The following is a 56,944-nucleotide window of genomic DNA, read 5'->3' on the forward strand; positions in this document are numbered from 1 at the left end:
TGCGGAATCTATTTCCTTAGCTTGAACCATTACCATGTATTTGCCTTCTTCTGTAGGCCTCCATATACAAGTAGTTTTATCAGAAAAATCCTGAATAGTATTCCATATACCACCACTACCTATAATAAATTTGTATTGAAGATTATCCTTTTTAAAATCTGCTTTTATATTAATCTCATCTTTAATTGTTCCAGGACTATCTTTATCAAATTTTATTCCTTGTTCAACCATATAGTATCACCTCTTCATTCTTGATACTCTCTATTTTACCATATTATGTAAATTATTGTTAGCCTATATACATGTTTATTATACATTTTTTATGAGCTAGAGTTAATAGTTAAATATAAAAAACATCAAAATATACTTATTACTTTGATGTTATTTATTTATCTCTATTATTTTTTTTAATTTCTCTATTAATCTTATTTCATCTTCTTTATTTCTCTTTTTGGGATTTGGAGTCTTTCCCCCACCCCGTCTTATTCTTTGAGAAATATGTCGCTCTTCTAATAACCTATCGATATTCTTATCTGTATAACTATATCCTTTAGGACTTAATACAAATGACTTCTTAGGCAAACACATAGCTGCCACTCCATAATCTTGAGTAATAACTATATCATTTTCAAATGTATTATTAACAACATGCATATCCACACTTTGAAACCCACTATCTACAACCCTAACAGTTGAATAATCACTACTTATATAGTGATTTATATCGCAAAAAATAAGTACTTCTATATTTTCAGACTTCGCTACTTTTTCAATAGCGGAGATGCTTGGGCAAGCATCTCCATCTATAATAATCTTCATATTATAATCTTTTTTCTAGTTCAGCCTTCATATCTTCATATCCTGGCTTACCTAATAATGCAAACATGTTCTTCTTGTATGCTTCAACACCTGGTTGATCAAATGGATTAACACCTAAAAGATATCCGCTAATTCCACAAGCTTTTTCAAAGAAGTAAACTAATTGTCCGAAATAATATGGTGACAATTCTGGTACATTGACAACCATATTAGGAACTCCACCATCATTATGTGCTATTAGTGTTCCTTGGAATGCCTTTTTATTAACAAAGTCCATATCCTTACCAGCTAAGAAGTTCAATCCATCTAAATTATCTTCAGTTTCTTCGATGAAGATTTTCTTACTTACATTTTCAACATTAATAACTGTTTCAATAAGATCTCTTCTACCTTCTTGTATGTATTGACCCATAGAGTGAAGATCAGTAGTAAAGTCAACTGCTGCTGGGAATAATCCCTTATTATCTTTTCCTTCTGATTCTCCGTATAATTGTTTCCACCATTCATTGAAATAATGTAATGCTGGTTCATAGTTCACAAGGATTTCTATAGTCTTACCTTTGTTATATAATGCATTTCTAGCTGCTGCATATTTATAACAATCATTTTCTTCTAAGTTAGGGTTTGAGTATACTTCTCTTGCATCAGCTGCACCCTTCATCATTTCATCTATATCAATTCCTGCTGCTGCTATTGGTAGCAATCCAACTGGAGTAAGAACTGAGAATCTTCCTCCTACATCATCAGGTATTACAAATGTTTCATAACCTTCTGCATCAGCTAAAGTTTTTAAAGCTCCCTTTGCTGCATCTGTTGTAGCAAATATTCTCTTCTTAGCTTCTTCTTTTCCATATTTCTTTTCCATGTATGATTTAAAAATTCTGAATGCTATAGCAGGTTCTGTAGTAGTACCAGATTTAGATATTACATTTACTGAAATATCTTTTCCATCAATAGCTTCTAAAAGATCACTCATATAAGTAGAGCTTATATTATTTCCTACATAGAAAATTTGTGGTGTCTTTCTCTTTGAAGAATCTAATGAATTTTGGAAATTATGTGTTAACATTTCTATAGCAGCTCTTGCTCCTAAGTATGATCCACCAATTCCTATTACTATAAGAGCATCTGAATCACTCTTAATCTTTTCTGCTGACTTCTTTATTCTTTCAAATTCTACCTTATCATAATTTACAGGAAGGTCAATCCACCCTAAAAAATCGTTTCCAGCACCTGTTTTGTTATGAAGTTTGTCATGAGCCGCTTTAACTAATTCTCCCATATAACTTACTTCATGCTCTTTTAAAACTGGAGCTGTTTTTGACAAATTAAATGTCAATGCTTTTTTCATAACTATTACCTCCGAATATTATTAATGGAAATTTACTCTTCCTATTATATCATAGTTATTGTAGATTTTTTAACCAATTCATTATTATTATCTAATTTTAACACTCATATTATTTATGTTGCACAAAAAACTATTTTTTTATGTTTAATTTATCAATCATAAAAAATGTTGCAAGTTATTCTAGGCAATAAAATACTTTACATACTTACTTTAAATCTTATTAGACATGAAAATGAACTATCTAAAATCTTATTTCACCATTTTAGATAGTTCATTATATTAATATTATTTTAATTGAAATTGTGTCTTTAATGTTAATGAATTTTTTATAAATGTGAAGTTTGCATTTGATCCATCTGAATTTACATATTCATACATAATAGATTCATTATCTTTTATCTTATCTTGAGACATTATTTGTCCTTCGCCCAAAATTTCTTTTACCTGTTCATAAGTCATTCCATTATTTATTTTATTAAACTTCTCCAATGTTATACCTGCATCCACAGACTTAAGTCTAATCTGTGCTTTTCCTACAACAATCCCATTTTGAACTGTTACATTTAAGTTACTTCCAGCATTTCCATCCCAAGAGTAAAGTGTTGTTTTAACTCCAGAAATCTCTGAAGACGATTTTTCTGTACCTTCACCTATTAAATTAACAACATCTTCGTACTTTTGTCCCATCTGAATCTTTAAAAAATTGTCATAATTTACTTCACTATCTTCAGTTCCTCCAGTGCTTTCAGCATTATCACTTTTACCTGAAGAATCTGTTTGATCAGTAGCAGTTTCAGAACTTACGCTGACGTCATTACCTTTATCTTTATCCTTACCTTTTTGACTTCCTATAGCAATACCTATTACTAACACAACAATTACCAAAATACACCATTTATTAAAAAATGGCTTTTTTTCTGATTTACTCACTTACATCCCATCCTTTTTTTACGTATAATACTATTTTACATCTTATTTCTTGGTTTGTAAATAAATAGGATATATTGAGTTTACTTGACATTTCCCTATAATTTCCATGTCGGTTTTTGTAGATATATTATTTACTTACTTCCTTTTCAAATCTATATAATAAAGATGCTATATTTTCTTGTGCAAGTTTCAAAGTAGGACGTGCTGCCTTCTCCCACTCTGAGCTATCATAAGAATTACAAACAGCCTTATAAGAATAAGCATTTTTAGCACACTCATTTAATATTTCAGTACAATATTGATCAAAACTATAATCAGAATATTTATCATAAGCATCACTGGTATTTACAAAAAATAAACTATTGTTTTTACTAATATATTTTTCATATTGTGAATGACTGCTTAATCCAGCTATCATATTTGATGCATGATGAGGTACATTTACATCTGTTAAAAAATGTATAGCACGCCCTAACTGTTCCATAGAATATGTTTTATTGGAATTGTAACTTTCCACAGCATTTCCCATATGTTCTTTAAACTTTGTCATCGCAGTTATTTTTGAGGCAGATAAAAATGCTGGCAAATAATTTTTATTTGTATATGGGTTGTAAAAATGATAAGCAAAAGCATAATCAGCTTCATCAGAATCAGGCTTATCACAATATTCTAATAATAATTTCTTATTATCATTATAAAAAATAACTGCATTACTGCCCTTGTCATTTTCTATAATTTTTAATGCTTGTCCAACAAATTGTTCATGAGAATCATTTGGTCCATTGCTAGATAAAGTTTTTGGTACATAATCTTGTGTATTAACTTCCTGTGCAGATACTGCTTGTCCAGCAGTAAAAATCATTATAACACTTGTTACAATAGTCAAAATTAGTTTCTTTGATTTTTTCATAAAACTCACCTTTCTTCAAATAATAAATTTAAATTTTCACATATATTAGTTCATTGTCTATTATTCTTATTTAATTTTACCCTTTATTTTACATACAATCAATCTTTTTACATAATTTTTACTTATAATATTTCAAAATTAAACAAAAAGTAGCTACGTCATATATTAACTTAATATAAAAACGTAACTACTTTATTATGTATTTCTACACATTATTTTTCTCTTTGAAATCTATTTATAATATGCCCAAGATTTTTACCTATACTCATTATAGTTACTAGGATCAATAAGAGCCAACCTACAAATGGAGAGAATGCTAAAAGCACGATTAGTACCAAGATTAACAAAGTTACCAATAACTTTAACAAAATACTATTTACACATTTTAAGCTAGCCACAAGTCCAAGTAACGAATTGCAAATAAAGAATGTATTTGCAATTTGTACAGTCCATTCCACAGTTATAAAATCATTATAAATAAGGAAAATAAGTAAACAGTGAAATGTAGTTAATAATATTAAAGCTCTTTTAGGAGATCTCTCTCCCTCATTTTTTCTTAAAAAAGCAGGAAGAGCTCCTTTTTCTGCTCTAGCTGCCATTTGTCTTGTTACAGCACCTAATATCATTATTAAAGTTGCAAAACACAAGCCTGCTGCTATAATTCCCATAATAATATAAGACCCTTCCCCGAATAAGGGAACAAGGATTAAACTTACATTAATATCTGTATCCTTTGTAATAACTTGTCCATTCATACTGTTCTGTAAAGCAAAAGTGGTCAGCATATATATAGAAATAACAGCAAATAAGCTAATTTTCATAGCCCGCATAAGCGTCTTCTCAGGATTAATTACATCTTCAACATAGTTTCCAATCACTTCCCAACCAATAATCGCCCAAAACAATAATAAAAGAGTTGATCCAAGTGTTGTAACCTGTGGTAAAGCATTTGGAAAAGTTATACTACTTTGATCTAATATATTAAAAATACTACTAATAATAAGAATAAATCCTGTCAATGAAGAAAGTATTAACGTCACTTTTCCCATTGCCGTTATTCCCATCATAAGTATAAATACATTAAGCAATAACAATACAAAAACCACAAAGATCTTATAGTTATTAGCTCCAGGAATAATATCACAAACAAATCCCGATGCTGTATACAAAACAGCTACTGGTCCAAAGCAAACTGCTGCTGTCAAATAATTTGAAGATAATTCACTAAAATTATGTCCTAGTTTTTCTCCTACTATTAAGTTTACTCCCTCATTACTTGAAGTTAGTATGCTCATTTTTGTAAATATGTAAGCAAATATAGCCCCCATAACCATAGTTATTATCCATGCTATTATGGCATTATCTCCAAGCATATGAATTGCAATAGGTGGTAAAAGTACAATACCTGATCCTAATATAGGCCCTATCATCAACCCACTTAGTGAAATTGTGTTTAATTTTTTATTCATATTTCTCCCCCTCGTTGTCATGTTTTTATTATATTAGGGGGAAATTCATTTGTAAAATTGAAATTATAGATATGTCTTATCGAAAATTTCGATTTACCTTTTAAGAATTTTTCGCAGTGAAATACTATAGCCAATTATACCTATAAAAGCTCCAATTATTCCATATTGTAATAACATTCTTTCATTTACTAATGTAGAATCTATACGATTAAATAAATCTGCGAAAACTATTAATTTATCATATAGAACCTCATATAAAGTAAACATCGATATACTACCTAATAGAGCCCCAATAATTCCTATAATTAATCCCTCCGTAATAAAAATCCATCGAACAAACCAATCAGTAGCTCCAATAGCTTTCATTACACTTATTTCATATTCCCTACAAAACATAGACATCTTAATTATAGTAATAATTAAAAATAATAAAACTCCTATTATTAAAACGAACATTGACACTCCAATTAACATTAATTCTTTCTCTGCAATTTCCTTAACTGAAAACATATATAATAAAAATAGTCTAACAATAAAGACAGCTATAGATATGCTAATCATTGAAGCAATTGTTGTTGTAATATTTCTCTTTAAACTCTTTATTGCATATTCGAAAAAATATTTTACTTTATAAGCCTTCATTCCATCCTCCCATTTTCAATTTATAAATTAAAAAAAGTGAAGTAAATTATTAATAATAGCGAATAAACTTTATGTTTAATTGCTAGTCTGCACTCATAATAAAAACTACATCTCAAATAATAATATCTTCACCTGTTATATTTCGTAATTTTTCAAGAGCAATTTCTATTGCATGTTTCTTTGTATCTACTATTGATATATCATTTTTTATTGGTGTCCACCGTTCATCCCATTCATCTTCAAACCATCTCAATATTTCAATACTAAATAGTCCATCAGTCCGTTTTATTATTTCCACTTTGTACTCTTTCTTTTTTGAAATAATTTCTTCAACAACCTCCACAATGCTATCCTTTCATATATTAAATAAATTACTTATAATATTTGGTTTCTAAATATTAAATATTCTCTATCTAATTAAAACTCTAATCATCTCATCTGTAATATCAACATCATTCTCATTGAATAGCTTTATTTTGTTAATATTAATAAAATTCACCTGTGTACTATTCGGAACCTTACAATATACTATATAATATTCTTGCTGTGGTATTTCAATTTTATACTCCTTGCCATCTAACTGTATGTTTGTATATGTAATTTTCATATCAGGATTTTTACCTAAAAGAATAATGTATTTTCCCTTGTTTGTTTCAATTATCCTATTTCTAAAATATCCACTGCCACGTTCTGTAAAATCAATTTTATATTTATTATTAAGACCTTTAGTTAGTGCTGCAAACCCAATTCTTTTATACAAAGTATATAAAGCAAACTTCTTATCATCTAATTTCAACTCCTGCTTGATGTCAGCATATGCATCATTTTGAGGATCTTGCTCAATACCTTTGCTTATGTTACTTAATGAATATTCAGGATTACCAAAATTCATTATAGAAATTTCTAATTGCTTTTTATCATCTGAAATTTTATATGAACTCAGATTTATTATGAATCCTATAAAAACAAATGCTAATAGAAATATTCCTCCCCAGAATAGCTTTTTCATAGTTCCCCCTTATTAATGCTTCAAATAATTTATACCAATTATATCATCATATATCACGAAGTTATATTGAAAACTACTAAATTACTAAGCATAATTCATATTAAGAATACTATTTCTTTTATTTTTTCAACATCCATAATCATATTTATTTAACTAAAAAAATCCCCATTGCTGAGAATTCTTTTTATCTTTTCTATTAAACTATACTTATCATTTTTTGTTATTCTTTTCATAACTATATTTGCTATTAAATGAATCAATTATTAATCCAATCAACATACCTACAATCATACCATTACTTATATTATCAAATGTTGATCCAAAACACATCCCAAGGGCCATCCCTATTGGCATATACTTCATTATATATTTAGCATCTTTATCTTTTTTAAACATTAAAGCACCTCTATTAATAAATAATACATTCAAAACACAATTTATATTATACCATTATATCCCACAACGTAGTATAAAAAACTTCACTCTATTAAACATAATTGATATTGTATCTACTTTTATAGCAATGAAAAGATAATACATATTCTCATTTGTATTCTAATAAGCAAAATAAAGTAGTGCATGACAACTAACTTTTTAGTTAAAAATCATACACTACTTCATTATCTTCAAATCTCTAAATTATTTTTACTAATTTTCAAAGGAAACTCGACTCGCATTCGCTCGCTGAGTAAGTTCGAGTAGCAAAATATAAAATTTTGACTCTCACTTATTCCCATTCTGTGGTGGAAAATAAGCAAAGGTTAATTTATCACGCTTTCCCTTGCTTTTATTATATATATTATATTAATAATATTGTATTTTTTCTGTTTATAAAAAATTATAAGTACGTTTTTAGTACGTTTTTCTCATTGTATAATTATTTTAAATCCTTTATAAGTTTTAATAAAGTTCCCTGTGATTTCTTTGCTTGTTCATTACCACCATCCTTTCTGCATAGTATAATTTTATATATAATATCAATCTTTTTGAAATGAACAAAGCTATAACAAACTAAATTGTAATAGCTTTCTAAAATAAATGTAGCCAAAGTAATTTTTAATTCCCGCTTAATAATCATGCAAATATCATAAAATAAAAATCCGGTAATCCCTTTTGTATGAGATTACCGGCATATTCATGTATTCCTTAATTTCTGAATTCTTTTAGTTTTTCTTTGCAATAAAATACATTAAGAGCAAATACTAACAAAGAAATACTGATAAATTGTGAGTTGTCTTTTGTTGAATTTACATACAATGATGAAGCCATCAATAGTATATTCAATGCAGAACTGAAAATTATTAATTTTTTATTTTGATCATTTACTTTAATATTGAAACCAATAAAATATTCTATAATACTGCATTTATGCTTTACAGTATTATATAAAACTTTACCATAATATATAATTACAACCAGATACATCACATTTAAAATATTAATCCATTTTAGAAACATATTTAATCACTCTACTTAATAAAAATTTAATCATATTGAGCTGTTATTTTATATACTTGAGCTGATGAAGGAGCTCCATAACAATGTATAGTGCATCCATATTCTGTCTCTGCTAACGCATTTTTTGTTTCACGTATTAATTCAATGCAAAGCCCTGCATTAATAGCACCTCCTGCAACAGCTATTCCACAAGATGCTAACCCAGCTAATATTCCAACAGCCCCACTTGCATCTCTTAAAGCTTCAAGATCATTTATTAACATATTTGAACCTGCTTTATCTAGGTTAGCAACAAATCCCCACCAAAACCAACGATAATTTGATGCATGACCGTTATATGATCTTTTTAATCCAGTATTAGTCTTGTCTATAATTATAGTTCCATCAAGGCTTTTTGTTGAATATAACTCTTTTGATTTTATTTTAGAGTTAACTTCATTCATAGCTTTAGAAAGTACCTTTAAATTTTCTTGTGGTATTACTTTTTCAGCATTTGAATGTATCTTGAAAGTTCCATCATTATTGCGAATTAAGTAGTTTTGTTCGATGATTTTAATTGCATCTTCATTACTCATTTTTAATATTGAATGTAGATTTGTACTAACTTCACTCGCTTTTACTGATGTTTGATTTGTTAAAATAACTGTACCAGATATAATAGTTGCTACCAATGTTGTTGAAATAACTTTTTTAATTGATGAATTCATTTTTCTAATCATCCCCCTTATTTTTCCACTTTTTTCACTTTAATAGTACACATTCGCTTAAGTAACTCTTATCAAATGTGTAAATTATTGCTAGCGAATACAATTATTATGTTACAATAACTTCCATGTTTTTGCAAGTCTTATTTTCTAATATATTAAATTTTTATACATCTGCATTATGCTATAATCTCAACAATTCACGCCATGTATATCTTCCTACAATTCCGTCTCCCTTTAAGCCTCGACTTTCTTGAAACCACTTAACTGCATTTCTAGTATTCTCTCCAAAAATACCATCCGGATCTTCTCCCACACATAATTGAATCCACCGAGTAATATTCCCCTTTGCTCCTTCCCTAACTGTAGGACATGCACTTAATGTAAGTTTACCAGGAATACCATCTTCATTAAGGGAATTTCCATTATAATCTCTAAATCTTTGTCTATTTAATTCGGCTTGTAATTGGCTATAGATATTATCATTACTAGTGGAACAATTATCTGTAGGTAATTGAGGTATATAATTACTATTACTTAGTAATATCCCATCAGTAAAGTTGTCCATATCCACATCTCCACTAATGCCTAAAGTATTACCATGTTCAGCATATTGGTGCCCTGCTACATTAGGAAAACCTGTCCACATAGGAGAACTAACCCCATAATGAGCTATCCATGCTGGCTGATTTTTAATTCTCGCATCTAATGTTTCAAGTCCAAAGAACCCCCCTGTATAGATCATTACATTTTGTCCACTAAGTTCTTTAAATCTACTTATAAATTCTAAACATCTATTTGTAACTTCAAATCCACTACGTTTATATTCGTTGGTTTCTACATCCAATACTGGCATAATATCATATTGTTTATATCTAATTGCATTCCAAAAATCCTCAGCTTGCTGAGTTGGGGTTGATTCATCTCTTTCACTCATGAAATGATAAAATCCTATATGCTTAATCCCAACATTTCTGGCACCATTATAATTTTGTTCTAAGTATGGATCTTGATATTGTATACCTTGTGTTGCTTTTATTATCACTGCTTCCACGCCATCATTTTTTACTGCATTAAAATTAATCCTGCTATATTGCCAATTATGCATAGAAATATCAATTTCTTTGAATGCATAAGCATTTTGAGACATAAAAAAAGCAGCTATAAAAGCTACTAATAAAATTGTTATATTCTTTTTAAATTTTTTCATTATCATACCTCCATAAAATAAATTAAAAAAGAGTAGTCGAAAACCACTCTTAAGCTTGTACAGTATTTACAGTAACAAGCTTTGAAGTATGATGATATTTATAACACGGATGAAGGTAATAACATTATAGATTTAGTGGATAGTATACTGATGTTCATAAAGGATTCCGTTTCATTGAAAGAGTTTAATTTAATAACTCAAATAGTGGAAGGTTTAGCCTATACAAAAGATTCTATCAAAGCTAACGGAACTATTAATATTAGACAGCTATCCAAGGAAATTAGTATTAGTAAGAAAATAATTAAAAGCAGATTAAAAAAGTTAAAAGAACTATTAGAAAAAGATAGAAAATTTTTCTTTAATTTTGTGAAATAAGTTGAAAATTTTACCCATTCAAAATTGGCCTAATCCCCCTCTAGAATAAGTATTTACAATGGTTCCACAAGTGTCAATATATGTAATAAAAATTCTATTTATATAATAGTACCAGCAGTTATTTAAATCCTTGCCAGCAAGGTGTAAGTAATATTCCGTCATTCGATAACTACTATGTCCTAGCAGTCTTTTAAGAGTATAAATATCGCCACCTTCTCTTAGGAATAGTGTAGCAAAGGTATGACGGAATAGATGTAATGAATATCTAAATACACCTCTCCTTTTAGCATACTTAGTTATACCCATTTGCAAGGTAGTTCTTGGTATTCTCTCTCCGTAAGAAGTACAGAATAAATAGTCATTTGATTTACCACCTCTGACTTGTAAGTATTCAACTAAAACCTTGTGTAACACATTACTAATTGGTACTTGTCTGTTTTTTTATTCTTTGTATGAGAAAGATTTATCAACCCCTCTTTTAAATCTACGTTACTTATTTTTAACTCTCTTAACTCTAATGCCCTTATACCCGTACCTAATAAAAAATTTATTATAGCCCAATTTCTAAACTCTGCAAATCTGTTGGTAGTATCCTTTTCAGAAGGTTTTTCAAGTAATAATTTCAATTCCTCTTCTATGTATATATCTTTAAATACTTCTTGATGTTTAACATAGGAATACGGGAACCTTTCAATGTAACCTAATTCCATTCCGTAAGATAGCATTGGGGTAAGTTTTCTAATATAACTATTAACTGTAATGTCTTTAACTTTTCTTACCTGTTTTATGTGTACCTTGAAATCCTCATAAGTATAAGCGGTAAAGTCTTGACAATAAAGTTCCTCCGATACACCTTCATATTGTAAATATTCATAGAAATACTTTAAAATATTCTTGTATCCATTGGTGGTATGATGTGAAACACCATTTGCTTCACACCTTTTAAAACACATCTCACATAAGTCCTTAAATAACATCCCTTGTTTGTTAACCATTCCAATTTTATAACCTTTTGGTTTAGTTTTAACGATTTTGTAACCCTCCGAAAGTATTAAATTTGAGTTACAAAGTAGTCAAAAACATAAAAATAAAGTAGGCTTTGACATACGGAATTTTACCCTAAAATCAAAACCTACTTTGCAGTACATTAGCAGTACCAAACTATTATAAACACTTGATTTATCACAAACTCACTTATTCCCATTCAATAGTTGCAGGTGGCTTAGAAGTTACATCATAAACAATTCTGTTTACTCCTGGAACTTCATTAACTATCCTTCTACTAACAAGATCAAGCACTTCATATGGAATTCTTGCCCATTCAGAAGTCATTGCATCACTTGATGTTACGGCTCTTAAAGCTACCGTATGACAGTAAGTTCTTTCATCTCCCATAACTCCAACTGACTTTATGTTTGGTAAACAAGCAAAGTATTGCCATATGCTTTCATCTAGTCCAGCATTAGCTATTTCATCTCTAAAGATAGCATCTGCTTCTCTTACTATTTCAAGCTTTTCTTCAGTTATTTCTCCAAGAACTCTTATTGCAAGCCCTGGTCCTGGGAATGGCTGTCTCCATACTAACTTATGAGGTATTCCAAGTTCTTCTCCTACTGCTCTTACTTCATCTTTAAATAACTCTCTTAAAGGTTCTATAAGATCAAACTTCATGTCTTCAGGAAGTCCTCCAACATTGTGGTGAGACTTAATTGTAGCTGATGTGTTAGTTCCACTTTCAACTATGTCTGGATAAATTGTTCCTTGTACTAAGTAATCAATTTCCCCAACCTTATTAGCCTCTTCTTCAAATACTCTAATAAATTCTTCTCCTATAATCTTTCTCTTAGTTTCAGGATCTGAAACTCCAGCAAGCTTACCTAAGAATCTATCTTCAGCATTTACTCTTATTATGTTCATATCAAATTCTTTTTTGAATACTCTTTCAACTGTATCTCCTTCATCTTTTCTTAAAAGACCGTGATCTACGAAGATACATGTTAAGTTGTGACCTATTGCCTTATGTACTATCATAGCTGCAACTGATGAATCTACTCCACCTGATAAAGCACAAAGAACCTTTTTATCTCCAACTAAGTCCTTAATTTCCTTTATCTTTTCTTCAGCAAAGTGAGCCATAGTCCATTCATTTCCTAACTCACATATGTTATGAAGGAAGTTTTGAAGCATCTTTTGCCCAAATGGTGTATGTTCAACTTCTGGGTGGAATTGTACACCATATAATTTCTTTTCTTCATTTTCCATAGCAGCAACTGGACATACATCTGTGTTAGCTACTATTTTAAATCCTGCTGGAGCTTCTGATATATAATCAGTATGACTCATCCAGCATATACCTTCTTCTTCTATCCCTTGGAAGAGTCTTGAAGAAGAATCTAGCTTAATTGAAGTTTTTCCGTATTCTCTAACTGGTGCAGTTTCAACTTTTCCACCTAGTAAATAAGACATTAATTGATCTCCATAGCAGATACCAAGAACTGGCACTCCTAATTCAAAAATTCCTTTATCCACCCTTGGAGTATCTTCACCATAAACACTGTTTGGTCCGCCTGTAAATATTATTCCCTTAGGGTTTTTAGCTTTTATTTGATCTAGTGTATAAGTATATGGGATTATTTCACAATAAACTCCACATTCTCTTACTCTTCTAGCAATTAATTGATTATATTGACCGCCAAAGTCAACTACTAGGACTAATTCTTTCTTCATGTTACCCTCCAATAATCTTTCTATTAATTATTATATTTTACACTAAGTTATTGACTAACACTATAGTTTGGAGCTTCCTTAGTTATATTTATATCATGAGGATGACTTTCTCTAAGTCCAGCTGAAGTTTGAACAACAAATGTAGCTGTTTGATATAAAGTTTCAAAATTCTTTGATCCAAGGTAACCCATACCTGATCTTATTCCTCCAAGAAGTTGGAATATAGTATCAGCAACATATCCTTTATATGCTATTCTTCCTTCAACGCCTTCTGGTACAAGCTTTTTATTTCCTTCTTGGAAATATCTATCTTTAGAACCACAAGCCATAGCTGCTAATGAACCCATTCCTCTATATACTTTATAGCTTCTTCCTTGATATATTTCTATTTCACCTGGAGCTTCATCACAACCTGCAAGTAATGACCCCATCATAACTCCACAAGCCCCTGCAGCCATCGCCTTAACTATATCTCCTGAATATTTAATACCACCATCTGCAATCACTGGAACTCCATATTTTCTTCCTACCTCTACACAATCCATAACAGCTGTTAATTGAGGAACTCCAACTCCAGCAACTACTCTTGTTGTACATATTGAACCAGGTCCTATACCTACCTTTACGCAGTCTGCTCCAGCTTTAATTAAATCTTCTGCCGCTTCTGCTGTTGCAATATTACCTGCTATAATTTGAAGTTCTGGATATGCAGATTTAATTTTAGAAACTGCCTCTAAAACTCCTTTAGAATGACCATGAGCAGTATCAAGTGTAATTACATCTACCTTAGCTTTTACTAAAGCCTCAACTCTTTCCATCATGTTATCTGTTACACCTACAGCAGCACCACAAAGTAATCTTCCTTGAGAATCTTTAGCTGCATTTGGGAATGTTCTAGTTTTCTCTATATCTTTAATAGTTATTAATCCTTTTAATACTCCATCTTTATCAACTAAAGGAAGCTTTTCAATTTTATGCTTCTTTAATAATTCTTTAGCTTGTTCAATTGTTGTGTTTTCAGGTGCAGTAACTAAATTTTCCTTAGTCATTACATCTCCAATTTTCTTTGTAAAATCTGTTTCAAATGTAGTATCTCTATTAGTTAAGATACCAACTAACTTACCATCAACAGTTATTGGAACTCCTGATATTCTATATTGAGCCATAAGATTTTCTGCATCTTGTAAAGTTTGTTCTGGAGAAAGGAATATAGGATCTGTAATTACTCCATTTTCTTGTCTCTTAACCCTATCTACTTCTCTAGCTTGTTCTTCTATTGTCATATTCTTATGTATAATTCCGATTCCGCCTTCTCTAGCTATTGCAATAGCCATTGTAGATTCCGTTACTGTATCCATTCCAGCACTTATTAGCGGTATATTTAACTTAATTTTCTTAGTTAGATTAGTTGCAAGTGTTACCTCTCTTGGTAATATCTCTGATTTATTTGGTACTAGTAATACGTCATCGAAAGTGTATGCTTGTTTTAATATTCTTGCCATTTTTAATATCCTCCCTCAATTTATGATTAATTTAATTCATTTCTAATTCAAAGTGCAAGATTTATTTCATTTTCTTGCCTAATTTTGAGTACAAAAAAAGCACATTAACTTACTATAAAGTGAAGTTAATATGCCTATATAACAAGAATATATAAGTATATCAAATTCACCCATAGTCGGAAATTTACGGCTTCCGGTAGATACTCCCTGCCATATTCAGGGGATATACGAGCTTAAAATGTGCCTGTTACTAAATTAAACTTATTATAATGTATCATATTGCTAAAGTCAATAGAATTGAAAGTAAAATTGCATTTTTATTTTATGAAATAACACCATTATCATCTAGCGTGAAATTATAGCCTCCTAATAATAATTCTTTCATCTTACCATATGTCGTAGTATTAGATATACTTTTAATTCTAGTAAAGTCAATAAGATCATTTTCATTTGAGGAACCATTAATTGTACTCTTAATTTTGCCAAAAGTATCATTTGTACTTATAGCAGAGCTTGCTTTTATATTATATGTATCTACAGCTAATACTACCTGCCTTACTTCTTCCAATGCCTTTGTTTTCTTTGCCTCTTTTATGTATCCTGCAACTTTGGGAGTAAATACACTAAATAATATTGCTATTATAGCTATAACCGCTATTGTTTCAACTAAAGTAAATCCATTAACATTTTTCTCTATGTATTTATGTTTATTTTTCACCAGTTCATCCTCCTTAAAGCTATAATCTTTCTTTATCTATAGATTCTAGCCAATTTACGAAGGATTTATAATTTTGTCTATAAAAAAATCCAAGATATATTTAATTAGTTTTATATCCTGGATCAAAGTAAATATTAAATTTTGAACTATTCATCAATCGATGGTATGATGATTTTAGCTTTAAAAAGATCTCCATCAATTTTTATACTAAGCTCTCCCCCCTGAATTTCCAGTATGCTTTTAGCAATAGAAAGCCCTAGACCTGTACCTTCAGTACTTCTCGATTTATCTCCTCTTTTAAATCTCTCAAATATCTCTTCACTCTCAAAATCCATTTCATAAGAAGATGTATTTTTCATAGTGATAACTATTTTACCATCCTCTTCTTTTAATGAAATATATACTCGAGTTCCTGGCTGAGAATATTTTAATATATTATTTATAAGATTTTCAAATACCCTCCAAGTCTTTTTTCCATCTAAATTAGCATAAACCTTTTCTTCAGGAAACTTTAGCCTAAATGTTAATTCTGAATTATTAATTGCTTCATCAAATTCTCCCAATGTCTGCTTTAAAAGTGAAGTCACCTCTAACTTTTCTATTTCAAGATCTACAGCACCGCTTGCCATCTTAGAAGCTTCAAATAAATCATCTATAATTACCTTAAGTCTCTGAGATTTCCTATCCAATACATTTATGTATCTATCTGCCTCTTCATTAGATATCCCCTCTTTTTTTAATAATCCTACATAGTTAATAATAGATGTTAATGGAGTTTTTAAATCGTGCGATACATTTGTTATAAGCTCAGATTTGAGCCTTTCGCTCTTCATCTCACTTTTAAGAGCTTCTTTAACTCCAGCCTTCATATTATTGATATTATTAGCTATCTTTAAAAGCTCGCCTCTTCCTTTTTCCTCTATAGTGTAATTAAGATTTCCTAACACTATTTCTTCTGTGCCCTTTGCAATTCCAATGACAAATCTACCTATCTTAAAAATATAGTAAATCATGAATATCATGTAAAATAATATATATGATATTGCTATGACTATTACAAACCCTTCTCTTGAATTTTTTATACATGCAAAAACACCTAATGTGATTAATCCAAGTAGCAAAGTAAGTGTAGTCATGATTTTAGTTTTAAACTTAATACTTTGGAACTTAGAATTTTCTCTAATTCTACTTAATAATTTATTAACTAAACATTTTTTAATCCCTATTCTAAATTCATTTCTATTTCCTTTAAAATATATTATCTGTTTTACATTAATAACTAAATATAATATATACACTGCTACAATAGTAAGTATATAAACTTGCCCAAACCTATAAGGCTTACTAAAGAACACCACTTTATTTATATATTTCATCATTATAAACATATAAATTATAAATATAATTAATTGTATATCTAGGGGTACTTTTCTATACCACTTTTCTATGTTTTTTAAGATTGCTACATATTCATTGTTTTTCTTCAATATCAATATTAGTAAAGGAAGTCCTATTAATAATGATACAATTCCGATTACAATTTCTTTATGCAGTCTTTCTTTTACAGAATTATAATAATTATAATTTTTATATATGAAACTATTTTTATCAATATCCTTAGATACAACAAAATAAATTTTTTTATTATTTGCTTCTGCCCACATATTTATATAGGTCATTTTATCAAACTCCTTAACTTCATAAGGAAATTTAATACTATACAAAGCCGTCTTTTCAATATACTCATCTATATCTGAAATATTTTCTATATTGGTATCTATGACATTATTTTTACTATCTGCAATATAATATTTTATTATACTCTTGTCTTCTACCGCTCTTTTAATATTCTCATAATCTCTATTTTTATAAGCTACTATCTCTTTTTTAAAATCCTCGATAGTTTTAGAATTTTCTAATTTTATTTCATTAAGTTCTTTATCTCTTGCCTCTGTTAGTCTTTTAACCTCATTCTTATTATCTTGCTGTGCAGCATTTATTATCTCATATTTATACTTGCCGTTTATTTCATCTTCCCTATTGCTTAAATCAGTATCATACAATGTTTTAGATAATGTTAATTCACTATTTGTGACCTTATCATCAGTTGATTTTAGTGAATAATCCTTATATATTTCATTAAGATTTTTTATATTATAAAAATAACTAACTAAATCATGTTGAAATTGTGAACTAGTAAAATAAACATCTGATTTTAAATACTCTTTATTTTTTATTAAATCATTTGCTGTCAGCAATGAAATACCAAGAATATAAATTAATATAACAAAAGCTATTCCAACTGTATATTTATTTTTCAATTTTATAGCCAATTCCCCACACCACCTTTAAATATTTTGGTTCTCTTGGGTTAATTTCAATCTTCTCTCTTATTCTCCTTATATGAACTGATACAGTATTTTCAGAATTATGAAATGGTTCATCCCACACCCTTTCATATATCTCTTCAATAGAAAATACTCTTCCCCTATTAGTCATTAAAAGCTCTAATATTTTATATTCTAATGATGTTAGGCTCTTTTCCTTTCCGTCCACTATTACCATCTTTGAACTTTTGTTTAATATAAGTCCTCTTACATTTACCTCATCATCAACCTGTTCATCGTATTGACCTAAGCTTGTATATCTTCTTAATTGGGATTTAACTCTAGCTACTAATTCCATTGGATTAAATGGTTTTGTAATATAATCATCAGCACCTATATTAAGACCTAATATTTTATCAGTATCCTCTGATTTTGCTGAAAGCATTATTATAGGAATGTTTTTGCTTTCTCTAATTTTAAATGTAGCTTTAATTCCATCCATCTTAGGCATCATTAAATCCATTAATATAAGGTGTATCTCTTCTAATTCAACCACCCTCAATGCTTCTATCCCATCTGCTGCATGAAATACTTTTATCCCCTCATTTTTCAAATATATTTCAACAGCTTCTCGTATTTCATATTCATCGTCTACCATTAGAACATTAAATTTTGTCATAATACTCCCCCTCTTCCCCTATTATACATGCTGGTTAGAGAACCTTCCAATTAACTTTTCTTCATAAAAAATGCAAACGCCTCCTTCTTAAAACCATTTGTCTTTTCTACATTCCTTATATTTCTAATATGATAAAGCCTCCCATTATAATCCTTTGCTTGATTGTCACATACATAGGCAAAATCATAACTTCCTTCCTTTACCCATTTCATAAACACATAAGTATGTGTTGGAATTCCATCCTTATTCCCGTCACTATCTGTGGTAAAGCATATATCTCCAGGCTTTAATTCTTCATAATTGCTATGTTTTTTCCACCCATCTTCCTTTAACATTTTTAAAACTTCTGATACCTTTTTTGTTTCATTTGGCACCATAAAGTTATTTTCCCTCAATAATTCTGCTAAAAAATAGACACAAGTATTAGAGGAATTACCTTTATTTCGTTTTACCGCCTTGGAATATATATACTTACGATTCTCATTACTTTGAAGAAAATTAAATATTTTTTCATCAAGGTTATGACTTCTGTCTTCTGTGCAAATTTTACTACCTATTATTGCTTTTATTACTAAAATTACAACTACAACACTTATTATAAAAATCATTATCTTTATCACATCCTTCTCCCCTCACTCCTCTTGCTACAACTAATTATACAAGTTACTTTTTACAAAAAACTTTCCATAATTCTTTCAAATTTATGAAGAAAAACAAAAAAATCTCGTAATGAAATTTTTCATTACGAGATTTTTAGTATTAAAAATTCTTTTTAGTACATTCCTTCCATTCCTGGAGCTCCACCTGGCATTGGAGTTTCCTTTTGTGGAATATCAGCAACAGCTGCTTCTGTTGTTAAGAATGTTGATGCTACTGATGCTGCATTTTGAAGTGCTGATCTTGTTACCTTAGTTGGATCAACTATACCAGCTTTTATCATATTCTTATAATCTCCATATAATGCGTCGTATCCCATACCAGCTTCACTATTCTTAACTTTTTCTATTATAACAGAACCTTCAACTCCTGCATTTGCAGCTATTTGTCTCATTGGCTCTTCTAAAGCTCTAACGATTATATTTATACCAACTTGTGCATCTGGAACATCTGATGTTAATTTTGCAACTTCATTTATTACATTAACATATGCTGTTCCACCACCTGGTACAATACCTTCCTCTACTGCTGCTTTTGTTGCATTTAAAGCATCTTCAATTCTAAGTTTTCTTTCTTTAAGTTCAGTTTCTGTAGCTGCACCAACTTTGATTACTGCAACTCCACCAGAAAGCTTTGCTAATCTTTCTTGTAATTTTTCTTTATCAAATTCTGAAGTTGTTTCTTCAATTTGATTCTTAATTAAGCCAACTCTTTCTTTAATAGCTGCTGAACTTCCTTTACCATTTACGATAGTTGTATTATCCTTAGTAACCTTAACACTATCTGCTTGGCCTAACATCTCGATAGTTACTTCTTTAAGATCTCTTCCTAGTTCTTCAGATATTACTTCTCCACCAGTTAAAATAGCTATATCTTGAAGCATTTCTTTTCTTCTATCACCAAAGCCTGGAGCTTTTACAGCAACACAAGTAAATGTTCCTCTTAACTTATTAACTACAAGAGTAGCCATAGCTTCTCCTTCAATATCTTCAGCTATAATTAATAACTTCTTACCTGATTGAACTATTTGTTCTAGTATTGGTAGTATTTCTTGTATATTTGAAATTTTCTTATCAGTTATTAAAATGTATGGATTATCTAAAGAAGCTTCCATCTTTTCCATATCTGTTGACATATAAGGTGATACATATCCTCTATCAAATTGCATACCTTCAACTACGTCTAATTCAGTTCCCATTGATTTAGATTCTTCGATAGTAATTACACCTTCATTACCAACCTTCTCCATAGCATCAGCAATTAACTTACCAATTTCCTCATCTGCTGCTGAGATAGCTGCAACTCTAGCTATGTCTTCTTTACCTGCTACTGGTTTTGAAATTCCTTGAATTTCTTCAACTGCTTTTTCAACAGCCTTTCTTATACCATTTCTAATTAATATTGGATTAGCTCCTGCTGTTACATTTTTAAGACCTTCTCTTATAATAGCTTGTGCTAAAAGAGTAGCTGTTGTAGTTCCATCTCCAGCAACATCATTTGTCTTAGTAGCAACTTCTTTTACAAGTTGTGCTCCCATATTTTCATATGGATCTTCTAACTCTATTTCTCTAGCTATAGAAACACCGTCATTTGTTATTAGTGGTGCTCCAAACTTTTTATCTAATACTACATTTCTTCCCTTAGGTCCTAATGTAACTTTTACTGTATCAGCTAATTTATCTACCCCTATTTGCATAGATCTTCTTGCATCTTCACCAAATTTTAATGTTTTTGCCATCTCTATTACCTCCTATTCAACTATCGCTAAAATATCTTCTTGTTTTAAAATAGTATACTCTTCTCCAGAAACTTTAACTTCTGTACCTGCATACTTTGAATATAAAACTTTATCTCCAACTTTTACTTCCATTTCAACCCTCTTACCGTCTACAACAGCTCCAGGTCCTACTGCAACTACTTCTGCTTCTTGTGGTCTTTCCTTAGCTGTACCTGTTAGTACTATTCCGCTTTTAGTAGTTTCTTCTGCCTCTAATTTCTTAATTACTACTCTTTCTCCAAGTGGTTTGATATTCATTGAAAAACCTCCTTAATATTTATATAATTTTATTTTCTTCTGTCCTTTTCTTAATCTAATTAAATTAAGATTATAAAAATAGTTCTATAGAACTACTACATAAAAACTTGTATTAGCACTCACTCTTAATGAGTGCTAATACAATTATAATATATCCTGTATCCATATTATTCAAATATTCTTTTTTATATTATCTCGCCATTAATGGCCATTACTCAAAACTATTATTGTATTTCTTTGTTTTACTCATATTTTCTTGATTTTTCACATGTCCTATTTTTTATTAATTCTTTCTAAGTTAATATCTATATAATCATTAATAATATCATTTGATAAAACAGTCTTCTTTCTAGCATTGACATTTATCTTATTAAATATACCTTTCGCTTTCTGATACGGTACTACTGCCCCAGCGCCATTAATACACCCCCCCTCACACATCATTCCTTCAATAAAGTTTCCATTAAGTCTGCCTATATTAGTAAGCTTCATAACCTTTTTTATCTCTGCTCCGCCTGAAACTTTTATAGCATTAAATTCAACATCTATACCGCTTTCTTTCATATAATTTTCAATAGCTGCGGTCAATCCTCCTGATGCTCCAAAACCACGGCCAAATATAGAAGCATCATCAACCACTTCTTCACTACATTTCTCAACATCTATCTCAAAGGCATCAAAAAGAGCAACCAACTCCTCAAATGTTAACACATAATCCACCGCATCTTTAATATCCTCCTTAACAGCCTCCCCCTTTTTGGCTGTACATGGTCCTATAAATACAACTTTTCCATCCGGATGATTTTTTTTAATATATCTTCCTGTAGCTATCATTGGCGATACAGTACCTGATATATTACCTATTTCACTAGGAAATATTTTTTCAATATAATTCAGAAAAGCTGGACAACATGAATTAGTCATGTATGATTGTTCTTTTCCCATCCTATTTACAAACTCGACGCCTTCATGAACAGTAACAGCATCAGCACCGCAAGCTACTTCATACATATCCCTGAATCCTATCCTCTTAATTGCATTTTTAATTTGCCCATAGGATACCTTCATTCCAAATTGTCCTGTTATTGCTGGCGCAACTACTGCATATATCCTTTCCTTATTACTTAAAGCTTTTGCAACCGGAACGATTAAGCTTTTATCTGATATAGCACCAAATGGGCATGCTGACATACAAGCTCCACAATTAACACACTTTTCTTCCTTTATAATAGCCCTTCTATTTTCATGATTTACATCCAGTGCACCTGTAGGACATACCCTTTTACAAGGCCTCATAACTTCAGAAATAGCATCATAAGGACAAACTTTTTGACACATGCCACATTCCTTGCAAAGTTCCTGATTAATATAAGCCCTTCCTGCAACATAACTTATTGCTCCAAAGTTGCAAGCTTTTTGACATCTATGCGCTATACAATTTCTACATGAATCAGTTACACTATATTTATTTATTGGACATTTATCACAAGCAGCTTCAATGACATATATTATCTGCTCATCTGGAGTTATATCTATAAAATCCTCATCAATCGTATCTCCATTGGCCAAGAAGCCAGAAGCCAATTTTGCCCTCTCCAGAACTATAGCTCTTTCTTTATAAACACAGCACCTATACATAGCTGTATCTCCCTTTATAACTTCGTAAGGAATTTTTTCAATCTCATCCTTTGTTAGCTTGTCCTCTTTTGCTAACTTAGCTACCTCTGTAAGCACCTCATGCTTCAACTTATCTAATTGAGTTTCAAATTGGAACATAACTTTCCCCCTATCTTTGATTTTTTCATACAAAAATGATATAATCTCTCCAATTATAATTCTATTATCTAGGGTGAGTATTTTATGAATAAAAAATATAGATGTGAGCTTTGTGGCAGGGAAATATCAGAAATAACTAAACATCATTTAATTCCAGTAGAAAAAGGGGGAAGGGACTCCCATATAGCTTTTTTATGCAGAACATGTCATTGTCAAATCCATGCTCTCTATACTAATAGTGAACTCTCTTATAGACTTTATACTATAGAAAGATTAAAGAATGAGGAGAAAATAAAACGTTATTTAAATTTTGTTAAAAATCATCCAGGAGATGTGTACATACCAATAAAAAAATCAAAATCTGCTAGACGAAAAGGATAAAAAAAGCAGCAATGAATTAACCTCTCCACCACTGCTTTTATACATATTCAATTTATTCCTCACAATCATCATGACTTCTCTTATAAATAGAACTTTTTTTAATTATTCTTTTTATTTTTGAAACAAATATAAGATTTATTAATATAAGAACTGTTGTAGTTACAGCTCCACTTATAAATCCCCCTCCAACAGCAATCCCTATACATGCCATTACCCATATAGATGATGCTGTAGTTAACCCTAATATAGTATTATTACGATCTTTTAATACACATAACGCTCCCAAAAAACCTATTCCAGATACTACTTGTGCAGAAATTCTTGTTGGGTCAATTAGGTTGTTTTCTTGAGACATATAAATACCAAATATCATGGTTAAAGCTGAACCTAATGATACCATCACGTGGGTTTTTATTCCTATAGTTTTATTTGTTAAATCTCGCTCCAATCCAATTGCTGCACCTAACAAGAAGGCTACAACAAGTCTTATTACTACCGTTTTTTCATCCAAATATTACGCCCTCCATACCTTTTATATTATATCCTTTATTGTACATTCTCTATTGACTGCAATCAATATTATATTATTCTTACATATCTATTATAATGATGCTCTATTTTATAATACCAAGTTTCAAATACCTCAAACCTAATCTACCTTTATTTTGTTCTCTCTAGCATATATATTAATGTAATAATTCTTTCACAATAAATAATAATATATATATATTATGAGACTTCTTTTAAAATTGTATTATTAGTAATAACCAACAATATTAAATTGATTTTTGACGTATTTTTGACTTATAAAAAGAGAACCTTAAATATAATATAGGTTCTCTTTAAGTATATTATCCTTATAAATTTATAAATTTATAAATCTATGAATCAATATGCGCTTGTATTAAGTCTTAAATAGCAAATCTTTTCCTGTTGTAATTTTCAACCTTTTTATTTCACTTTCAACCGCTAAAAATTTAGAAAATATAAATAGTGTATCTTTTGGTAGAACACTACATAACTGCTCTATTAATTTATCTTCTTCCTCTTCTAATAATTCCAAAATATAATTATTATCCAATTCATATGTTTTGTCTAACATAGTCCCCCACCTTTTATATATTATTTCTCTTCATTACTTTTACTATATAAATATCTAATTCCTTACTAATTTCCAAAACTATAGGTGAATCTCTTCCATGAAAATCTATTGCTCTATATAATCTTTCTTTTAGTTCTTCTATTTTATCTTTCCCCACATTTACCTCCATTTTAATAGAGGTTGGCCAACTTCTTATGTGCACTGTTTTTTATTTTTTTTCAATGAACTGATTATATAAAAAATTTTTCCATCTTGCAAATTAAAAAAAGTTAACCAAATTCATGTCGAACCGGTTAACTTTTTCCTGTTTCTGTTAGTTTGTCTTGCAACAATTTTTCCGTTTTATATTTCTTATATTATTATTTTTACCACCCATCAGGATCATCTGTTTGCAATCGAATTTGATTTGCACTGGATACTCCATGGTTTTTATTAATATTAGCATTTGTATTTTTGTCTACTACAAACACCACATTTAATAGTAGTATAGTACCTGCTATTATAGTTATTATCTTTTTTTTCATTTTACTCACCCCCTCTGAAAGTTAACCAATTTGACATTATTATAGTTAACATTGTAACATAATAAAGGAATTTGCGATAATTTTTTCCCTCTTTTTATGTTTCTTTAATCTGTTTAATTTTTTCCCTCGATTTCTTGCTAAAGTATATGCTTTTCTCCTCATTTCGACCTCTATAATATTCTCCAATCTCTGCATATATTAAAGAATAGTCTATATTTAATACTTTTGCTTTATCTGCCATCAGTATTAATTTTTCTTCATCTTCTCTTTCAATATAAATCAATACCAGTTCGTAAATTATTTTTTCAACCAAGTCCACATTCTCCCCATTATTTTTATTATATATATTTAATGCTCTTCTAAGATATCTCTCAGTATCTTCATTTATATATCTAATTACTTTTGCTGCAAAGTATAGATTTTCAGCAAAATGTGAATTGTTTGGGTTGATTTTTACAGATTCCTTTATTGATCTTGCTGCATCTTTATATTTTTTTTTATTTAAATATAGTTCAGACAAATTCCTATATGCCATAGCTATTAAATTTTTATCATTATCTTTCATTGCCGAATCAAGAATTTCAATATACTCATGTTCGGCTTCATCAAAATTATTTTGTTCAATTAAACAATTAGCATATAACATTTTTAAATCCAATACCTTTTTCTGGTCTTCATTCTCAAATTGATCCATCAATATTTGTAAATACTTTAGAGCTTCATTAATTTTTTTTATCTTTTTATATATTAATGCTTTATTAAAATATATCCTTCTTGAAACTTCATTATTTCCTATATCATTGTTTAGTTTTAATGCAAAATTTAGTTGTTCTAATGCGGCTGCATAATTCAGACGCATTGCATTATTACGCGACTTATTAATATAAAAGCTTGCTTCATCTAAAGTATTTCCTGAATTAAGACATACTTTTAATCCATTCCTACACATTTCATCACTTCTATTATATTTATGTTTAAAATAATAAATATTAGCTGCTAATTTATACATATGAATTTTCATACTGTCTTCGATATTATATTTTTTTATTAATCTTTCACCCTCATTTAACTTTTCTTCCAGTTTATCTATTTCTTTAGTTTCTTTCAACTCGCTTATAATATTCAAAAAGAATATGTTGTTAGCTTGGCCATCTTCGTCTTTAATTAATTCATCTCCAGTAATTAAATTAATGTCTATTCTTTTTTCTTTAGCAATTTTATTAAAATTTTTAGCAAGCCCCACTGCTAAATTAGAAGTTAACTTTTTTCTGTTATTTTCGATTTGACTTATTAAGTTTTTGGTACAAATCCCTTCTGCAATTTCCTCTTGAGTTACTCCAATAATATTTCTAAGTTTTTTAATCTTTTTGCCTACTGACATAACTTCATTCTCAAAAATTGTTGTCGCCCCCTTTTCTTGGTAATATTCTATATATACTAAAATACCATGTCAATAATCAATTTTGGAAATAGATAGTTGATAAGTCTTATATACACTTAACCTACTAAGTATTACTAATAAAAAAATAAAAACCAGGATAAATAGTAATCCTGGTTCTAACTATAGCGATTCCTTCAACTTTTACACTTATTATTTAAACTTTTTATTATACGTAACATATATCTCCATATTCACCTATTATCATTAAATACACATATGCACATACTTTGCAATCGTCAAGTGCATTATGCGAACCAACTTTCCACAAACCAAAATAATCCTTTAAACTTTCTAATTTGTAACTATTCAATTTAGAATTTCTATCAGTTTCAAAATCATATTCCCTTACTTTTTGTCTTGCTAATTTTAATGTATCTATAACCCTATTTTTTATTTTTTTTATTCCCATTTTATATATTTGATGCATAATAAAACTTACATCAAATTCAGAATTATGTGCTATTAGTACATAATCCTCAATAAAATTTACAAACCTTGGAATTACATCTTCAATAGATGGAGCATCTTCAACCATATCATTTGATATTCCATTTATTGAAGTTATTTTTTTTGTAATCTTTCTTTTAGGTTTTATATATGTATTAAATGTTTCTACTGGAGCTCCATTTATAAATTTAATAGCTCCAATTTCTATAATTTCGCTACTATCATATTTTAACCCTGTAGTTTCTAAATCAAATACTATAAAATCGTATGGCCTTTTTGTTGTTCCTGGTAACTTAATAAACTTTTCGTAATCTACTTCATGATTACTCCTTCTTATTTTTTTAAGAAAATCTTTGTCCAATTCTTTATCAATATTATATTTTTCAAGTGCTTCAAATTTATTTAAATACAATTCTTCTGTTGTTATTCTTTTTTTATTTACACTATTATTATATAAATCTGCATCAAATTCATTTATATCTTTTTTTATTTTACTTTCTATAATTTCATTTTCACATAAAAGTTCGTTGGATTCATTAGTAATTTGCTCATTCAATCCTAATTTGGCTTTTATTGTTTTTATTTCTTTCATAACTAATTTCATCTTTCTAAAATTACTAGCAAAACTTATGATTGATATTATAACTATAAATAAAAATATAATGTGATAAAACATTATGATAAAACTAATTAAAGCTATAATGAAAGCTATTCCAGAAATTTGATCATATTTACTACATTCTTTTTCTAATTTCTTTAATTCCTCTTCCATAAAAACACCCCCTTGATTAATTTTACCACATAAAGGTAATAGTTAACAATGAGGTGATACTTTTGAAAAGTAAAAGTTTTATACATATAGATATAGCCATTATACTAGCTTTATTCTCTATAGCTTTAATTTTATGTTTTAGTGTATTTTTTTAAAAATAATGTTTAGCATTTATAAAAGCTGGTAAGAATTATAATGAACTGTTTTTTAAGCATTTCGAATGTTTGATTTGTTTTTCTGTATGATTTATTATCCTAATTTTTACAGAAAATATTTATTACCCAACAATATAATATAAAAGAAAAGGGCCTAGTTATTATAACTAGGCTCTAACATTTTTGTCTAATTTTAAATTTTATTTCACACAATCATTACAAGGATCCTTTATATTCAAAAACATATTTATCTAATTTGTATGTTTTTTCCTTCATATTCCATATGCCATAACTCCAAATAATTGAGATACATCCTTCTAATTACTGCACTTTCATGTGTAATAAATATAGTGTCCCATATTTTTTCATCTGATTCTAATGCTTCAAACAACTTCTCTAGCCTTCTTCTAGCAGTAACTATTATGTTAATATGTTCATTATAAAAATTTATATCAATACTATCTATTTTCATCTTTTGCAACCTCCAAAATATTATAATCCCACGTGGTATACATTAATTATATATGCTTCTATACTGCTTGTAACGTCTTGAATTTAGTGATACAATTAGTGTATTATCACATTTGCAACTTTAGTTATAACAAATTAAAATAAATAGAGATAAATAATCGGATATATCGGTTATATACTGGTTAACATAGGCAATATTTCTTGAATAAATAGGAATGTGTCTTATTTTTTTGCTTATTTTCTTTAATTTGTAATGTATTTTTAATAAAATAAACTCCTAAACAGGTAAAAATTACATAGAAATTAACTTCAAAGCCTTAAAAATCAAACAATTTGAATAATAAATTAAAATGAATTAAAAAAACAGCAGCTGGATTGCTCCTTGCTGCTGCCTTTTTATTTTATTTATGTTCTTTTAAATAAACATTATTATACCAATCCAAAAACTCTCCAAAAAGTTTTTCTTCTGCTTGTTTTCTAGCTTTTATTGCGTCTTCTCTTTTTATATGTCTCCCTAAATAATACACCTTTTTTCTAAATGTTATATTGGAAATCCACTTCTTTCTTGTCTTATCCCATCTAACACCAGTACAACCGCTTTTATTATTAGATTGTAGCTTATTTCTACTTATTATTGGTATGTTAGTACCTTCTACTATGTGTATTTCTAAATGCTTTTTAATAGCTTTCTGCATATTGTTCTTAGAGTTTTCTTTTCCCAAACACCCACAACTTCTAATGCTTCCTTCATTAAGAACATATTCGGCTACATAAGCTAATTTCCCACAATCGCATTTACATTCCCAAACAACTGAACCATTATTTTTATCTCTTTTATCTGTAGCCTTTAAAGCTGTAAGTCTTCCAAATTTCTTACCAGTTATATCTTTAGCTTTAAAATAGTTTTCTTCTCCAAAACATCCACAACTATTTGTATTACCATTTAAACTATCGGCCCTTATCCATAGTTTATTACCACAATCGCACTTACAGTAATAATAAGTACGTTTGTTTTCTCTTTTACGTTTTAATAAAGTTAATCGACCTATCTTTTCCCCTGTATGATCTATTGCTTTCCCCATGCTTAAAACCTCTTTAAAATAAAATTGGAAAGTAGCTTTTAAGGATTAACTACTTAGAACCTACACCACGTGTTAAAGGTTAATAAGTTAATTAAATTTAAACAATATCTATATCTGTTATTTTAATTACTGTTTCTAAAGGATTTGCTTTATTTTCTTCTATTACATCAAATTCAACATTTAAAATATAATCTACATTAGCTTCATTATCTATTTGACCTAAATCAAATGATATTATTCCATCTTCTAGTAATTCATCTACTCCTAAATTATCAAGTGGATCATGACCTGTTTCTTCTGAAAATGCACATTCCATCTTTAAAAATGTACATTCTTCTCCTTTGTATTCTTCCATTAATTCTTTTAATTTGTTACTGATATTTTTCATTTCTCATTACCTCTTTCATTATTTTTATTTGGTTATCTCCTAACCATGATTTAATTATACACGTTATCGTGTATAATATCAACACCTTTTTAGAATTATTTTACTATTTTTTTAGATTTTTTCTTTCATCTATATAAATTCTTTCCATACTGCTGTCTAATATAACCCATTGTTTACCAAATTTCTTACAATCTACACCTTCTACAAGTTTACCGTTAGATATTGCCCTTCTAAGTGTACTTTCCTCTCTGCCATATTTGTCTGCAGCTTCTTTCAAGCTTAATAAATCATCCCAGTTAAACATTCTTATCCTCCTTAAAACTGTCTTCCTATAGATCTGTCACTTAACCAATGTAAATTTAAATCAAAGTAATTTCCTTTTCCATTTTGATTCTTACATCTCCAAGGACATTTTATATATACTCTTCTCATGTTCCCTTTTTCCCATAAACTCATTTCTATTTTACTATCTCTACTTTCTTCTTTTTGATAGTAACTTTCAACTTCTTCTAATAAAATAGCTTCTTCATCAGAAACATTTAATTCTTCTTTAATTTCGTCTGCTCTTTTACTCATATCTTCTCCTTTCATTAAATAAGAGATACAAATCCCTAATTGTGCCATATAATCAACTTCTGGAAACTCCTCTTTAATTCCTCTTGTCATTTTATGTGCCTTTACCATTAATTCTTTCATATCCCTTACCTCCATTTACTTTATATTATTATAATACACGTTACCGTGTATATTGTCAACACCTTTTTTGAAATATTTTGCAAATAAAAAAAAGAAGGTAGAGAAGGAACTTAATCCCACTCTACCCTCTTTAGGTTAACTGTTTTCTTATTTATTCTTTATTAGTATACTACATATCTAATAATTCACACCAGTTAAAATTGCCCAATAGCTAATTAGGAATATGCTATCAAGTATTTTTGTATTTTCCAAACATTTCATCAAGCGAAATAAAAAAAGTTAGTATATTTTATATTATAGATATCAACTTCTTTATTTCTTTATAAACATCCTTGTATGGCATTTCTTTATTTATTAACTTAGGCAATTTCATACTCATAACTCTCTCTATGGCCATTATATCCAGTAATGTACTTTGATTAAGATCTTCTCTTTTAGTTCCTTTTGGTATTCCTAACTTTTCATTAACTAGCTTAGTAAAATGAATGTAATACATCTCTGGTTTATGACTTCCTTGCTGAATAGCATAATAAACAAACTCTTGAATTTCATCTGTAAATTCTCTTCTAGTTGCTTTACTATCCTTTCTCACACCTAACCATTTATCATCTTTTCCAATTGCAATATAAAATCCATTTATCCTAAGTCCATTTACAACCTCATATACATAATCATAGAAATCATCTGCTACACTTTGCCTTGATTTTCTACAAATATCATAAATCCCTCTTTCCGTATACATGTAAATTCTATTATTCTTATTATTAATTTGCGGTGGTATGAATTGTACCCCCGTTACTTCAATAGAGAATTTATCTAGTCTTTCTTTATATTGCATGTGAATTCTTTTAATTGCATTACTTGGATCTTTGTATTTTAATGCATATCCTATTTGAGTTCTACTCATAAATATTTCATTGCTTTCATTCATGTAAAAATCACATACTGTTCCTAAGAATTTTTCTTGTTTAACAAGTTTTAGTTTCATATTATCACTCCTTAAATTAATTTTTTACATACAAAAAAGACACCTAAAATTAATTAGATGCCCTAATTTTCATTATTTAAATGAATCTAGTGTGCAAACTATGCACGGTATAAATATATTTCGAGTGCCAATAAAACATACACCCGAAATTTAAAAGAAAACTTATCTAATGTCAGAAAAACCTACGTTAGAAATTTTAAAATTCAGACATGCATAAAATGCACATCCGGAATTTTAAAACGTCATAAATAAAACACTAGCAATTAAATAAGTGTTATACTACATACCTAATAATTCACGCCAGGTATTTCTTCCCACTATTCCGTCTGCAGATAAATTATTATCTCTTTGGAATTGAACTACTGCATTAGCAGTTCCATTTCCAAAGTTCCCATCTATACCATTTGTAATGATAAACAATTTAGCTTTGAGAAACTTTATTTAAAATTTAATGACTAATTCGCTAAATGGGACTTTAATGCACAAAAGCCATTGCCCAAAATGGCAATGGCTCAATTTATATTATTTATTATTTTCCATATCTTCAAGTAAGTAATGGCAAACATTAATATGAATACCTTGTCTCTTTAAAGATAACAATAAGTATCTGGTATTAAGCTGTTCATCAATATGAGTTTGTATAAAGCTTTCATACTCTTTGTATGTAGGCTTTTCATCTATAATCAAAGAACTTAATGTATCTCCATAAAAAGCTTTCATATCTTGTGATACTTTACCTTCTAAAATCCTATCTTTTAACACACTTAAACTATTAAGAATCATTTTTACCTTTTGTTCAGGTATATTGTGGTCTATTGTAAACATATGAAAAGAGTATTTATTTTCATCTATTACACTAGAAAGCATTAATTGAAGTGTCTTTATCTGATATTTTAATAATTCGTATTTTTCATCTTCTGCCATCTTTAAATCACTCCCATATTATCCTACAACTTGCATTATTGCCCATGTAATTATTCTAGCCGCATATAAAGGAATACCTAATTCACCAGTCATAAATGATAGGAGTTTACCTTCAATCGCACCTGAAATACTCTCAAGAAATGCTCCTATTGCATATGAGTTTTCTGTAAGATACGTAGCAACTGCTTTATCACCTATAAGGTCAAATACAGCAGCAGCAGCACGTCCACCATATTTTAATGCCCATACAAGAGCAGTCTTTTTAATGCCCTTTGACTCTCTTATCATATTATCACTGTATGGAGTTGTGCCTATTGTACTTAAATCTAATGTAGTAGTTGTTACTGTAGTCGTTTTAGCTACTTCTGTATTATTCCTCACCTCTACAGCGAACGCAGGTACTGACACCCCTATACTAATCGCTAAAGCAACAGTTAATGTAATTGCAATACTTTTAATTTTATTTTTCAACATAAATGTTCCCTCCAGTAGTTTATTTTTTTAATAGTTTGTTCACAATTACATTACCATATTTATTCAAATATATCAACTTTTTCTAATTTATAATTTAACGTGATTCAATTCGGATTTAATTTCGCTAACCGGTATTTTTTACGAACTTCAAAAATATCGGTTTAAAACCATTGGTAGAATATTAAATTTTAATTTTTAGTTTAGTATTTATAAAATTTAAAAGTGATATTTTATGTGTATCAACGTAAAATATCACTTTTTCTAATCTATTAGTGCCTATATTCCTAGCAATTTAGACCAGGTATTTCTTCCCACTATACCATCTGCACTTATCCCCATTGAATACTGGAATCCTATTACAGCATCTTTTGTTTCTACACCAAATTTACCATCTGGATTAGCACCAACACGTAATTGAATCCACTGAGTAATATTTCCCTTTGCTCCTTCTTTAACTAAAGGGCAAGCAGCTAGCGTAAGTGGTCCAGGTATTCCATCTACATCAAGATTTCCAAAACCCTGCCTATTTAATTCTTCTTGGAGTTGACTATAAATATTATCATTATTTGTATTTACTGGTGGAGTCTGTGGAACTATGTTGCCATTAGATAACAACATTCCATCATTAAACTCATTTACATCTACATAACCACCTATCCCATTTATAGAACCTGTCTCTGTATACTGCCAACCAACAACATTAACGAATCCTGTTGGAATTGGACTACGTCCATAACTAGCTACCCACAAAGGCTGCATTTTAATTCTAAAATCTAAGTTATCTCTAGCAAAATAAGCACCACTATAGATCATTACATTTTGACCTGACAATTCTTTAAAAGTCTGTATAAACTCTAAACACCTATTAGTTAGCTCACTTTCACTTCTTCCATAATTGTTTGTTTCTACATCTAAGCAAGGCATAATATCATAATGCTTGTTTTTTATAGCATTATAAAAATCTCTAGCCTGTTCACTAGGGCTTGTCCTCTCACTTAAAAAATGATAATATCCTATATGCTCTACTCCTGAATTTTGAATTCGACTGGAGTAAGTATTAAACATACTATCTTGCCAGTCTACGCCCTCAGTAGCCTTTATAATAACTGCTTTAACCCCATCATCTGAAACTGCATTGAAATTGACATTCTCGTTGTATGCACTTATGTCAATTCCTGTATAAGCATAAGCATTTTGAGACATAAAAAAAGTAGCTATAAAAGCTACTAATAAAACTGATATATTCTTTTTTAATTTTTTCATAAACCTAAACCTCCCACAATTTTAAATTAAAATGGAGTAGCCTTTAAGACTACCCCTGAACTGGATTCAGCGCGCTATTAATTTGTTCTAACTTTGCTTTTAAATCTGCATTCTCTTGTAGCAAAGCTTTCGTATCAATATTAATGTTTTCTGTTGTTTCAACTGTTTTCTCTGGTGTAGAAATTTCAATATTATCTTGAACTTTATTTCCTTGAGTTAATACATCTTTATTGGTTGATATATTGGGATCAGGTACTTTAATATCATCTTTTTTAGCATTAAGTGCAACTTTCTTATCTGAAATTCCACTTGTACTTGTATCTACGACTACCCCTAGCATAACTAATATAGTCAATACACTATTTACTATATCTCCATAGTTATTTGGGATTAAACCCTTTAGTCCAAGTTGTTGTATAAGTAATACAATGGCACTAATTAAAGCCACCCAAAAAGCCTTATTCCTCATTCTTGCTTTTAAATCAATTGTTAACATTTTACATTCCACCTTTTCCATTAAATTATTTTTGATAGTCCAAATAAAATCCCTATAGCACCCGCTATCAAAGCACCAATTGCAGTTTTAGTTAGCCAACTTATTGTATTTTCCAAATCTTGAATTCTATGGTTAACTACCTTTATTTTTTCGTCTAAATTTTCTACTTTTAGCTCTGTAGAACTCTGAGAATTCTCTAAGAGTGTTTCTATCCTCACCAACCTTTCTTTAATATCCTGAATAGTTTCTTGCTGATCCATATTACACCTTCCTTCTTAATTTAAAAAATAAAAAAAGATTAGATCTCTCTAATCTCCAATCGTTTGGAATTTTACTGAGCTGTTACATTAACTATAGGTAATAACTCTTGATATTGCTCTTGTGTTATTTGGTTAAAAGTATAAAACACATTAAGTTTATTAGTCATATCCTCCTTTGTAAACCTCTTATTTGTAATTAAATTTTTTAATAAATTGTATAACATCTTATACACCTCCTGTTAATTTTTTATATTGCATATCTGAAATTATTTCTTGTAAATCTAATACTTGTAGTTTTAATATCTCTGTTTCAGTTTTTGGTATTCCTGCAGGCGATGTTTTTGGAATATACTCTTCAATATAATCAAATAATCCATTACCATTAGGAGTTTCTTTTAATTTGAATTGTTTCCCTTGATTTTGTAGAATAAAATATTTATTAAAATCTTCTCCAGTTATTTCAATATCTGTTTTTAGTGGCTCTGGCGTATATTGGTCTTTTATATAGATAACAAAACTTCCATTCTCAATTCTAAGATAACATTTATCCAATTTAATTCCCCCCCTCTACTTCCATCTTCCTACCCCGAAGTAAGATATTGAATACCCAGCTCCTGGCGTCAAACTTCCATTTACAAGTATTCTTGCTGTGTTAGAATTCAACTGATACATCGTAGGTGATGCCGAGCTCCAATTTCCCTTACTTGGATCAGCTGGACATATGCTTGTATAAAATTTTAATTCAAATCCTGCTGGCATAGGTGAAGGCAAGGTAATATTTATATCTATAATTGTTCCTCCTACATTTGGATATCCAGCAGTACCACCTCCGCATAACAATAAACCACTTGGAAATTTAGCATACCATGTATACCTATCACTACTAAACCAAGTAACCACATTTCCTAAATTCCATGCCGCTTTATCAGCATCAGACACAAATCTGTTATTTGCATCTGTCATTACTGAAGTTGCTTGTGTCCTAAAACTATATTCATCATAAGTACCATTACTATTTTTAACCTGGTAAACTGCATTTTTTACAGCCATTTAATCATTCCTTTCTATAATGTTTGTATCCAAACTCCCCCAACTGTTTGTGTTGTTGGCTGTGTAGTTTGTACTATTATTGATGTTCCATCTTTACCAGCTGGACCTTGAGGCCCTGTTGCTCCAGTAATACCTTGTGGTCCTTGTATTCCCTGAAGTCCTCTTGATGGTTTTCCAGTATCATTAGAACCTATAAACCAATTTCCATTAGCCCCTATAGTTGGAGTTATGCCATCATTGCCCTTAGGCCCTTGTAACCCAGTGTCTCCCTTTGGACCTTGTGGACCGGTCGTTCCAGTATCCCCCTTATCTCCTTTGATACCTTGTATTCCCTGTACCCCTTGTTGTCCAACTGGTCCCTGTGGTCCAGTTAACCCTTGAGGTCCTCTTATATTTTGCTGTTTGGGTGATTCTAATGAACTATTAAGTTCCCAACTAAGAACTCCATTACTATTTACTGTTGGATACCATGCTCTTTGAATTGTACCAGCCTCATTTGGAGTGCTATTTATTTCTGTGTTAATTTGCTCTATTACATTACTACCTATATTTCCTACAGTTATTTCTATGGTCATTACGCCTTCATAAATTTCTCTAACTTCGGTAATTCTCAAATCTTTATTTTCAATACTGTTCTTAACTGTTACTAAATCCCCTAAATTCCAATCTTCTTCATATATGAGGTTTTTATTTATAATCGTAGATTCTGTATTAGAAACATAATCATATTCACTTAATTTACTTAATGCTCTATCCTTCAAATTATCTGTTTCCGAAATATCTCTTGCATCAATAAAGACCTCTCTTCTTTCAATTCCAGCAACATCATTTTTCTTAATCTCCTGAACTTTTCTATCTGTTCCTTCTCCCTGACCACCAACATATCCTACATTCCTATAGCTAACTGAACTACTTGTATAAATGGCATTTGTTATATTGTTGTAATCACTTGAAAAAATAACTCTTGAATTAGTAGATTGTCCAGCTGTTCTATCAATTCCCAACTCTACATCAAATATAAGTTGTTTTGCTTTTGGATCTAAATATACAAACCATCCTATACCCCCTAAGCTAGCTATACTTTCAATTTCTGCTTCAAGGTTTTTATATCTGCTTTGCCAACTAACATTTAATCCTCTATTTTGGTTATTAGCTATTATTAAACCAGGTATTTTCCTATTTGCATCTATAGGGTTTACACAATTCGCATCTATATAGTGCTTTATAACCTGCTCTGCTGTTCCCTTGATTTCATCATTAACACTCCCTACTGGTGGTATTGTTATTCTTCTCTCTAATATACTTTTTATGTCTCTCCCTTTTACTGTTATTTGACTTTGGTCCTCGTCAATTTCTATTTCTTCAATTATCATAGACTTGTTTTTACTAATATAAATATAATTTTCTTCCTTTAATATCTCTGCATATTTTATTGGTGCTACAAGCTGAAACTCCTTAGCCTGCAAAAAACTTCTTACAAAATAAAAAGAGATATAGTCCTCTATATCATCTAAAAAAGTAAATTTATTATCAAATATTTTTAAAGCGTTTCTATCCATATATCACCTTGTGTATCTCCAACTGGAGTCGTCGCTTGAATATATATGCCTCTAGTTCCTTTGCCTTGCATATTTGTAAACCAAATATCAAATTGATCTTTCTTAACTTGCCACTGATTGTTAAATAAGTTCCACATTGATTGTAAATCATCTTTCCCCAAGAACTTCATATATCCACATAGTGAAGCTTGTCCTCTTTCATCTTCTACAATAATACTTGTCCCCCTAATAGTTATCTTTGCTAGAGATAACTCATACATTGAATTATTTCTAGTAAGAGCCGGTGGGGCTGTTGCTGTTCCTGCCACCACCACAATATTCAATGTTCTATTTATTATATCTAGTCTTAAAACCGCTCTGTCTATTCTAGTTACATTACTAGAAATAGTCTTTGCTAATGCTGTTGTGTTAAGATACAAATATCCTTGAATACACCCACTTCCTGGCAATATATTAACTTGAGTTTCACTTATTTTTACAACTTTTAAACTATCTGTTGCTGGATTTATTCCATCACCAATAAACGTTTTAAAGTAATTTGCAAAATCTTCTGCTTTGTATTTTCTATCACCATTTACACTATTAAAAAAACCTCCAAACTCTGCCATATCACACCTCCTACAAACTAAAATAATGGCATTTATATTTTATTATTACACTTTGGGGTAAATAATCTCCATCTGTAGCATAACTTAGAATATTGCTACCTGTTTCTAAATCAAAAAAGTTACTATCTATATCTATATAATGGTATGCCCTTTCTCTTGTATTCCCTTTCATTACCTCAACCGCTTTATTGCTAAAAGAAGTATTTATATAAAGTATTTCATCTTCTGCAAGTACTCTATTTACTTTTATAAATTTCTTTCCTAATTTTATTGTAGGATTCAATGCTGGACCATTAAAATATACTTCTAAAGGCGCTGATACATTCCCATAATTAATTATTTCTATCTCATTAGGGCCTTTTCTTGCAAACTCTATTCCATTAGAAGGTAGTTCAAACTCAAATTCAAATCCACCTTCCCATGTCTCTACATTTAAAATCGTTTCTTCTTGATCCTTCCAAAATGGATTAAAACATTCAAAATCAACTTTAAAGCCTAGGCACATATTATTGTTGGTTTCATAACTAGTAGAATAAAGTGGAGTTGCACTTACGGAACATTCAATCTCTTTACTAACATTATCATTTGTATATTTTAGTAATAAAGTATCTAATGGATTTAATGTTGCATCTATATTATTTTTTATAGCCTCTATTTCCATTCTATTGTCCGCAAGAATTACAGCTTCAATATTTATTTCTCTTTCCTCTAATGTCGTAGATAATAAAGTTGATCCATATTGATTAATTCCTTTTATCTTATTAAAAGTAGTGGGTATAGTCCCTTGATAAAACTTTGTTATTAGCACCCCTGATATTAACACATAAGAATCTAAAGTTATTGAATTACCTATTCTTTTATTTATTATGTCAATTCTCATATTTCACCTCTTATGCAAATCTTGCATCCCTTAAAGCCTTTTTACTTGCTTTTGCCACTTCGTAAGGGCTTTCTGTTTTCCCGTAAAAATTAAGAGTTTGGTTTACTCCTCCGTTTAACTTTCTTTGAGATGCTGCCGAGTTTTCAACACTTTCACTTTTAAATTTTTTTGATGAAGGATTTAACTGCATTCCAACATTTATATCTGTGCTTAAATCCTTAATTGCACTAGTAACTAAATACTTACTATTTTGAATTCCTTCCGCTAAACCTTGCATAAAATCAGGCATCCAGCTTTCATAATCCACAAGCGGACCTACATCTGGCACGGAGAAATGCAGATAACTTCTAATAGTATTTGCCACATCTTTAACTGCATCAACAATTCCGCCTATTGCTCCTTTTATCCCCTTTATAATTCCTTCTATAATATCTTTTCCCCACTCTAAAGCATCACTTGCTATATTTCCTATAAGATCACCTAAGTCATGCCATACATTAACGAATATACTTTTAAAATCATCCCATGCTTGTCCCCAATGTCCAGTAAGTAAATCTAATCCAACTTTTATAACTCCGCTTATAATGTCCCATGCTACTTTTATAACTCCTGTTATTGCATCCCATACAATTTTAAAAGTATCCTTTATCACTTCCCATGCAGGTCCCCAAATTCCTTTTATAAGTCCTAATGCTCCTGAAATAATTATATATAGCTCAGTTACAATAGGCGCGAGAACTACTTTCATTACATTCCATACCTCAACAAACACTTGTTTAATTTCTGGCCATACTTGATCCCAAAACGCTTTAATTTTGTTTATAGCTCCCATTATTGTAGGAGATATATAATCCCAAGCTTTCATGACAGTATCTTTAATTGCATTCCAAACTTTTGTAAATGCTTCCTGAATAGAGTTCCATATTTGTATAAACTTCTCTTTAAATTGATTAAAAGTTGTTGGAAGCGTTCCTCCAAAGTGCTGTGCAACCCAATTTTTAATTTTATCCCAATTTTTAATTATTGCTCCAACTGTTGCTGCTATAGTTAATGCTAATATTCCCCACGGACCAGTAAACAATGTTAATGCTGCTCTTGCAGCAGTCATTACACCTTTTACTGAAAAAGCTGACCTTAATGCTTTAAATATTTTAGGACCTAACCCAATGACAGTCGATCCTAAACCTATTAATGCATTTTTAAAAACCCCAAGTATTCCAGGTATTTTACCAAATATTCCACTTAATAATCCCGGAATACTCTTAAATGGACTAATTATTTTGCTAACTATTCCAGTGAGTGAAAAGCTTCCTATTAACCCTGGTAAAGATTTAATACTATTGACTAAAAGTTTCCATGGACCAAGAAATATGGTGCTCATTTTCCCTCCTAATCCTCCTAATGCAGAACCAAAAGTTCCAAATGCTGATACAACTTTACCTCCTAAGGTACCAAGTACAGAAGTTAAAGAAGTAATAGGCTTAGTAAGCATATTAAACAGGCCACCTGCTTCAGTTATTTTTGTGGACATTTTACCAAAGCCTCCTACTAGCTTTGATATGCCAACTCCCAAACTACCTATTTTCTCAACTATTGTTCCCAAGAAAATAAGCAACGGTCCTACTGCTGCAAATACTAAAGCACTATTAATTATCATTTTTTTGGTGCCAGAATCTAAACTTGCAAAAGATTTAATCATTGCTGTTATTTCTTCTATTATTGGAGTCAGCATTGGGAGAATATCTTCGCCAAATGTAACCCCTAAGGCTTTAGTCGATTCCTTTAATTCCTTCACTTTATTAACTGGTGTATCCTTCATGCTATCAGAAAGATGTTTTACTTCTCCATTTGCATTGTCTGCGTTATTTGCAAGGTTAGTAAGATAATCTCCACCTTTATGCAGTAATACATTCCAACTTGCTAAAGATTCCTTCCCAAAAATAGTTGCAATAGCTGCCTCTTTTTGCTTATTGGTCCAACCGGACATTTTGCCTTCCATTTCATTTAAAATCGTTCCAAGATCTTTCATATTACCTTTACTATCAAATGCAGTGAAATTCATTTCTTTTAATGATTGTTGCATCTTCTTAGTTGGTTTTGTTAAATTGACTAAACCAGCTTGAAGTGATGTGGCTGCTGTACTTGCTTCAATTCCGTTTGATTCTAATATACCAATGGCTGCTGCTGTTTGAGTCATAGGCTGATGTAATGAATTAGCTGTTGCTCCAACTACGCTAAAGGCTTCTCCAAGGCTTGTTATACTAGCTTTTGTATGGTTAGAAATATATGCAAATGAGTCTGCCATATGTGCAGCATTTTCAGTTGTTTTTGTGGAATCATTTGTCTTCATTCCATAAGCTTCAAGTGAACTTCCAAGCTGATCTACTACAGTTGCTAATTCTTCATTTGCACCCCTTGCAGTATATAAAGATGTCTCCATTATTTTCATAGCTTCACTTGCACTATATCCATCTTTAACAAGAGTTAACAATCCCTCATTTATTCCATCTGTAGACTGTCCAAAATCTTCGCTCCATTGTAATGATGATTTTCTCATTTCATCCATTAGCAAATCAACTTGATCTATTGGAATTCCAGTTGCTTCTACTTCTTTTCTTATATCTGCTATTTGGTGTTCAAACTCTCCAGCCAACTTAGAAGCTACCCCTATACCTGCGACTATTGGCGCAGTTACTTTAGCTGACATAGACTTTCCAACACCAGTTATCTTTTCCCCTGTTGCTTTTAGCTTTTCACCTACTTCCCCTGCTTTCTCTCCAAAAGCTTGCAGAGATGGTTTAGCATTATTTAATTGTCCTTGTAAATTTTTTAATTTCCCCTCTGTATTTTGAATTTCTCTTTGCAGTGCTCTATATTGTTCCTCATTTATTTTACCTTCTGCAAATTGCTGTTCTACCTGCTTTTCAGCCTCTTTTAAAATCTCAAGTTTCTTTTTAGTATTTGATATATTCTCAGTTAAAATTTTCTGCTTTTGACTAAGCATTTCTGTTGATGAAGAATCAAATTTTAATGCCTTTTTTACTTGATTTAATTCACTTTGTAAGTTGCTACTTGTTTTATTTATATCTTTGAGGGCATTATCAAGTGGTGCTGTATTACCACCAATTTCAACCGTTATCCCTTTTATATTACCTGCCATTATGGTCCTCCTTTCCTACCTATTTTTTCTCTAAGTGACTCTCTATCTGGTGTCGTTTGTTCTATTCTCCAACAATTATCCAAATATTCCCTGCCCTCTTCTGTTCTATTATAGTTATATATAACCGCATCCTTTAGATATAGCCAATATTCAAATATATCTAGTTCTTCTATATCCTTAAAAGTACATCTTGTATATTCACTTATAATTTTTTCTTCTAATGTATTTACCTCATAATGTCCCTCATTATCATCCTCTCCAGGATAATAAGGGACTTTTAGTTTGGGGAATTTTTGCTTTCAGATAACCATTTAAAAAATTCAATTAGTATTTGTTGTATTTGATCCAAGTCAAGTTCATCAATAACTTTTTCTGGCACTTTACATTTTTTCTTATTCTTGCTTAGAATTAATTTAACAGCCTCTGTCAACTCATCCATAGCACTTTCATCATTCGCCTTAGATAAAGCTGTAATCTTTTTTAAAGCTTTTATCTTAGGAGGCTCAACATCAAGTGTTAAGTCTCCTATTTTTATATTAAAATACCTTTTATTTATAGTATTTATATCAAGCATTCATATCACCTCACGCTTTTGCTACAACTGTTGTTTTACCAGATTTAATTGCCTTAAATTTCGAATCAACTTCAATTATAACTATTTCATTTCCTGTAGTTGCTGTAATATCACTAGTTCCATCCCATGCTGAAAATCCTGCTGCAACATTACAAATATCACTTGGTTCTGGAATTGTTACAGTACTAGCTGCCTTATACATATAGCTATTTCCAGAATCAAGTGTTTCCTTAACTGTTATTTTAGTTGTACCATTTGTTCCTCCAGGAGTTGATGTTACTGTCAAAACTTCTTGAGGAATATCTTCCTCATATATAATTTTTGTTCCTTTCTCATCCATAGGTGCAGCCTTAAATTCTGCATCAACTACCGTTTCTTTATCCTTTGTAAACTTAAACGAAAATCCCGCTTGATTACTACCAACAATAGTAACTCTAATATCTCCATCTTCTTCATCTTCATGGACAAATCTAATTAAATATCTTTTCCCGTCTTGATTGTTCAAGCCGCCTATTTTAACTATTCTTTTCCCATTTGCTTCTGTTACCCTTGCGGTTGAACAAAGTCTTGCTAATGTATTACCATTCCATGTAAGCACTCCACTTTTCATTGTTACATCTTCTTCTGTAAGTACAGTTTTTTGTACAAGCCCCAAGTCATCTCCAACAGTTACAAATTTAGGTTTATATTCAAGTGTAGCTCCACCTGAAATAAATCCAAGCAAATTTGTATTAGCTTCAAGTACTTTGTCTTCTGGAATAGTTCCCGTAAATTCTGTTGTATAAAGTTTTCCACTCCCTAAAACAATTTTTTCATCAGCTTTTGCCATAATATCGCCTCCTATAATTTTTCAATAAAATCAAAATCGTACACAGTTTGAAAGAATTTTTCACTATCAATCCATGTACGATTTTTTTTATATTCTATTGATTTTTCATTTAATAAATTTTCTACCTTTTCCTCTGCTTCATGATTAATCCTGTCTGAATAAAGTTCAGCACTTACTGATCTATCTGCTATACAATTTTTATTATCAGCACCTCTTACCTTTATCTCTTCTGTAAAAATAACATACGGTAATGAAGGAGGTTTAATAAAACAATTTTCTGCTACTTCCATTCCTGTTGCTTTTATCCAAGCCTTAACGTCTGTTAGCATTTTCTATCGCCACCTTTGCTAATTCTTCCATTCGCCTTATTGCAAGTTCTTCACCATACTTTATATGTGGGAACTTCCCACTTCTTTTCCCATTTCTTAATGCATGGCCGTTTTCTAATAAATGAGTAAGTCTATGCTGTCCTTTAGCTACATACCATGTATTTCTCTTATTAAATCTATCTTCATAAGATGTTTTTACCCTAAAAGCTTTTACATATTTATTTCCTTTGTGTTGTTTAAAAGTGATATGATTTTTTATTTCTTCATTTGTTTCCTTTGCTACAATATCTACTGCTACTTTAACACCTTCCGCAACATTATTACTATAATTACTCATGCATTTAGTTATTTCATTAGCTAAATCATCTATTTTTATATTCATAATGTCACCTTAAACATTTCTAATTGCTTTAGCGTTAAATCAATTGATGGTGGATTAGATTCAAAAATATTTTGTACTAATTCAATGTCATATCTACCTACACCTTTAATTTCTAAAATATCATGATTATCTATACCTGGTACTTGTGATATCCTTATAACTGCATTAGTTTGTACTTGCACAGCCTTTGCCGCATAGTGTCTGCCAAACCCTAAAACTCTATTCTGAAATCCTAAATTATTGTACTTATATGTTTTATTTCCTTCTTCATCCTCATAATATATATCACATATGCCATCACTAAAGCTTGTAAATTCAATGTTATTTACTTTTATTTTCATCTTGCACCACTCTTGCTTGATTATCTAAGTGTAATGATAATAATTCACTGGCAAAATTAATTTCAAACATTTCCAAAGCATGAGAATTAGCATATCTACAATAATCTAATAATAATGATTTTGGTAAATCTTCTACCATAAAATCAAGATTAGACACTCCCGCTACATTGCTAAGACGTGCCATTCCTCTTTTTATAATTCCATTAAGGTTCTTATCTGTTTTTTCATCTTGCCAAGTTATATGAAGATAATCCTTAACATCTTGTAATAATGCCTTTAATTCTTCCTCTAACATTTAAATCACCTCACTAAGGTTGTGCCTTTGTATTAACAACACCTTTTACTTCCTTAACTGTTACACTTAATGTCATATCTTCTAACTTAGTAATATCTAATAACATAAATGCATTATTGTCTAATGCTTGTCCGTTACCAATAAGCTTTATAATATAATATCTTTCATCTTCAAGAAATTTATATTCATCTGAATATTCTATCTTACCATCTTTTGAGCCTGTTCCGATTCCCATTGCATACTTCTTAGCAATTCCTAGAATGGCTTCACCCTCTGAAACTTGAGTTGATTGTGCTATTGTAGTTGGATAAGGTAATACATTATTTTTGTATGTGCCATCTGGTAATTGAATAGTAGTAGCTGGCATAACTTTTTTATAATAATCAAAAGGGTTAACGATCATTATAAGATTATCAATAGTCCTTGCCTTTTTAGGGTCTACGGGATCTTGTGCTAATGTTGCTAATAATCCTCCAAAAGTCTTTGCAGATAAATCAGTTATTGCAACCGCTGTTTTCTTTGGATATACCCCATCTACAACGCTAACTCCTTCACCTATATTCCTATTCATTCCTATAGGCATCTCTTTACCAGTACCATTAATAATACCTTCCTCAAGTCCATATGCTACAGCTTCACTTAATACTGCTCTTACATATGCATCAATCCATTGAGGCCCTACTAAAAGCATATCCTTAGCAACTGGCATAAATGCAGTTAACTTGTTAAGACTTAAATCAAGTTTTCCTATTGCTCCTTCCAATTCTTGAGTAATAGCACTTGTTATTTTTCCCCATTTAGCAAGTTGAATTCCTTTTTTATTCATAAGCATTTTGGTTAACGCTGTCATATTTTGAAAATCAATCATGCTTAATAATTGGTGAGCTGCTCTCATATCTTCCATTACATTATCAATTACTGTTTCAGGTAATGCTATATCTAAATTAGTAATAGCTTGTTTTGGGTTAGCACTCTTTGCAGCGTCTATCCAGCTTTGATAGAACTTAGTTTCTTGTTGAGTTAATTGATGAATACCTCTCTTTTGAAGTATTGATTTGTCTTGCGTTTCTTGATATGCCTTTGCATCATCTAATACACTTTGTTGTATTTCTTCAGCAAATTCGGTAAATACTTGAACTATTGCCCCTTCATCCTCTGATTTCATTGCTGCATTAAATTTTTCCTTTAATTCTAGTTTTATTAAATCTTTACTTTTCATTCCCATAATTATTTTTCCTCCACTTTCTTTTTAAATATCATCATTATTTTTTCAGCGTTAGTTTTATTATTGCTAAATTGTTCAGGTACTTCTATAGGCTTTTCAACTTGCATAATTTGAGCTTGAACGCTTTGCCTAAATCTTTGCTGTGCTGCTTCAATTGTTTTATCTTCTTGACCTGCAATTTCATCAATTAACCCATACTCTAAACATTGATTAGCATTTAACCATGTCTGATTATCCAATAATTGTTTAAGAGTTTCTTTACTTAGCTTATTACCAGCTTTAGTTAAATAAGAACTGCAGCTTGCTTGATCAATAACTTCAACATCATTTGCTGCTTTTCTTAGTTCTTCTGCATTCCCATATGCGCTCATAGACGCATGATGAATCATCATTAAAGCATTAGTTCCCATTATAACTTTATCTCCTGCCATAGCAATAACACTCGCTATGCTACAAGCAAATCCATCAATATATACATTAACTTGTGCTGGATGTCTTTTAAGTTGACTGTATATTGCTATACCTTCCTTAACTTCTCCGCCATAAGAATTAACATATACATTAATTTCACTTGCATTTTGATTACTTTCAAGAACTTGTTTTATATAGTTTGCACTTGTTTCACTCTCCTGCTTCTCACCGGTCCACCAGTTATAAGAATCTCCTTCAACATCATCATAGATATAAATATCTAATATATTAGGATTATCAACTTGTTGTTTTATACTAAACATTGTCTTGTTTTTCAATTTCCTCACCTCCTTCCACGCTATTTACATCTTGATAGTTTTTAGTAATATAATATTTGCTTGCCCATTCTTCATTTATTTTTACATCTCCCAACTTTCTTCTAAGCTCATTAACGTTATAAGCTGAACATGCAATTAACTTATCTATTTTTTCAGCAATAGTGAATATATCTATATGCTTAATACAAGTAGTATCAACATTTAAATATGTTCCTGCTAAATATGCTTTTTTCCCATACCTTTTTCTATTAATCTCTTCATTTATCATATCTACCAAAGGATCAATGCAAAACGTAAGAAAATTATCTGTAATCTTTTCTATATCTGCTATATCTCCATTTAGTATCGCCGGTGGTATCTTAAGAACTTGTGCAACTCTAGCAAAAGCCTCTTTAATTAAATTCTGAATGTCAACAATTTCACTTGTAGACTTTTTATTTCCATCACCATTCTTTTCATCATATTCAATTCCTTTATTCAAGTTCAGAACTGCATTTTCTGCTTCAAAATATGCCTTGAATTTCTTTTCAAATAGCTCTTTTATGGTTTCTTTTTGCTTTTCATCACCACTTACTGTATTATCAATCCTAACAATTCCTTTTCTACCACCAGAGCGCTTATATTTTCCTATAGCCATATCAATTAGTTTGTTATAGCCACTTATTAAGCTTGATAGAAGGACTCGCATATCTTCATTATTTAATTTAAAATACAAAACCTCACTTATTTTAAATGTTTTATTGAATGTATAATCTTTTCTTGTTACACCTTCAAATATATTTTCCACCATGGCATACTCACGTTGATTAAAGTCATCTGCAATAATTAATTGCCCATTAAAACCAGATACAATTAGACACTCATTATTTTTAAGTAACTTTGAAACAAATTCTTGAATAAATTCAGTTGAATTCTGATTTACATTAGGTTCTATATTCCATGTATAATACTCATCATTCTTAACCTCTTTATTATTTAAAAATGTTCGAAATTCACATTTTGAAACACATCCTGCAATTAAACTAATCCCTATATTTATAGCAAAATCTTCTACTGCTAATTTTGTTAATTCATCAGATACCTTTTGATTTACATAAACTGTATCTTTATTTCCAAACATATCTTTTAAAAAATTAATAATCTTCAATTTTTCACCCACTTTCAAGACAAAATAAAAAAGCCTTATAAGTAAGACTTACTTTTTTTAATATGTGTAAACTCCAAAATCGAAGTCTATTTTTTCTGCAAAATCTTCTAAATTAACTCCATCAGCACACATTGCTGCTATAAATGCCATAAAACCATCTGTTTTCCTTGACTTTGGTTCTATTTTACTAAAGCTATAATTATCATGTGCCTCTGCTTTTAAACAAGTATTGTTTGTGTACCACCTCATAAGTGGATTATCTCCCCATACAATTTTATGATTGCTAAATAAACTATTAATAATTGGATATATAAGCATTTGATCACTTGGTCTTGTTAATTTTATATTGTTAGCACCTTTTTTATCTGTATCAAACCCTGCTGTCCTTAAAGATTTTGCAAGTAATGTATATCTATAATTATCCATTCCTAATATAGTAAGGTTATACTTTTGTGCTTGTTTTATTAACCATTCAGCAACTATATCTGGAGATATCTCTGGGCCATTAACAAACGTTAAAAATCCTGCTTCTTCCCACTCTCTTAACGGAGCTTTTATTCTTCCTAAGTCCTTAGAATTTTCACACACCCAACTATGACTTATCCAATAGTATTTTTCTTTATATTTAATTAGCAGTCCTGCACAAACAAAGTCTGTTGTTTTAGCGTAATCTATTCCTACTCTACAAATAGCTCCGGTAAGGTCTGGGATAGGTTGATTAGTAGCCAAAATATTATCCCATGAAGTAACTTCCCTATCTACTTTTCCCTCAGGAATATTCATTCTTTTAGTCATAAAAGCACTATTGCTTATAGGATCATCTTTATAATCAATGTATTCTTTTTCTATTTGCATCCTAAGTTCTTCATTATAATGCAAACTAGGATTAGCTTTATCCCACATCTTAGGATTATCTACTTCTTTTTTATTATCTAGCTTACATATAAAAGGCAATAATCCATTATCTTTTATCACTCTATTTAATATTTGCTCTGATCTGGCTATTAACTTATCAAGCGGTCCATCTCTTACATCTCCATTAGTGGTTGTAATCGTAGTCCTAGGATTTTTCTTTTTGCCTAAACCAGTTTTAAATACCTGAATACAATCATAATTTTCATATTGATGGTATTCATCAAAATCTACTTTTCCTGGTCTGCCTCCATCTTTTGTCTTTGCATTGCTAGTTCTAAATTTAAGCTTTGATTTTGTTTTTAAATTTTGTATACATTCCTTATTCCAATAAAAATGTCTTTTTAGTTTATTTTCATTTTCTTCTAATACATTATATACATCATCAAATGATGTTCTCGCTTGTTCTTCTGCATTAGCGCATATATCAATGTCATAATTCTTTATATTGTTGTATTCAGATATTAAACAAAAGTCCTCAAAGCTTAAATAGCCATTCTTTCCAGCTCCACGACCAACCAATATGAATAAATCAGGCCATCTTAATATACCTGGCTTTGAATAAGTACAGTTATGCAACGTAAAACAAAATACTTCCCATTCTAATAACTTAAACGGAAAGTATTTCTGTAAACTCAAGTAATTATTTAATTGTTCTTCATCTACAAATAAATTTTCTTCAGCAAAACACTTCTCTACATAATCACATAGCAAAAGTTGTTCTTTACAAACTTCAAATGATCCACTACGAACTAGGTCAATATAATTTTGTATTTCTGGAATTAATTTTTTACAACTTATCATCTTTATCACTAACTACATTTTCAGTTGTTAAACCTAGTTCTTTTAAAATTGCTAACTTTTGCTTATTATACATAACTGCATTTTTTACAGATGGGTTTTCCTTTTCTACCTCATACCCTGATGCTGACGTTGATTTGTAAGTTTTACCCCTAATTTTTATATCCTTTTGCATCGCTTTTTCTTCATTAAAATACCAAATATAATCATCAATTAACCCTAAAAAATGTTCAACATTTGCGTCTTTATTTTCAAGTTGTTTAATCAGCGAATCCTTTATTTTTCTTGCACTAGCCATATTTTTATATCCTCCTTTCATTCAATTTTCTCTCTATTTTTTATCACGCACGCGATTTAGACGTTTTGTCGACCCTACTACCCGTTCTCCCATAGCCAGGAGTTTTTTCATTTTTTTCACCCGGGGTATCACCATCTTTCCTCATTTAATAAGACTTTAGGTTTATAATTCCTTCTCTTTTCAGGATGCAATTCATTATGACATTCCTTACATACTGCCATTAGATTACTCTTAGTCAAGGCTAGTTGTGGATGCTTGTTAACATGTTTGATATGATGTACTGTTGTTGCTTTACTATATTCTCCTTTAGCTTTACACATCTGGCATTCATGATTCTGTTCATCTAATACCTCAAGCCTTAGATGTTTCCATGCAGTTGATACATAGAAACCATGAATATTATTATCTCTTATTAACTTTGTGATCCATTTAATTAATTCTATTTCATCCATCAAATTAATTTCTTTTTCTCTGTTATTCTATCTAGAGTACTTTCAATATCTTTTAAATCATTCTTGAGTTGCTCTATATCTTCTTTGCCCTCTACTTTTATATTGATAGTTAATCCTAGTTTATCTTTCTCCATGTTACCTACCTTCTTTCTATTTTGTTGCATAATAAAAGAACCCTATTTCTAGAGTTCTTAATTTTTAAATATTATTTTCTTATTCCTACTTCTAATACAGTTCTCTTTAATTCTTCCTTAGTATACATTTGCCCATGTCCTTCTAGGCTTCCTACATCTAAAACAAAACTATCTGAATTATTTTCTAACATTCTATTTTGAAAAAGTATTCTATGTTCTTTTTGTTTTTTGTATGAATTATCTTTCCAAAATGCAATATTCTTAAAATCTTTTTCAACACTTTTATTTAAATCCTGTAAATTTATTTTATTATCATAGTAAGTCACCTTTTCACCTGTCATTGCAATATTCTCTTTTTCACAGCATGTTTTAATTTGCTCAAAAAAATAATTTGGCTCAATTAACGATGCAGTATCCCAATAACTTTCACCAAATGTATCTCCTAAGATTTTCTCAAAGTTCAATTCATAAATATTAAACTCCTCATCTTCTCTTATAAATTCTAAATCTTTCTTTAGAATGCAGCATGAACAAAAAACAGGCATTTTATCCACATCATCATATGTTATTCTAGCCTTTCCATTACCACTAAATAAAGTTAAATTACTTTTAGGATCAATAAAACTAAACTCCACATCATTTAGTATTTGTGTTCCCTCATTGATATCTCCCCTTGATTTATCTCCAAGTTCTTTTTCATAATTTCTATAATACTTTAATCTTCTTGTATATAACTTTCCATTCATCAGTTCTTCTATATGTTTCTTTTCCCCAAACTTTACAATTAAAAATAAAATATCTTCCTCACTCATATTTCAACTCTCCTTTTACTTATACATTTCTACACAACTTTGTTAATTCCTTCAAAAAAGAAGTCTTTTTTACGAATTTTTAAAAGAATTTAATATTAAACTTTTTACTAAATAAATTTGACTTAATACATATTGTGTTAACTTTTTCTAATCATTTCTAAAGCATTTATTTTTAACGCTTAAATGCCTTTTTTAATTCCACCAAGTAACATTTCCTCATTGTGTTTACTTTTAGAGAAAATAAAAAAAGATTTATATGTCAAAATCCCTTCTAGCTTGATTCATTTTATCTTGATTTATTCCAATGTATTTTAAAGTAATTGATTCTTTAGAATGATTAAACATCTGCATCAATGTTGCTATATCTCCTGTTTGTTTATAGTAATGAAATCCAAATGTTTTTCTTAATGTATGTGTTCCTAGATTTTCAACTCCGAATCTATCACCTATATCTTTCATTATCTTCCATGCCATTGTCCTTGATATAGCCTTATTAATATTGCTTTTTCTAAATAAATAATCTTCTTGATCCATTTCAAAGCAGTATTCTTTATAAATCCCCCTTAGTTTTGGATTAATTTCAATTAGATTTCTTTTACCTGTCTTTTTTTCTTTAATGTCTATATACTTCTTATCCTTAACATCTTTAACTTTAAGTTTTAATATATCTGATATTCTCAATCCTGTATAAGTACCTGTCATTATTAGAACATAATTTCTAAGACTTTCCCTTTTTACAGTTGCCTGAATATCATGAAATATATCTGCATCTCTTATCGGCTCTACAAAATTCATATATGCATCACCTGCCTTATAGCGCCATGTTTTCTTTTGTATGCTGATTCTTTCATACACTCCCTTAAATCATCTGTTTGAATAGCTTTTCTAACATTTTTACTAGAGCAATGAGAACATACTAAATATCTTCCACTCTCAATCTCATTTGTTAAAACTATAGTAGTTTTATTGCATCTTAAGCATTTTAATATAGTGTATTGTTTTAGCACATTCTCACCTCCTTATGTGTACAACACTATATTTATTTTGTTGCATTAAAAAAGCACCTAGATTATTAAAACCTAAGTGCTTTCTATGTCTTTTAATAATATTAATATACTACATAATTCTTTCCCTTACTAGATACTTTTTACATTACCTTTAGTGTACCTTTGCTAGTACCCTTGCTAGTACCCTTATACAAATTTAATCTTATTTAAACCTCTCTCAATAGCTTTCTTTATGCTTTTATTACTTCTTCGTAATTCTTGTGCTGTTCTTGTTATACTCTGATTTTCTATTAATGCTTTCATTATAACTTCTTTATCTTCCCTTTCAATTTTTTCACTTTGAGGGCTAGAAATTATATCTAATCTTTTTAATGCATTATCTACTCTTTTGTTAGCTATTTTTTTCCTTTCTATCTCTATCCTAAGTGTTTCTATCTGATTCATCGCAAAATCATTGTTTTTACATTTCATTGATGTTTGTACCTTTTCTTCAAAGCTTGGACTTCCTAAACTATCTCCCAATTCTAAGTCTTTAATTTTTAGTTCCATATCTTCTATATCTCGTTCTCTTAGCTTATATGCTCTTAATTCTGCTATTTTTTCTTTATTGTCCATACTCTCACCTTCCAATGTATTCTTTAAATTCATCTACAATCTTAGTAATTCTTTCAAGCGTTCTTTTTTCTTCCCCCAATTCTTTTCTTTGCTTCTTAACCTTTTCAATAGAATATTTACTTTCATCTAAATTTTCTATTGCTTTATCTACTGCAGCCATAGCTCCTTGACTTATTTCAACTCTTAATTCCAAGGAATGTTTTATAATACACCAATCCTTATAACTTAATTCTCCACTAATTTCATACTCTTTTTTACAATGAGTACAATATGCAAAATACCTCTTTTGTTTCACTGCTCTACCATTTAAATGCATATTATATATTTCTTTTCTTATAAAGAGATACCTACTACTCTTCAATGCTGTATTTATAGTAAAATCTTTTACTTCTTCTGATACACCTGCTCTAAAGTGTTCTAACAATTGTTCTATTTCTAACTTTTCTTTTTCACACATAATTTCAAGTCACCCCTATACTAATAAATCTTTTAAATTAACGCTAAAATTCTTATGTTGAGTTATTGGCTCTTTTACTACCGGTTTAACCTCTTCTGCTTCTACCTTAAGCATCTTATCCTGTACAGCTTCAAAGCCATAAAATTTCCTAACAAGTTTGTATACTTCCCTATCTTCTAGCACTGCACAATTCTTAACAGCTTTCTTTTTAGCAACCTTCTCAACTTCTTTTAAACTCTTCTCTATTGTTTCTCCATTAACAATTTTTTCTGCCGCATCTTTATTGATTTCTATCTGCTTTAATAAGTAATTTCCAATCGCTTGGACATATGGATTCTTATTTTTCTCCATTTCTTTCTTTATTTTTTCTATTGCCTTTTCTATCATTTCTCTCCACCTCTTCAATTTAATCTCTTATTACTTGTCTGTATTTTTATAAGCGTATATCTGAAGAATCCATACCCACTATATTCTGGATTATGAACTCCTGTTTCTACTGTATCTTTATCTACGTAATATCCTTTTTTAGCTTTTGCCTCTACTCTGAAATATTCCCTATATGATATCTCCTTTTTTTCAGGTTCTGGCATAACTAGGTTTTTACTGCAATTCCATCTCTTGTTTTGCATTTCTTTAGTTGTAGATGTTTGTTTTATTAAATAACTTGCTAAGTCTCTATATTGTCCAGAATCATCCAAAGGAAAAATCTGCGGTCTACCTTTTGTCCAACATTTTCTTATAATCTCTAAATCTATCTTATTTATTACCAAATGATGATGCATTGCTCCTTTACTTCCTATTTCCATCACATGAATATACTTAAGTTCTTTCCCTTGCTTTTTAAATTCATTTCTAAGTGACCTTAAAAACTTATTAGCATCCTTTCTCATTTCCTCTTTTGTTCCTGGTCTTTTATCTTTTTCATATCCAAGTACAAGATGAAAATCTCCTCCTTGAAAGTTTTCATTTATCTTCCATCTCAATTTTTTCTCTGCTTGTTTATAATTAATTTTCTTTTGTTCTTCTCTAGTGGGTTTTACCTTATCTGCTCTCTTAATCCCTTTTTTCTTAAATATGCTTGTATAGTATCTTTCTATCTCTATAGTTTTTCCTGCTTTACATATACTCTCTATATATGGCATAACTCTCACCTTTCTTTTGTCTACATAATTTAAATTTAAAGTCATATATTGTTCTAAAGATAATACGTTTATCAAGTCTTAAATGCGGCTTAAATCCGCTATTTTTTTGATTAATATATAAACTAAAATTCAAATTATTTTGGATAAAATTACACCTATTACGAGCCAAATAAAACCTTGTATTACAACCAAAAATTAGCTATAATAAATATGAAGTTTTTTATCAGGCTTCACACACATTGCAACCCGTCCAAAGCTTGCAATGTGTATTTTTTTGTAATAGTTTTATTGATAACTTCTTTCAATAAAGTCTTCCTCCCATGCAAGCTATTATTATTTCTTCCTTGTTGTACTTACCATACTTAGGTAGCACACTTTTTAATAGCTTGTACATGTTTTTATCACTAAGTTCTAGTGCTTCTTGTATCTCTTCTCTTAATAACTCTTCTTTTTCTAATCTTCTAAATAGTTCTTCCTGAACTCTTAATTTAAGTTCCTTGTTTAATTGCTTATTATGATGTGCTCCCTTTTTATGGTCTCTGTGATGGCAGTAACATAAGTAAGTAAAATTAAACTCGCTATCTTCTAGAGCCTTACACTCACTTTTAAACACAATATGATGTAATTCTGCATAGTTTGCTCCGCATATTTCACAGTAATGTATTTCCCTCATGCTTATACCATCGCAAATAACTTAGTATCATCTATTGCTATCTTCTGTCGTTTCCTTCCTTTGAAAAATTCTTCTTTTTTCTTTGCTGCTTCTCGCTCTCTTTTTTCTCTATTCTCATCAGCTAATATCTTCATATTTAAATAAATGCTTTCCTCGCATAATGCATATATAACCTTTACTCCTGATTCTTTTAAATTAAATTTTTCTGAAACTTTTTTAATTAATTTTTCTTTTGTCTTTTTTTCAAAGTTTGCTTTAATATAATTAGTTGCTTCTGCTGTTCTACTTTTTTTAGCCATTTTCATTCCTCCTTATTTAATTTAAGAAACTTCCTGCAACATAAATTAGACTTATTAATGTCAATATTGTTAATGTTGTATTGATAACTATTCCCTTAGTTTTTCTGCTTATTGTCATTTCTCTAAAGAACAATGCAAAGAGCACTATTAGATAGAGAATCGTTAATGTACCTGTACATACTTTTACCAAATCATACATTTTAGTCCTCCTAATATTTATTACTTCCCTCAACATATGGTAAAATATTGTTGAAAGGGGGTGTTACTATAAAATACTTTTACATTTTTTTAGTAATCATTTTGTATAAATTAGTTATAAACATAATTGCTTTTATAAAAGTTAAATACTTTTATAAAAGATATACTCTATGGTTATTTCAAGATAGAGATATGTCTCTAGTTACATATAGAAGGGCTATCATCACTCTTTTCAAAAATGCTGATATAAAAGACGCATATATTCCAACTACCTCTAAAATAGGATATGGAAGAATTGCTAGTTTTAACGCCTCGATAATGAATTCTTTCCCATCTGCTTATGAAGATTTTGCAGTTAATATTACAAGAATGTTTCACGAAGCAATTGGCGTATATCGCAGCAGGATTTTTGAAACCTTTAGTCCTATCTATTGGATAAATTCATTGATTTTCTTACCAAAGAGATTTTTGACTTACTTAGGATTAAATGCTGAATCAGTTATAGTGAAACTACTTCAATGTATTTGGTGGTTTATTGCACCTATAGCTCTTATATTAAGAACGCAAATCGTTGATTATATAATGCACTTATTACCTTCCTAAGCTCTTTAATAACTCTATTTCATACATTCGATATTTTTTATTGGTACACAGAAGTATCGAATGTGTGATAAACCATAACAATAATATATCTTTCATTGAGTTCTCTCCTTAGTTACTTTAATTGAACTGGTACTTCTGGAGCAGTCTCTTTTTTATTTACCATTACCTTCCCCCCTTTATTTCTCTTAAACACTCTTTACATACGTTCTTTCCTTTAAAATTAACTACTCCACTCGCTTCTCCACAAAATA

At 30.0% G+C, this 56,944-nt stretch carries 76 protein-coding genes, 1 pseudogene and 1 riboswitch (1 of these 78 running past the window's edge); of the genes and pseudogenes, 3 read left to right on the top strand and 74 right to left on the bottom strand.

Translation table 11 applies throughout. The features are described 5' to 3' along the window. From FAY47_RS20960 to FAY47_RS11345, 13 genes are all read right to left on the bottom strand, one after another. Nucleotides 1-231, bottom strand: a 231-nt coding sequence (locus FAY47_RS20960) for a triple tyrosine motif-containing protein (protein WP_279232057.1), incomplete at its 3' end; no start/stop codon positions are given. A gap of 150 nt (nt 232-381) precedes the next feature. Then, entirely contained in the window at nt 382-819 is a 438-nt protein-coding gene (locus tag FAY47_RS11290; protein WP_143316819.1) for a YaiI/YqxD family protein, read from the bottom strand. A 1-nt stretch (nt 820) separates the two neighbouring features. Beyond that, entirely contained in the window at nt 821-2,170 is a 1,350-nt protein-coding gene (locus FAY47_RS11295; protein WP_143316820.1) for a glucose-6-phosphate isomerase, read from the bottom strand. Between the two features lie 285 nt (nt 2,171-2,455). After that, nucleotides 2,456-3,100 carry a DUF3862 domain-containing protein gene (locus FAY47_RS11300; RefSeq protein WP_143316821.1) on the bottom strand — a complete coding sequence of 215 codons (645 nt, stop codon included), beginning with the start codon at nt 3,098-3,100 and terminating at the stop codon, nt 2,456-2,458. Nucleotides 3,101-3,227: 127 nt separating this feature from the next. Continuing rightward, a complete protein-coding gene (locus tag FAY47_RS11305) occupies nt 3,228-4,010 on the bottom strand; it encodes a zinc dependent phospholipase C family protein (RefSeq protein ID WP_143316822.1) in 783 nt (260 codons plus the stop codon). A 212-nt stretch (nt 4,011-4,222) separates the two neighbouring features. Further along, nucleotides 4,223-5,479, bottom strand: coding sequence for an APC family permease (locus FAY47_RS11310; RefSeq protein WP_143316823.1), 1,257 nt, complete (start codon nt 5,477-5,479; stop codon nt 4,223-4,225). A 93-nt stretch (nt 5,480-5,572) separates the two neighbouring features. Continuing rightward, nucleotides 5,573-6,121, bottom strand: coding sequence for an FtsX-like permease family protein (locus FAY47_RS11315; RefSeq protein WP_143316824.1), 549 nt, complete (start codon nt 6,119-6,121; stop codon nt 5,573-5,575). A gap of 112 nt (nt 6,122-6,233) precedes the next feature. Continuing rightward, complete coding sequence (locus FAY47_RS11320; RefSeq protein WP_207706237.1) at nt 6,234-6,464, bottom strand: hypothetical protein; 231 nt, start codon at nt 6,462-6,464, stop codon at nt 6,234-6,236. Between the two features lie 66 nt (nt 6,465-6,530). Further along, the gene (locus FAY47_RS11325; protein WP_143316826.1) at nt 6,531-7,130 is read right to left on the bottom strand and encodes a hypothetical protein; all 600 of its coding nucleotides are present in this window, start codon (nt 7,128-7,130) and stop codon (nt 6,531-6,533) included. 210 nt (nt 7,131-7,340) lie between these two features. Next, a complete protein-coding gene (locus tag FAY47_RS11330) occupies nt 7,341-7,526 on the bottom strand; it encodes a hypothetical protein (protein WP_143316827.1) in 186 nt (61 codons plus the stop codon). A gap of 481 nt (nt 7,527-8,007) precedes the next feature. Continuing rightward, nucleotides 8,008-8,208 carry a hypothetical protein gene (locus FAY47_RS20635; protein WP_143316828.1) on the bottom strand — a complete coding sequence of 67 codons (201 nt, stop codon included), beginning with the start codon at nt 8,206-8,208 and terminating at the stop codon, nt 8,008-8,010. A 406-nt stretch (nt 8,209-8,614) separates the two neighbouring features. Continuing rightward, nucleotides 8,615-9,307, bottom strand: a complete 693-nt coding sequence (locus tag FAY47_RS11340) for a hypothetical protein (RefSeq protein ID WP_143316829.1) — start codon at nt 9,305-9,307, stop codon at nt 8,615-8,617. Between the two features lie 169 nt (nt 9,308-9,476). Continuing rightward, nucleotides 9,477-10,502 carry a GH25 family lysozyme gene (locus tag FAY47_RS11345; RefSeq protein WP_143316830.1) on the bottom strand — a complete coding sequence of 342 codons (1,026 nt, stop codon included), beginning with the start codon at nt 10,500-10,502 and terminating at the stop codon, nt 9,477-9,479. Nucleotides 10,503-10,583: 81 nt separating this feature from the next. Here FAY47_RS11345 and FAY47_RS11350 point away from each other — a divergent pair, with 81 nt between their 5' ends. Further along, complete coding sequence (locus tag FAY47_RS11350; RefSeq protein ID WP_143316831.1) at nt 10,584-10,877, top strand: hypothetical protein; 294 nt, start codon at nt 10,584-10,586, stop codon at nt 10,875-10,877. A gap of 18 nt (nt 10,878-10,895) precedes the next feature. Here the strand turns inward: FAY47_RS11350 and FAY47_RS11355 are convergent, their stop codons facing one another. From FAY47_RS11355 to FAY47_RS11405, 11 genes are all read right to left on the bottom strand, one after another. Continuing rightward, a complete protein-coding gene (locus tag FAY47_RS11355) occupies nt 10,896-11,291 on the bottom strand; it encodes a tyrosine-type recombinase/integrase (protein ID WP_185966807.1) in 396 nt (131 codons plus the stop codon). Beyond that, a complete protein-coding gene (locus tag FAY47_RS11360; protein WP_143316833.1) occupies nt 11,273-11,872 on the bottom strand; it encodes a phage integrase SAM-like domain-containing protein in 600 nt (199 codons plus the stop codon). The genes FAY47_RS11355 and FAY47_RS11360 overlap by 19 nt, the downstream gene beginning before the upstream one ends. Nucleotides 11,873-12,071: 199 nt before the next feature. After that, nucleotides 12,072-13,604 carry a glutamine-hydrolyzing GMP synthase gene (gene guaA / locus FAY47_RS11365; RefSeq protein WP_143316834.1) on the bottom strand — a complete coding sequence of 511 codons (1,533 nt, stop codon included), beginning with the start codon at nt 13,602-13,604 and terminating at the stop codon, nt 12,072-12,074. Between the two features lie 47 nt (nt 13,605-13,651). Further along, the gene (gene guaB, locus FAY47_RS11370; protein ID WP_143316835.1) at nt 13,652-15,106 is read right to left on the bottom strand and encodes an IMP dehydrogenase; all 1,455 of its coding nucleotides are present in this window, start codon (nt 15,104-15,106) and stop codon (nt 13,652-13,654) included. Nucleotides 15,107-15,259: 153 nt separating this feature from the next. Then, nucleotides 15,260-15,357: riboswitch (purine riboswitch) on the bottom strand. A 71-nt stretch (nt 15,358-15,428) separates the two neighbouring features. Beyond that, nucleotides 15,429-15,824 carry a prepilin-type N-terminal cleavage/methylation domain-containing protein gene (locus tag FAY47_RS11375; RefSeq protein ID WP_243129606.1) on the bottom strand — a complete coding sequence of 132 codons (396 nt, stop codon included), beginning with the start codon at nt 15,822-15,824 and terminating at the stop codon, nt 15,429-15,431. Between the two features lie 146 nt (nt 15,825-15,970). Beyond that, nucleotides 15,971-18,157, bottom strand: a complete 2,187-nt coding sequence (locus tag FAY47_RS11380; RefSeq protein ID WP_143316837.1) for a HAMP domain-containing sensor histidine kinase — start codon at nt 18,155-18,157, stop codon at nt 15,971-15,973. Continuing rightward, nucleotides 18,135-18,830, bottom strand: a complete 696-nt coding sequence (locus tag FAY47_RS11385; protein ID WP_143316838.1) for a response regulator transcription factor — start codon at nt 18,828-18,830, stop codon at nt 18,135-18,137. Before FAY47_RS11385 ends, FAY47_RS11380 begins: the two co-directional genes overlap by 23 nt. A 50-nt stretch (nt 18,831-18,880) precedes the next feature. Then, nucleotides 18,881-19,450 carry a hypothetical protein gene (locus FAY47_RS11390; protein WP_143316839.1) on the bottom strand — a complete coding sequence of 190 codons (570 nt, stop codon included), beginning with the start codon at nt 19,448-19,450 and terminating at the stop codon, nt 18,881-18,883. Between the two features lie 152 nt (nt 19,451-19,602). Continuing rightward, nucleotides 19,603-21,225 (bottom strand): chaperonin GroEL, encoded by a 1,623-nt coding sequence (groL, locus tag FAY47_RS11395; RefSeq protein WP_143316840.1) that lies wholly within the window; start codon nt 21,223-21,225, stop codon nt 19,603-19,605. 12 nt (nt 21,226-21,237) lie between these two features. Then, nucleotides 21,238-21,522 carry a co-chaperone GroES gene (groES, locus tag FAY47_RS11400; protein ID WP_143316841.1) on the bottom strand — a complete coding sequence of 95 codons (285 nt, stop codon included), beginning with the start codon at nt 21,520-21,522 and terminating at the stop codon, nt 21,238-21,240. A 273-nt stretch (nt 21,523-21,795) separates the two neighbouring features. Continuing rightward, complete coding sequence (locus tag FAY47_RS11405; protein WP_143316842.1) at nt 21,796-23,298, bottom strand: 4Fe-4S dicluster domain-containing protein; 1,503 nt, start codon at nt 23,296-23,298, stop codon at nt 21,796-21,798. A gap of 84 nt (nt 23,299-23,382) precedes the next feature. Between FAY47_RS11405 and FAY47_RS11410 the strand changes: the two genes are divergently transcribed. Then, a complete protein-coding gene (locus FAY47_RS11410) occupies nt 23,383-23,679 on the top strand; it encodes an HNH endonuclease (protein ID WP_143316843.1) in 297 nt (98 codons plus the stop codon). Between the two features lie 52 nt (nt 23,680-23,731). Here the strand turns inward: FAY47_RS11410 and FAY47_RS11415 are convergent, their stop codons facing one another. The 49 genes and pseudogenes from FAY47_RS11415 to FAY47_RS11640 all read right to left on the bottom strand — a co-directional run bounded on the left by FAY47_RS11415 (nt 23,732) and on the right by FAY47_RS11640 (nt 56,091). Next, nucleotides 23,732-24,190 carry an MgtC/SapB family protein gene (locus tag FAY47_RS11415; RefSeq protein WP_143316844.1) on the bottom strand — a complete coding sequence of 153 codons (459 nt, stop codon included), beginning with the start codon at nt 24,188-24,190 and terminating at the stop codon, nt 23,732-23,734. A 393-nt stretch (nt 24,191-24,583) separates the two neighbouring features. Further along, entirely contained in the window at nt 24,584-24,781 is a 198-nt protein-coding gene (locus tag FAY47_RS11420) for a hypothetical protein (RefSeq protein WP_143316845.1), read from the bottom strand. Nucleotides 24,782-24,794: 13 nt separating this feature from the next. Next, the gene (locus tag FAY47_RS11425) at nt 24,795-24,938 is read right to left on the bottom strand and encodes an aspartyl-phosphate phosphatase Spo0E family protein (protein WP_185966808.1); all 144 of its coding nucleotides are present in this window, start codon (nt 24,936-24,938) and stop codon (nt 24,795-24,797) included. A 208-nt stretch (nt 24,939-25,146) separates the two neighbouring features. Further along, the gene (locus tag FAY47_RS20305; protein WP_185966809.1) at nt 25,147-25,305 is read right to left on the bottom strand and encodes a hypothetical protein; all 159 of its coding nucleotides are present in this window, start codon (nt 25,303-25,305) and stop codon (nt 25,147-25,149) included. Nucleotides 25,306-25,399: 94 nt separating this feature from the next. Next, the gene (locus tag FAY47_RS11430; RefSeq protein ID WP_243129607.1) at nt 25,400-26,686 is read right to left on the bottom strand and encodes a helix-turn-helix domain-containing protein; all 1,287 of its coding nucleotides are present in this window, start codon (nt 26,684-26,686) and stop codon (nt 25,400-25,402) included. Between the two features lie 226 nt (nt 26,687-26,912). Then, complete coding sequence (locus tag FAY47_RS11435; RefSeq protein WP_143316848.1) at nt 26,913-27,965, bottom strand: 3'-5' exonuclease; 1,053 nt, start codon at nt 27,963-27,965, stop codon at nt 26,913-26,915. Between the two features lie 402 nt (nt 27,966-28,367). Continuing rightward, nucleotides 28,368-28,592, bottom strand: a complete 225-nt coding sequence (locus FAY47_RS11440; RefSeq protein WP_143316849.1) for a hypothetical protein — start codon at nt 28,590-28,592, stop codon at nt 28,368-28,370. Nucleotides 28,593-28,992: 400 nt separating this feature from the next. Further along, entirely contained in the window at nt 28,993-29,673 is a 681-nt protein-coding gene (locus tag FAY47_RS11445; protein WP_143316850.1) for an AP2 domain-containing protein, read from the bottom strand. A gap of 97 nt (nt 29,674-29,770) precedes the next feature. Next, the gene (locus FAY47_RS11450) at nt 29,771-30,061 is read right to left on the bottom strand and encodes a hypothetical protein (RefSeq protein ID WP_143316851.1); all 291 of its coding nucleotides are present in this window, start codon (nt 30,059-30,061) and stop codon (nt 29,771-29,773) included. Nucleotides 30,062-30,164: 103 nt separating this feature from the next. After that, nucleotides 30,165-30,365, bottom strand: coding sequence for a helix-turn-helix domain-containing protein (locus FAY47_RS11455; RefSeq protein ID WP_143316852.1), 201 nt, complete (start codon nt 30,363-30,365; stop codon nt 30,165-30,167). Between the two features lie 11 nt (nt 30,366-30,376). Further along, nucleotides 30,377-30,757 carry a hypothetical protein gene (locus FAY47_RS11460; protein ID WP_143316853.1) on the bottom strand — a complete coding sequence of 127 codons (381 nt, stop codon included), beginning with the start codon at nt 30,755-30,757 and terminating at the stop codon, nt 30,377-30,379. 289 nt (nt 30,758-31,046) lie between these two features. Beyond that, nucleotides 31,047-31,745, bottom strand: coding sequence for a BRO family protein (locus tag FAY47_RS11465; protein ID WP_143316854.1), 699 nt, complete (start codon nt 31,743-31,745; stop codon nt 31,047-31,049). A 279-nt stretch (nt 31,746-32,024) separates the two neighbouring features. Then, nucleotides 32,025-32,165, bottom strand: coding sequence for a peptidoglycan-binding domain-containing protein (locus FAY47_RS11470; protein ID WP_279232058.1), 141 nt, complete (start codon nt 32,163-32,165; stop codon nt 32,025-32,027). A 102-nt stretch (nt 32,166-32,267) separates the two neighbouring features. Next, nucleotides 32,268-32,669 carry a hypothetical protein gene (locus tag FAY47_RS11475; RefSeq protein WP_143316856.1) on the bottom strand — a complete coding sequence of 134 codons (402 nt, stop codon included), beginning with the start codon at nt 32,667-32,669 and terminating at the stop codon, nt 32,268-32,270. 18 nt (nt 32,670-32,687) lie between these two features. Next, nucleotides 32,688-33,143 carry a hypothetical protein gene (locus FAY47_RS11480; protein WP_143316857.1) on the bottom strand — a complete coding sequence of 152 codons (456 nt, stop codon included), beginning with the start codon at nt 33,141-33,143 and terminating at the stop codon, nt 32,688-32,690. A gap of 276 nt (nt 33,144-33,419) precedes the next feature. After that, entirely contained in the window at nt 33,420-34,406 is a 987-nt protein-coding gene (locus FAY47_RS11485) for a GH25 family lysozyme (protein WP_143316858.1), read from the bottom strand. Nucleotides 34,407-34,455: 49 nt separating this feature from the next. Continuing rightward, a complete protein-coding gene (locus FAY47_RS11490) occupies nt 34,456-34,902 on the bottom strand; it encodes a phage holin (protein ID WP_143316859.1) in 447 nt (148 codons plus the stop codon). Between the two features lie 20 nt (nt 34,903-34,922). Beyond that, on the bottom strand, nt 34,923-35,162 hold the full coding sequence (locus FAY47_RS11495; protein WP_143316860.1) for a hemolysin XhlA family protein: 240 nt from the start codon (nt 35,160-35,162) through the stop codon (nt 34,923-34,925). Nucleotides 35,163-35,233: 71 nt separating this feature from the next. After that, a complete protein-coding gene (locus FAY47_RS20310) occupies nt 35,234-35,386 on the bottom strand; it encodes a hypothetical protein (protein WP_185966810.1) in 153 nt (50 codons plus the stop codon). 1 nt (nt 35,387) lies between these two features. After that, the gene (locus tag FAY47_RS11500; protein ID WP_143316861.1) at nt 35,388-35,714 is read right to left on the bottom strand and encodes a hypothetical protein; all 327 of its coding nucleotides are present in this window, start codon (nt 35,712-35,714) and stop codon (nt 35,388-35,390) included. A 15-nt stretch (nt 35,715-35,729) separates the two neighbouring features. Then, nucleotides 35,730-36,212 carry a hypothetical protein gene (locus FAY47_RS11505; RefSeq protein ID WP_143316862.1) on the bottom strand — a complete coding sequence of 161 codons (483 nt, stop codon included), beginning with the start codon at nt 36,210-36,212 and terminating at the stop codon, nt 35,730-35,732. Nucleotides 36,213-36,226: 14 nt separating this feature from the next. After that, complete coding sequence (locus tag FAY47_RS20315; RefSeq protein ID WP_185966811.1) at nt 36,227-37,771, bottom strand: siphovirus ReqiPepy6 Gp37-like family protein; 1,545 nt, start codon at nt 37,769-37,771, stop codon at nt 36,227-36,229. After that, nucleotides 37,753-38,379 carry a hypothetical protein gene (locus FAY47_RS11515; protein WP_143316863.1) on the bottom strand — a complete coding sequence of 209 codons (627 nt, stop codon included), beginning with the start codon at nt 38,377-38,379 and terminating at the stop codon, nt 37,753-37,755. Before FAY47_RS11515 ends, FAY47_RS20315 begins: the two co-directional genes overlap by 19 nt. 10 nt (nt 38,380-38,389) lie before the next feature. Next, a complete protein-coding gene (locus FAY47_RS11520; protein WP_143316864.1) occupies nt 38,390-39,259 on the bottom strand; it encodes a phage tail domain-containing protein in 870 nt (289 codons plus the stop codon). A gap of 10 nt (nt 39,260-39,269) precedes the next feature. Beyond that, nucleotides 39,270-42,419 (bottom strand): phage tail tape measure protein, encoded by a 3,150-nt coding sequence (locus FAY47_RS11525; RefSeq protein WP_143316865.1) that lies wholly within the window; start codon nt 42,417-42,419, stop codon nt 39,270-39,272. Nucleotides 42,420-42,696: 277 nt separating this feature from the next. Next, entirely contained in the window at nt 42,697-42,993 is a 297-nt protein-coding gene (locus FAY47_RS11535; RefSeq protein ID WP_143316866.1) for a hypothetical protein, read from the bottom strand. A 10-nt stretch (nt 42,994-43,003) separates the two neighbouring features. Next, a complete protein-coding gene (locus FAY47_RS20965; protein ID WP_243129612.1) occupies nt 43,004-43,279 on the bottom strand; it encodes a hypothetical protein in 276 nt (91 codons plus the stop codon). 9 nt (nt 43,280-43,288) lie between these two features. Next, a pseudogene (locus tag FAY47_RS11540) lies at nt 43,289-43,822 on the bottom strand (hypothetical protein); the annotation flags it as partial. 11 nt (nt 43,823-43,833) lie between these two features. After that, nucleotides 43,834-44,151, bottom strand: coding sequence for a hypothetical protein (locus FAY47_RS11545; protein ID WP_143316867.1), 318 nt, complete (start codon nt 44,149-44,151; stop codon nt 43,834-43,836). After that, the gene (locus tag FAY47_RS11550) at nt 44,135-44,533 is read right to left on the bottom strand and encodes a hypothetical protein (protein WP_243129608.1); all 399 of its coding nucleotides are present in this window, start codon (nt 44,531-44,533) and stop codon (nt 44,135-44,137) included. The genes FAY47_RS11545 and FAY47_RS11550 overlap by 17 nt, the downstream gene beginning before the upstream one ends. Beyond that, on the bottom strand, nt 44,530-44,874 hold the full coding sequence (locus tag FAY47_RS11555; RefSeq protein ID WP_143316869.1) for a hypothetical protein: 345 nt from the start codon (nt 44,872-44,874) through the stop codon (nt 44,530-44,532). Before FAY47_RS11555 ends, FAY47_RS11550 begins: the two co-directional genes overlap by 4 nt. Continuing rightward, entirely contained in the window at nt 44,855-45,169 is a 315-nt protein-coding gene (locus tag FAY47_RS11560) for a hypothetical protein (protein WP_143316870.1), read from the bottom strand. The genes FAY47_RS11555 and FAY47_RS11560 overlap by 20 nt, the downstream gene beginning before the upstream one ends. Nucleotides 45,170-45,182: 13 nt before the next feature. Then, nucleotides 45,183-46,394 (bottom strand): phage major capsid protein, encoded by a 1,212-nt coding sequence (locus FAY47_RS11565; RefSeq protein WP_243129609.1) that lies wholly within the window; start codon nt 46,392-46,394, stop codon nt 45,183-45,185. A 2-nt stretch (nt 46,395-46,396) separates the two neighbouring features. Then, nucleotides 46,397-47,143 (bottom strand): head maturation protease, ClpP-related, encoded by a 747-nt coding sequence (locus FAY47_RS11570; protein WP_243129610.1) that lies wholly within the window; start codon nt 47,141-47,143, stop codon nt 46,397-46,399. Beyond that, a complete protein-coding gene (locus FAY47_RS11575) occupies nt 47,121-48,290 on the bottom strand; it encodes a phage portal protein (protein WP_143316871.1) in 1,170 nt (389 codons plus the stop codon). The genes FAY47_RS11570 and FAY47_RS11575 overlap by 23 nt, the downstream gene beginning before the upstream one ends. A gap of 57 nt (nt 48,291-48,347) precedes the next feature. Continuing rightward, on the bottom strand, nt 48,348-50,006 hold the full coding sequence (locus FAY47_RS11580) for a terminase TerL endonuclease subunit (RefSeq protein ID WP_143316872.1): 1,659 nt from the start codon (nt 50,004-50,006) through the stop codon (nt 48,348-48,350). Further along, a complete protein-coding gene (locus tag FAY47_RS11585; protein WP_143316873.1) occupies nt 49,993-50,301 on the bottom strand; it encodes a P27 family phage terminase small subunit in 309 nt (102 codons plus the stop codon). Before FAY47_RS11585 ends, FAY47_RS11580 begins: the two co-directional genes overlap by 14 nt. A gap of 128 nt (nt 50,302-50,429) precedes the next feature. Beyond that, nucleotides 50,430-50,753, bottom strand: coding sequence for an HNH endonuclease signature motif containing protein (locus tag FAY47_RS11590; RefSeq protein WP_143316874.1), 324 nt, complete (start codon nt 50,751-50,753; stop codon nt 50,430-50,432). Then, nucleotides 50,753-50,887: a hypothetical protein gene (locus FAY47_RS21195; RefSeq protein ID WP_279232059.1), complete on the bottom strand. Its 135-nt coding sequence runs from the start codon at nt 50,885-50,887 to the stop codon at nt 50,753-50,755. Before FAY47_RS21195 ends, FAY47_RS11590 begins: the two co-directional genes overlap by 1 nt. 71 nt (nt 50,888-50,958) lie before the next feature. After that, nucleotides 50,959-51,699 (bottom strand): hypothetical protein, encoded by a 741-nt coding sequence (locus FAY47_RS11595; RefSeq protein ID WP_143316875.1) that lies wholly within the window; start codon nt 51,697-51,699, stop codon nt 50,959-50,961. 252 nt (nt 51,700-51,951) lie between these two features. Beyond that, the gene (locus FAY47_RS11600) at nt 51,952-52,494 is read right to left on the bottom strand and encodes a tyrosine-type recombinase/integrase (RefSeq protein WP_143316876.1); all 543 of its coding nucleotides are present in this window, start codon (nt 52,492-52,494) and stop codon (nt 51,952-51,954) included. Then, complete coding sequence (locus tag FAY47_RS11605) at nt 52,491-52,706, bottom strand: hypothetical protein (protein WP_143316877.1); 216 nt, start codon at nt 52,704-52,706, stop codon at nt 52,491-52,493. The genes FAY47_RS11600 and FAY47_RS11605 overlap by 4 nt, the downstream gene beginning before the upstream one ends. Before the next feature lie 186 nt (nt 52,707-52,892). Further along, nucleotides 52,893-53,354, bottom strand: a complete 462-nt coding sequence (locus FAY47_RS11610; protein WP_243129611.1) for an RNA polymerase subunit sigma — start codon at nt 53,352-53,354, stop codon at nt 52,893-52,895. Then, complete coding sequence (locus FAY47_RS11615) at nt 53,326-53,778, bottom strand: hypothetical protein (protein ID WP_143316878.1); 453 nt, start codon at nt 53,776-53,778, stop codon at nt 53,326-53,328. Before FAY47_RS11615 ends, FAY47_RS11610 begins: the two co-directional genes overlap by 29 nt. A 15-nt stretch (nt 53,779-53,793) precedes the next feature. Then, nucleotides 53,794-54,165, bottom strand: coding sequence for a hypothetical protein (locus FAY47_RS11620; protein WP_143316879.1), 372 nt, complete (start codon nt 54,163-54,165; stop codon nt 53,794-53,796). 14 nt (nt 54,166-54,179) lie between these two features. After that, entirely contained in the window at nt 54,180-54,920 is a 741-nt protein-coding gene (locus FAY47_RS11625) for a hypothetical protein (protein ID WP_143316880.1), read from the bottom strand. A gap of 301 nt (nt 54,921-55,221) precedes the next feature. Then, nucleotides 55,222-55,593, bottom strand: coding sequence for a hypothetical protein (locus FAY47_RS11630; RefSeq protein ID WP_143316881.1), 372 nt, complete (start codon nt 55,591-55,593; stop codon nt 55,222-55,224). A gap of 2 nt (nt 55,594-55,595) precedes the next feature. After that, complete coding sequence (locus FAY47_RS11635; RefSeq protein ID WP_143316882.1) at nt 55,596-55,892, bottom strand: hypothetical protein; 297 nt, start codon at nt 55,890-55,892, stop codon at nt 55,596-55,598. Between the two features lie 16 nt (nt 55,893-55,908). Next, nucleotides 55,909-56,091, bottom strand: coding sequence for a hypothetical protein (locus FAY47_RS11640; protein ID WP_143316883.1), 183 nt, complete (start codon nt 56,089-56,091; stop codon nt 55,909-55,911). 101 nt (nt 56,092-56,192) lie between these two features. Between FAY47_RS11640 and FAY47_RS11645 the strand changes: the two genes are divergently transcribed. After that, on the top strand, nt 56,193-56,693 hold the full coding sequence (locus tag FAY47_RS11645) for a hypothetical protein (protein ID WP_207706239.1): 501 nt from the start codon (nt 56,193-56,195) through the stop codon (nt 56,691-56,693). A gap of 162 nt (nt 56,694-56,855) precedes the next feature. Here FAY47_RS11645 and FAY47_RS11650 read toward each other — a convergent pair whose 3' ends face one another. Beyond that, on the bottom strand, nt 56,856-56,944 hold the 3' end of the coding sequence (locus FAY47_RS11650) for an AbrB/MazE/SpoVT family DNA-binding domain-containing protein (RefSeq protein WP_143316885.1). 157 nt of this gene lie beyond the right edge of the window; the window shows 89 of its 246 coding nt (coding positions 158-246); its start codon lies beyond the right edge, outside the window; the stop codon is at nt 56,856-56,858.

It is taken from the genome of Clostridium sp. HBUAS56017, from assembly GCF_007115085.1.
GTDB classification, from domain to species: Bacteria; Bacillota; Clostridia; order Clostridiales; family Clostridiaceae; genus Clostridium; species Clostridium cibarium.

Excerpts from the sequence above, each read along its gene's own strand:
- FAY47_RS11290 (WP_143316819.1), bottom strand. The coding sequence starts at position 819 with ATGAAGATTATTATAGATGGAGATGCTTGCCCAAGCATCTCCGCTATT.
- FAY47_RS11295 (WP_143316820.1), bottom strand. The coding sequence starts at position 2,170 with ATGAAAAAAGCATTGACATTTAATTTGTCAAAAACAGCTCCAGTTTTA.
- FAY47_RS11305 (WP_143316822.1), bottom strand. The coding sequence starts at position 4,010 with ATGAAAAAATCAAAGAAACTAATTTTGACTATTGTAACAAGTGTTATA.
- FAY47_RS11310 (WP_143316823.1), bottom strand. The coding sequence starts at position 5,479 with ATGAATAAAAAATTAAACACAATTTCACTAAGTGGGTTGATGATAGGG.
- FAY47_RS11315 (WP_143316824.1), bottom strand. The coding sequence starts at position 6,121 with ATGAAGGCTTATAAAGTAAAATATTTTTTCGAATATGCAATAAAGAGT.
- FAY47_RS11325 (WP_143316826.1), bottom strand. The coding sequence starts at position 7,130 with ATGAAAAAGCTATTCTGGGGAGGAATATTTCTATTAGCATTTGTTTTT.
- FAY47_RS11330 (WP_143316827.1), bottom strand. The coding sequence starts at position 7,526 with ATGTTTAAAAAAGATAAAGATGCTAAATATATAATGAAGTATATGCCA.
- FAY47_RS20635 (WP_143316828.1), bottom strand. The coding sequence starts at position 8,208 with ATGATTATTAAGCGGGAATTAAAAATTACTTTGGCTACATTTATTTTA.
- FAY47_RS11340 (WP_143316829.1), bottom strand. The coding sequence starts at position 9,307 with ATGATTAGAAAAATGAATTCATCAATTAAAAAAGTTATTTCAACAACA.
- FAY47_RS11345 (WP_143316830.1), bottom strand. The coding sequence starts at position 10,502 with ATGAAAAAATTTAAAAAGAATATAACAATTTTATTAGTAGCTTTTATA.
- FAY47_RS11360 (WP_143316833.1), bottom strand. The coding sequence starts at position 11,872 with ATGGTTAACAAACAAGGGATGTTATTTAAGGACTTATGTGAGATGTGT.
- guaA (WP_143316834.1), bottom strand. The coding sequence starts at position 13,604 with ATGAAGAAAGAATTAGTCCTAGTAGTTGACTTTGGCGGTCAATATAAT.
- guaB (WP_143316835.1), bottom strand. The coding sequence starts at position 15,106 with ATGGCAAGAATATTAAAACAAGCATACACTTTCGATGACGTATTACTA.
- FAY47_RS11385 (WP_143316838.1), bottom strand. The coding sequence starts at position 18,830 with ATGACAAAATTTAATGTTCTAATGGTAGACGATGAATATGAAATACGA.
- groL (WP_143316840.1), bottom strand. The coding sequence starts at position 21,225 with ATGGCAAAAACATTAAAATTTGGTGAAGATGCAAGAAGATCTATGCAA.
- groES (WP_143316841.1), bottom strand. The coding sequence starts at position 21,522 with ATGAATATCAAACCACTTGGAGAAAGAGTAGTAATTAAGAAATTAGAG.
- FAY47_RS11405 (WP_143316842.1), bottom strand. The coding sequence starts at position 23,298 with ATGTTCCAATTTGAAACTCAATTAGATAAGTTGAAGCATGAGGTGCTT.
- FAY47_RS11410 (WP_143316843.1), top strand. The coding sequence starts at position 23,383 with ATGAATAAAAAATATAGATGTGAGCTTTGTGGCAGGGAAATATCAGAA.
- FAY47_RS11420 (WP_143316845.1), bottom strand. The coding sequence starts at position 24,781 with ATGTTAGACAAAACATATGAATTGGATAATAATTATATTTTGGAATTA.
- FAY47_RS20305 (WP_185966809.1), bottom strand. The coding sequence starts at position 25,305 with ATGAAAAAAAAGATAATAACTATAATAGCAGGTACTATACTACTATTA.
- FAY47_RS11430 (WP_243129607.1), bottom strand. The coding sequence starts at position 26,686 with ATGTCAGTAGGCAAAAAGATTAAAAAACTTAGAAATATTATTGGAGTA.
- FAY47_RS11435 (WP_143316848.1), bottom strand. The coding sequence starts at position 27,965 with ATGGAAGAGGAATTAAAGAAATTAGAAAAAGAATGTAGTAAATATGAT.
- FAY47_RS11440 (WP_143316849.1), bottom strand. The coding sequence starts at position 28,592 with ATGAAAATAGATAGTATTGATATAAATTTTTATAATGAACATATTAAC.
- FAY47_RS11445 (WP_143316850.1), bottom strand. The coding sequence starts at position 29,673 with ATGGGGAAAGCAATAGATCATACAGGGGAAAAGATAGGTCGATTAACT.
- FAY47_RS11450 (WP_143316851.1), bottom strand. The coding sequence starts at position 30,061 with ATGAAAAATATCAGTAACAAATTAAAAGAATTAATGGAAGAATACAAA.
- FAY47_RS11455 (WP_143316852.1), bottom strand. The coding sequence starts at position 30,365 with ATGTTTAACTGGGATGATTTATTAAGCTTGAAAGAAGCTGCAGACAAA.
- FAY47_RS11460 (WP_143316853.1), bottom strand. The coding sequence starts at position 30,757 with ATGAAAGAATTAATGGTAAAGGCACATAAAATGACAAGAGGAATTAAA.
- FAY47_RS11465 (WP_143316854.1), bottom strand. The coding sequence starts at position 31,745 with ATGAAACTAAAACTTGTTAAACAAGAAAAATTCTTAGGAACAGTATGT.
- FAY47_RS11475 (WP_143316856.1), bottom strand. The coding sequence starts at position 32,669 with ATGGCAGAAGATGAAAAATACGAATTATTAAAATATCAGATAAAGACA.
- FAY47_RS11480 (WP_143316857.1), bottom strand. The coding sequence starts at position 33,143 with ATGTTGAAAAATAAAATTAAAAGTATTGCAATTACATTAACTGTTGCT.
- FAY47_RS11485 (WP_143316858.1), bottom strand. The coding sequence starts at position 34,406 with ATGAAAAAATTAAAAAAGAATATATCAGTTTTATTAGTAGCTTTTATA.
- FAY47_RS11490 (WP_143316859.1), bottom strand. The coding sequence starts at position 34,902 with ATGTTAACAATTGATTTAAAAGCAAGAATGAGGAATAAGGCTTTTTGG.
- FAY47_RS11495 (WP_143316860.1), bottom strand. The coding sequence starts at position 35,162 with ATGGATCAGCAAGAAACTATTCAGGATATTAAAGAAAGGTTGGTGAGG.
- FAY47_RS20310 (WP_185966810.1), bottom strand. The coding sequence starts at position 35,386 with ATGTTATACAATTTATTAAAAAATTTAATTACAAATAAGAGGTTTACA.
- FAY47_RS11505 (WP_143316862.1), bottom strand. The coding sequence starts at position 36,212 with ATGGCTGTAAAAAATGCAGTTTACCAGGTTAAAAATAGTAATGGTACT.
- FAY47_RS20315 (WP_185966811.1), bottom strand. The coding sequence starts at position 37,771 with ATGGATAGAAACGCTTTAAAAATATTTGATAATAAATTTACTTTTTTA.
- FAY47_RS11515 (WP_143316863.1), bottom strand. The coding sequence starts at position 38,379 with ATGGCAGAGTTTGGAGGTTTTTTTAATAGTGTAAATGGTGATAGAAAA.
- FAY47_RS11520 (WP_143316864.1), bottom strand. The coding sequence starts at position 39,259 with ATGAGAATTGACATAATAAATAAAAGAATAGGTAATTCAATAACTTTA.
- FAY47_RS11525 (WP_143316865.1), bottom strand. The coding sequence starts at position 42,419 with ATGGCAGGTAATATAAAAGGGATAACGGTTGAAATTGGTGGTAATACA.
- FAY47_RS11535 (WP_143316866.1), bottom strand. The coding sequence starts at position 42,993 with ATGCTTGATATAAATACTATAAATAAAAGGTATTTTAATATAAAAATA.
- FAY47_RS11545 (WP_143316867.1), bottom strand. The coding sequence starts at position 44,151 with ATGCTAACAGACGTTAAGGCTTGGATAAAAGCAACAGGAATGGAAGTA.
- FAY47_RS11550 (WP_243129608.1), bottom strand. The coding sequence starts at position 44,533 with ATGAATATAAAAATAGATGATTTAGCTAATGAAATAACTAAATGCATG.
- FAY47_RS11555 (WP_143316869.1), bottom strand. The coding sequence starts at position 44,874 with ATGAAAATAAAAGTAAATAACATTGAATTTACAAGCTTTAGTGATGGC.
- FAY47_RS11560 (WP_143316870.1), bottom strand. The coding sequence starts at position 45,169 with ATGTTAGAGGAAGAATTAAAGGCATTATTACAAGATGTTAAGGATTAT.
- FAY47_RS11565 (WP_243129609.1), bottom strand. The coding sequence starts at position 46,394 with ATGGGAATGAAAAGTAAAGATTTAATAAAACTAGAATTAAAGGAAAAA.
- FAY47_RS11580 (WP_143316872.1), bottom strand. The coding sequence starts at position 50,006 with ATGATAAGTTGTAAAAAATTAATTCCAGAAATACAAAATTATATTGAC.
- FAY47_RS11585 (WP_143316873.1), bottom strand. The coding sequence starts at position 50,301 with ATGGCTAGTGCAAGAAAAATAAAGGATTCGCTGATTAAACAACTTGAA.
- FAY47_RS11590 (WP_143316874.1), bottom strand. The coding sequence starts at position 50,753 with ATGGATGAAATAGAATTAATTAAATGGATCACAAAGTTAATAAGAGAT.
- FAY47_RS21195 (WP_279232059.1), bottom strand. The coding sequence starts at position 50,887 with ATGGAGAAAGATAAACTAGGATTAACTATCAATATAAAAGTAGAGGGC.
- FAY47_RS11595 (WP_143316875.1), bottom strand. The coding sequence starts at position 51,699 with ATGAGTGAGGAAGATATTTTATTTTTAATTGTAAAGTTTGGGGAAAAG.
- FAY47_RS11600 (WP_143316876.1), bottom strand. The coding sequence starts at position 52,494 with ATGAATTTTGTAGAGCCGATAAGAGATGCAGATATATTTCATGATATT.
- FAY47_RS11610 (WP_243129611.1), bottom strand. The coding sequence starts at position 53,354 with ATGAATTTAAAGAATACATTGGAAGGTGAGAGTATGGACAATAAAGAA.
- FAY47_RS11615 (WP_143316878.1), bottom strand. The coding sequence starts at position 53,778 with ATGTGTGAAAAAGAAAAGTTAGAAATAGAACAATTGTTAGAACACTTT.
- FAY47_RS11620 (WP_143316879.1), bottom strand. The coding sequence starts at position 54,165 with ATGATAGAAAAGGCAATAGAAAAAATAAAGAAAGAAATGGAGAAAAAT.
- FAY47_RS11625 (WP_143316880.1), bottom strand. The coding sequence starts at position 54,920 with ATGCCATATATAGAGAGTATATGTAAAGCAGGAAAAACTATAGAGATA.
- FAY47_RS11630 (WP_143316881.1), bottom strand. The coding sequence starts at position 55,593 with ATGAGGGAAATACATTACTGTGAAATATGCGGAGCAAACTATGCAGAA.
- FAY47_RS11635 (WP_143316882.1), bottom strand. The coding sequence starts at position 55,892 with ATGGCTAAAAAAAGTAGAACAGCAGAAGCAACTAATTATATTAAAGCA.
- FAY47_RS11640 (WP_143316883.1), bottom strand. The coding sequence starts at position 56,091 with ATGTATGATTTGGTAAAAGTATGTACAGGTACATTAACGATTCTCTAT.